This is a genomic window from Brucella sp. HL-2 (assembly GCF_025846885.2).
Lineage (GTDB): Bacteria > Pseudomonadota > Alphaproteobacteria > Rhizobiales > Rhizobiaceae > Brucella > Brucella quorumnocens.
Map to the genome: position 1 here is coordinate 1 of NZ_JAOYTK010000026.1, position 55,297 is coordinate 55,297.

Consider the following 55,297-nt stretch of genomic DNA (forward strand, 5'->3'; position numbering starts at 1 on the left):
CTGCCCATTGCCGATCATCAAGCCAGAATTCTCCTGCCATGCTCCAAAACTCCCGTTATCAGGAGAGTGAATCATGAAGAAGTAATTTGATCAAATGTTTAATTGGGTTTGGAGCCTAGTGTACGTCACCTCGAGATGACAAACTCAGCCAGCGTCGGCGTTGAACCCGGTGGCTTCGATGCCAGCAATCGCTGCGAGTTCATCATTGTCCGACGTGTCACCTGAAATGCCGACGGCGCCGATGATTTCATTTGATTCATCTTTAATCACGACGCCGCCCGGAACAGGGACGATTTTCCCACCAGATACGCCTGAGAGACCTTCCAGAAAATGCGGACGATCCTTGGCCTGATTGTGGAGCCAGCGTGAGCCGGTGCCAACAGCCAAAGCGCCAAATGCTTTACCAGAGGCGATCTCAAAGCGAAGAATTGAAGTTCCATCCTGTCGCTGAAAGGCCTTGAGATGGCCACCAGCGTCGAAGACTGAAACAACAATTGGCTTCAGTTGCAGTTCTGTGGCCTTGGCAAAAGCACCGGCAATGATCGCGTTCGCTTTTTCCAGCGTTAGTTGGGACATGGTTTTCTCCTTTGTTTGCATGGTGCTAATCTAACGGTTGTTGAGCAATGCGCATGGTCAAAAATGCATGCCTATCGAAGAAACTGATTATCATTTTGAGCGAAGGTGTCTTCTCGCAACCCTTGCGTCAGTTCTTGCAAAAGGGCTCATTTTGGGTTTTCTCTGTCAGTGATTTTTCAAGGAGGAAAGAATGACAGCCACAAATAATCCGAAGGCCATCGTTATTGCCAGCGCTGCCCGTACAGCGGTGGGGGCTTTCAACGGTGCCTTTGCCAACGTGCCAGCGCATGAGCTGGGTGCTGCTGTTATCGCGGCAGCTCTTGAACGCGCAGGCGTTGATGCGGTCGATGTGGACGAGGTCATTCTTGGTCAGGTGTTAACGGCAGGTGAGGGGCAGAACCCGGCCCGTCAGGCGGCAATGGCTGCTGGTTGTCCGCAAGAAACGACGGCTTTCTCGATCAACCAACTCTGCGGTTCTGGTTTGCGCTCTGTGGCGCTTGGTATGCAGCAAATTCTGTCAGGCGACGCAAAAATAATCGTGGCGGGTGGACAGGAGTCCATGTCAATGGCGCCACATTGCGCACATCTGCGCGGTGGCGTGAAAATGGGCGACTTCAAAATGGTCGACACCATGATGAAAGACGGCTTGGTCGACGCCTTTCACGGTTATCCCATGGGGATTACAGCGGAGAATATTGCCAAACAGTGGCAGTTGAGCCGCGAGGAACAGGATGCGTTTGCGCTTGCCTCCCAACATAACGCCGAGGCCGCACAGAAGGCCGGCCGCTTCGATGATGAAATCGTTCCTTTTACTGTGAAGAGCCGCAAGGGCGAGACGATCGTTTCCGCCGACGAATATATCCGTGCTGGCACGACCATTGAAGCACTTGCCAAGCTGAAGCCTGCTTTCGACAAGGAAGGCACGGTCACAGCGGGCAATGCCTCCGGCATAAATGACGGTGCTGCTGCCGTGGTTCTGATGGATGTGGACGAAGCTGTAAAACGCGGTGTCGAACCGCTTGCGCATATTGTTTCCTGGGCGACTGCGGGTGTCGATCCATCAATCATGGGGACGGGCCCAATTCCTGCGACAAGGAAAGCACTCGAAAAGGCAGGCTGGACTGTTTCTGATCTGGAGCTGGTTGAAGCCAATGAGGCTTTTGCAGCGCAATCCTGCGCTGTCGTGCGCGATCTCGGTCTTGATCCAGCAATTGTCAACGTCAATGGCGGCGCTATCGCTATTGGCCATCCGATTGGCGCCTCGGGTGCGCGTGTGCTGACAACGCTTCTCTATGAAATGAAACGGCGCAATGTGAAGCGCGGTCTGGCAACGCTATGCATCGGCGGCGGCATGGGTGTCGCCCTGTGTGTCGAGCGGTAATAAATGGGTAAAAGTTAACGCCGACATCGTTTGCATCAAAAATGGAGCGGCAAAGCTGGGCCGCTCTATGGGATTTGCGCCCGGTCGCTACCATATATGGTGAGAACAAAAGAGGAAAATCTGCAGATCAGCGATTCGTCGCCGATTCGTTCCGGCTTTGGCCTGAAGGTTAATGAAAATGGGTTCTCATGGGATGTGGGCGTTAACTAACTGTCAGGAAAGATTGATACTTTATAAACGATTGGGTTTCGCGCTTCTCTTGTACGAAAGCGTCAAAAGCAAAGGTTAACGTGCCTATCGTTTTGTTCTTGCTTAAGCGCGAATCTTAACGCGAGTGATTCATCATATGGTGGGTCCGGGTTTCTTCACCACCATTTGTGGCCGTGAACAAAAGGCGAAGAGCGCAGAAACAGCGATTCGTCGCCGATTCGTTCTGGAGTCGTTCTAGTTCTTAAGAGAGGCATTTGTTAAGATATGGAAACGCATATAATCAACGTCCCAATCTGTGTTCTCACTCCTATGGCCATTTGAAAGCCGTTTTGTTCTTTTCAGGGTGCGTTTGAGAACAGTTCCAGTTAAAACAGCGAAGGTTTTGCAGGGCGATAAAGGCCCTAAAACACTGAATGAAACTTAACAGGAGCGCTTTAAGCTCAAGTCATATAGTGCTATCGCATGGCATTTGTTCCGGGAATTCTATTATTGGCATGAACCATCTCCCTGCCCACGATCTGCCGCTAAGCTTGAGCGGCCGCGGTGTTACTGCGGTGCTGGGGCCAACAAATACCGGCAAGACACATCTCGCTATTGAGCGGATGTTGTCGCATGGCAGTGGCATGATAGGCCTTCCGCTGCGCTTGCTTGCGCGCGAGGTTTACAATCGTGTTGTCGAGAAGGTCGGAGCTGCTAATGTCTCGCTGATAACAGGCGAGGAAAAAATCACACCTCCCGGTTCGCGTTATTCAGTTTGCACCGTTGAAGCCATGCCACGTCGGACAGATATGCCTTTTGTGGCTATCGATGAAGTGCAGCTCGCGGGTGATCTGGAACGTGGTCACATCTTTACCGACCGTATTCTGCATCTGCGTGGGCGACAGGAAACCTTGTTGCTTGGTGCAGGCACCATGCGCGGCATTCTTGAAAAGCTTTTGCGCGGCATCACCGTGGTGACACGTCCGCGTCTGTCGCATCTTTCCTATGCGGGCGCCAAGAAAATCATTCGTCTGCCGAATCGCTCGGCTATCGTGGCGTTCTCAGCCGACGAAGTTTATGCGATTGCAGAACTGATCCGACGTCAGCGTGGTGGTGCTGCCGTGGTGATGGGTGCGCTCAGTCCACGCACCCGCAATGCGCAGGTTGAGCTTTATCAGTCGGGCGATGTCGATTTTCTGGTTGCGACCGATGCGATCGGCATGGGACTTAACCTTGATGTTGATCATGTGGCATTTGCACAGAACCGTAAGTTTGATGGCTACCAGTTCCGCGATCTGACGCCCGCCGAGGTTGGTCAGGTCGCAGGTCGCGCTGGGCGTCATTTGCGTGACGGTACTTTTGGCGTGACAGGGCAGGTGCAGCCGCTTGACGATGAGCTTGTGGAGCGGGTCGAAGCGCATGCGTTTGATCCGGTAAAAGTGCTGCAGTGGCGGACGGGGAGGTTCGACTTTTCGTCGCTCAGTGATTTGCGTTATTCTCTGGAAACACCGACGCCCATCGAAGGGCTCACCAAAGCATTGCCTGCGGTTGATCAACAAGCGCTTGAAAATTTGTCGAAAGACGAAGACATTGTGCGGCTTGCAACGACGCCTGCGCGGATCGAACTTTTGTGGGATACCTGTGCGCTCCCCGATTATCGTAAGATCGCGCCGGCTCAACATGCCGATATCATTGCAACCATTTATCAGGATCTGGTCCGCCGAGGGAGCGTTGATGAAGATTATATGAGCGAACAGGTGCGCCGCGCAGACAGTACAGAGGGGGAAATTGACACTCTGTCGCATCGCGTGGCGCAAATCCGTACCTGGACTTTTGTGTCGCACAGGCCGGGATGGCTTGCCGATCCGACACACTGGCAGGAAAAGACGCGCGAAATTGAGGACAGACTGTCCGATGCGCTGCATGAAAGGTTGACGAAACGCTTTGTAGACCGCAGGACAAGCGTGCTTATGAGGCGCCTGAGAGAGAATGCCATGCTAGAAGCAGAAATCAGCCCGGCCGGTGACGTAATTGTCGAGGGCCACAATGTTGGGCAACTAGAAGGATTCCGGTTCACTGCCGACGTTCAGGCTGAAGGGCCGGACGCGAAGGCTGTGAAGACGGCTGCACAAAAGGCGCTTGCCGCCGAGTTCGAACGTCGTGCGGAGCGGTTTGCTGCGGCACCCAATGGCGATTTTGCGCTTGGGTCGGATGGCGTGATGCGCTGGGTTGGTGCAACCGTAGCAACGCTCGTCGCTGGCGACGATGTGTTGAAGCCGCGCGCAATCATTCTGGCCGACGAACAACTCACCGGATCAGCACGCGACAAGGTTGCTGCCCGTATTGAACGTTTTGTCGTGCACCATATCGAAACCGTATTGAAGCCACTGACTGATCTCAGTGCTGCTGACGCTTTGACCGGTATGACACGCGGCCTGGCTTTCCAGATCGTCGAAGGTCTTGGTATTCTTCAGCGCCGCGAAGTGACTGAGGAAGTACGGGGTCTGGATCAGGATTCGCGAGCAGCACTTCGACGTCTCGGCGTACGGTTTGGTGCCTACCACGTTTTCATGCCAATGCTGCTGAAGCCCGCTCCGGCTGGCCTTATCACACTGCTCTGGGCTCTGAAGAATGATGGTCGTGAACGCGCTGGTTATGGCGATGTGGTCAATGTACTGGCCGCCGGTCGTACATCGGTCGTCGTTGATCCGGCTTTTGATCCGATGTTCTATCGTCTGGCCGGTTATCGCGTGCTTGGTCGTCGTGCCGTGCGTATCGATATTCTGGAGCGTCTTGCTGACCTCATTCGTCCGGCACTTGCCTGGCGTCCAGGTTCGGGTGCGCGTCCGGAAGGTGCCTATGACGGTGGCCGTTTCATCGTGACCCCTGCCATGATGTCCATTCTGGGCGCGACCGGCGAGGACATGGAAGAAATCCTCAAGAGCCTGGGCTATCGTCATGAAGCCATGGATGCAGCCGATGTAACGGCAAAGCTTGCCGAGCTCGATGCATTCGCTGCCGAAGCCACTGTCAAGGACACGGTCTTCAAGGCTGCCATACCTGTTGCAGTTTCAGTTGCAAGTGAAGGCGAAAAGCCTGCCGTCCCGGCAGCTGAGCCTGTGCCTGCACCAGTGGAAGCCGCTGTTGCTGAGACTGCTGCAGAAGCCCAGCCTGCTGCAGAAGCCAGGCCTGTTGCAGAAACAACTGAATCTCCGGCTGAAGAGCCGAAGCCTGTTCTTCTGTGGCGTCAGGGCCGCTTTGAAGGTCGCAACCGCAATCAGGATCAAAACCGTCAGCGCCACAATCGCCCACAGCATGGTGGTCAAGGTGCCGAGGCTCGCAAGTCCGAAAGTGGTTCAGAAGGCGGCGAAACGCAGAACACGCGTGACAATCGTGGCGGCAAGCGGTTTGACAAGAACCGTCGCAATCATGATGGTGCCGGTCAGAATCAAGGACAGAATCAGGGCCAAAACCAGAGTCAGGGCAAGCGCGAAGGCTTTAAGGGCAAGCCGCGTGATGGCGATCGTAACCGTCAGCCAAAGCGCGACAATGCAGGCCAGCAGGGCAATAAGCGTTTCGAGCAGGAACGTCCTGTAAGAGTCGATCCCGATTCGCCTTTTGCAAAGCTTCTTGCTCTTAAGGAGCAACTGAAGAAGTAAGATGGCGACCGAAGCGATTGCAAGGCAGCGTATCGACAAGTGGCTGTTCTTTGCGCGCGTGGTCAAATCAAGATCGCTGGCGGCGAAACTCGCCGTCGGCGGCAAAGTTCGTGTTAATCGCGACAAGATCGAGCAGGCCTCGCATCAGGTAAAAGTCGGTGATGTTTTAACCATCACCCTTGAGCGGCGCATTGTGGTCTACAAGATATTGTCTGGCGGAGAGCGGCGTGGTCCAGCTCCAGAAGCGCAGCTTCTTTACGAAGATCTGACGCCACAGCCCACTCAACAATCTGAAACCGATGAAGCTATGCAGCCCCGACGCGAAAGCGGTACAGGCCGTCCGACCAAGAAAGAACGGCGCGACACAGACCGGTTGCGCGGTGGTTGATGCGGACGCGTTGCCGCAGTATTACGCTGCAGCGTGACGAAAATTGCGCATTAAAGCGTTAAATTAAAAGCTCTTTCCGTGATTGATGCCATAAATGGAACGTCGTTTCAGATGTTCGTGACATATTGATATTGCGGCGTTTCGGCCCTTGTCATAGGACAATAAAGTCGCTACCTCACCGTTGGCGATTGCAAAGGCATGAGCTGGCAAGCAAGCCACACGCCGTACACCATATGCGTGACACATATGTCGTGACCGGAGCGAACCATTCAGATGTCCGATCTGAGGGTTCAAACAGCCAGTTCAGGATAGATAAGCCGTTCCTTCAAATAGAAGGTTGGCAACAGGAGTTGGACAATGACTTATGTCGTGACCGATAATTGCATTCGTTGCAAATATACGGACTGCGTCGAGGTTTGTCCTGTCGACTGTTTCTATGAGGGCGAGAACATGCTCGTCATTAATCCAGACGAATGCATTGATTGCGGCGTCTGTGAGCCTGAATGCCCAGCGGAAGCCATCAGCCCGGATACCGAGCCGGGTCTCGACAAATGGCTTGAGCTGAACGCGGAATATGCGGCCAAGTGGCCAAACCTGACCGCCAAGAAGGACGAGCTCCCGGAAGCCAAGGAAATGGATGGCGTAACGGGTAAGCTTGAGCAGTTCTTCTCGGCAGAACCAGGCTCGGGCGACTAAAAATCGCATTGCGGGCGCGTTTTGTCTGCACGGTTGCGCGAATACAGCCTATTTTAAGGGCGTCTAAAGTTGCCGAAAGTAAGATATTTGGCAATTTGTTGATTCTTGCGCAAAATTGTGTTAAGTTGCACAGATAATTTCGGTGACTGGACGTCAACTCGTGGCGCAAACGCATTAATCTCTGAAAGGGCTATATTTTTTTACTGGGCTGTATGGCACCGGAACGGATTTTTGCGATTTCGCGTCCGTCCCTAACCAACCTTCCCGGTAGATAAATCTGTGTCCGAGACGCGCTTCCAGTTCAAACCGCAACGACTTCCGTAGCTCTCCCAAGAGGTGCGGTCGAAATCATGTGTAAACCGGCGAGTTGCGCCGGGCACAACAGGGAGTATTGAAGCGTATGTCATCCCAGCAGAAGAAGACTCCGGCTCGTCAGGGTTTCAAGACCGGTGAATCGATTGTATATCCAGCTCACGGCGTTGGCCAGATCGTCGCGATCGAAGAGCAGGAAGTAGCCGGTCATAAGCTTGAGCTTTTTGTTATCGACTTTGAAAAAGACAAAATGCGCCTCAAGGTGCCAGTCGCTAAGGCTGTAACCATTGGTATGCGCAAGCTGTCGGAGACCGATTATGTCGAGCGCGCATTGAAGGTCGTTCAAGGCCGTGCGCGCGTGAAGCGTACCATGTGGTCGCGCCGTGCGCAGGAATATGATGCAAAGATCAATTCCGGCGACCTCATCATGATTTCTGAAGTCGTTCGCGATCTGCATCGCGCTGAAAACCAGCCTGAGCAGTCTTATTCCGAGCGTCAGCTTTATGAAGCAGCCCTCGACCGTATGGCGCGCGAAATCGCTGCCGTGAACAAGCTTTCCGACACGGAAGCTGTTCGTCTTATCGAAGCAAATCTCGCCAAGGGCCCGAAACGCACCAAGGCTGATGCTGATGCGGAAGGTGATGCTGACGGCGATGAAGTCGAAGCAGCGTAATAAACGCTCGCATTGTTCTCTAAAAAGCCCGGTTCTGCCGGGCTTTTTATTTATCTGATTTAGAACAGACCAAGTTGTTTGCTTCTAAGATACCTATTTTTCAATGGGGTCTTATCTAAAGCCGCTTCGGACTTTTGGCTCAAGTGCTCTATTTTCCTGCAATGTCAAAGATTTATAGTGCGTAAATGGAACCGGAAGGTTCTTGCCGCGTTGTTAAGCAGCACCAGTTCGTAAACGGGTTTGTTTTGCGGCGTATCAGTCTGGCCTCAGAGCAGGTCTGTAAAAGGCATTTTGAACGAATACGTGACGTTCATTCAATTGTTCTTCGCAGAGCTGGAATATCTTTTGTCTTGCGCTTCCAATTTTTTTGAAAGCCTCGCAGTCAGAACAGGAGAACCAGATGAAGACGTCATCCACGAGCAGTTCCTCCACCGTTCCAGCAGTGCGTTTGCCAATGGCGGCGCGCAACATGCCACCAGCTGCCGCCTCTTCTCCCCAGTCAATGATCCGCAACGCAATGTCCGCTCCTTATCTGGAGCGCGAAGAAGAACGCGCGCTGGCCATTCGCTGGAAAGAAAACAAAGATCAGGAAGCACTTCATCGTATCACCGCGTCGCATATGCGATTGGTGATTTCCATGGCCGGGCGCTTCCGTAAGTTCAAGTTGCCAATGAGCGATCTCATTCAGGAAGGGTATGTGGGTTTGCTCGAAGCGGCTGCGCGCTTTGACCCTGAACGAGATGTGCGCTTTTCGACTTATGCGTCGTGGTGGATACGCGCTTCGATGCAGGATTACATTCTGCGCAACTGGTCTATTGTCCGCGGCGGCACAAGTTCTGCGCAAAAGTCGCTATTTTTTAATCTTCGTCGTCTGCGCTCCAAGCTTGCTCAGGAAGATGAGACGATGAGCAAGGCGGAAATCTATAGCCAGATTTCCACTCAGCTTGGTGTTTCTGCAAGCGATGTCGAATTCATGGATAGCAGGCTCTCTGGGTCAGACAGTTCGCTCTCGGCTTCGGTGAACAGCGATGAATCCGGTGGATCCAGCCGCATGGATTTTCTTGTCGATGATCATCCATTGCAGGATGAGGTAGTGGAAAGCACCATCGACATGGAGCGCCGGGTAAGCTGGCTTCACACAGCCCTTCATGCGCTGAACGAGCGTGAGTTGCACATTATCCGGGAGCGTCGGCTTGATGATGACGGTGTGACATTGGAAGCCTTGGGCGAAAAGCTCGGCATTTCGAAAGAGCGTGTCAGGCAAATTGAGAGCCGGGCTATGGAAAAGCTCAAGCTTGCCCTATTGGATCAGCACGAAATGGCCGCCTATCAGGCTTAAAGTTTTTCCTGGAGCGCATCCTACGCAAAACTACTTCGGACTTTTTGGCGATGTTCTAATTGCCTTTAAGCCGGGGCGACCAGTCTTCTACCTTGCGATTTTCGAGACGGCGGACAGCATAACGCTTCCAGCCGTCTGCAAGGTGTGGGATCTGAGCCATCTCAGCAAGCTGATCATAGTTGAGCATATCGACGTAAAGCAGATGCCAGATCCGTTGCAGCGTCCATTCTGGTGATAGCCGCTCGACGAGCAGCATCGCATCGTTCTCAGCAATGACCCCTTCTTCAAGAACACGATAATACCAGCCGGTGCGTCCGGTTTTTTGAACCCGCACGGCCATATCCGGTACATCAAAACGTGCATTGAGTTTCCAGCAAGGCTGTCGGCCTTGCGACACTTCCACCAGCGCTGTACCAATGCGAAAGCGATCACCGACTGCAACATTGTGCTCGGTCAGTCCGGTCGTGGAAATATTCTCGCCAAAAGCGCCAGATGCATCAAGACGAGGATTGTCACCTACATCCTTACGCCAATCGGCATAATGATCGTGTGGATAGTGATGGACGGCCTTTTCTGGGCCGCCATGCACTTTTCTGTCGCCTTGCTCATCGCATTCAAGACCGTCACGAAGAAGCCTTACGCGGCCAGAAACGGGCTTCTTATCAATGCCGCTCGGTGCCTGTCGTTCTCCCAATGGAGCGATCTTTCCGGCAAGCAATGCACTGATACAGATTTCCACTTCTGGGGCATCCTTATTCGCTAATGAGCTTTACCCGATCACCAACCGACACAGTCGCGCCAGCAGACATCGCATTGAGCAAACGGAACAATTCAAGCTTGCGGGTTGTGCCTTGCATGCGTGCGGAAAGGCTCGCCATCGTATCGCCCGGCTTCACAGTAACGACGCGGATGCGCAAAGGCTTGATCGCCTCCTGTTCGGCTGGTGACAGCAAGCGGAAGGATTGCGTGACGGTTTGCGATGCGGGAAGCAAGGTATTGCTGCCCTTCGGCGCTGCGGTGAGGAAGCGATAAACCTTATTGTTTGCGCCAATTACCACAATGTCGAACTGCCAGCGGTCGGCGCTTGCGCGCGCGGTTGCGGCAGGCAGGCCATTGATGGTGATCGGACGGATCGAGCTTTCGTCAAGACCTGTTACCCAGCCCGATTTGATATAATCGGTGAGGCTTGAACCTGAAGGCAAAGATGCGCCGTCAAAACGGATCGCCACTTCACCCGGACCGCTTGCCATAACGGCATTGGCCGAATTGTCGATCGTGAAGCCTTCTGGCGCGGTGAAGGTCACGCCCAGTTTTGGATGAATGAAGGTCTGCTCCCGAACATAGCCTTCATTGGGCGAGTCGCCATAAAGCAGGCCATCAATCCCGTTGAGGAAGGAATCGCGGTCTGTCGTGCCAACTCCGGGCGCACCAATACGGCGTGCATGTCCGAGCGCAAGCTGAATGCGCTGCGGGGTGGCAGGGTGGCTTGCGAGGAAATCTAGGCTTGCATCCGTTGCGCCAGAAACCGATCGGAAGTCCGTATAGGCTTCCATCGACTGCAGGAAGCGCGCGGATGCAAAGGGATCGTAGCCCGCTTCACCGATCATCTTGATGCCAATGGCGTCGGCCTGCAGTTCCTGATTGCGTGAGAATTGCGCTAGGCGCAGTTTGCCGCGAATGGTAGCTTCCCGGCTTGCGCTCTCATTATGCAGGACTTCCGTCGCGACACGTCCGGCAATTGCCGTTTCGGCTTCCTTCTCCTGACGAAGGATACCGTGATTAGCAACAACATGGCCCATTTCGTGGGCGATAACAGCTGCGACTTCCGAGGAATCATTGGCAAGCGCCAGCAAGCCGCGCGTTACATAAAGAAAGCCGCCGGGCAGTGCGAAGGCATTGATATTAGGACTATCAAGAATAGTGATGCGATAGGTCTGATCCGGCTTGTCGGAAACTGTCGTCAGATTGCCAACGATCTTGGCAACCATGCGCTCAAGCCTCTGATCCTTGTATTCGCCGCCATAGGTGGCAAGGATGCGTGGGTGCTGCTGCGCGCCGATCTGTGCCAGACGGTCGTTGCGGGTGACGTTTTCAACTGTTACCGGATTTGAGGATGGCTGAAGGCCAAGATCCTTGCTTGAATTGATCGACTGACAGCCTGAAATCAAAGCAAGAGCAAGCAAGCCAAGACCGATGGCTGGTTTCCGCCAATTGCGCTGCATCCGTTCTGGCAGAGAGACTGGAAGACACAGGGAGGCCCGGGCACGGGTCTGTTGACGGATCAGTATTTTACCCTCGCAATTGAATCAGCGTCGATATCTTGGCGCAAATCTAGCTACAGACTGAATATCCTACAAGAAGCAGATCAGCGTTCTAAGCCGTTCTTCAAGCTGATTGCGAACAAAATATGTCCACAACCGTAACATTAGGAGTGTTTCCTGCTGCGTGTGAATCGCAGGGGCACTCTAAATTTTTGCCTGTTCACCGATATAGCGTTTCAATGCTTCCGGTCCAGATGGTGATAGCAACTCGCGTGCGGGCCCCTGAGCGGAAATCTGTCCGCCGTCGAGAAACAGCAACAATGCATCGAGATAGATGGCATCTTCAGGAGTATGGGTGACCATCAACACGGTCATGGCGTTTTCCTGTTGCAGTTCACGCACAAGATCAAGCATCTGATGACGCAACGCCGGTCCCAACGAAGCGAAAGCCTCATCAAGCAAAAGCACGGGTCGCTCGCGCACCAGTGCACGCGCTATCGCCACGCGCTGACGTTCGCCACCGGAAAGCGCTTCAGGTTTACGCGGTTCTTTCCCTCGAAGGCCGACGCGGGCAAGAGCGTTAGCAACGGTTTCGCGGTCCATTTGACTGAGTTTTAGATCGGGCGAACGCCCAAGTCCGACATTCTGTTCGACCGTCAGATGGGCGAAGAGATTGTTTTCCTGAAACACCATCGAGACAGGTCGAGATGCTGGCGGCAGGCGGGTGACGTCTGTCGTGCCGATCAGAATTTTCCCAGACTGTGGTGTTTCGAACCCGGCAATGAGATTGAGAAAAGTGGATTTACCCGAGCCACTTGGGCCGACAATCGCTGCGATGACACCGCCCGGCACTGTCGCATCGAAATTCATAGTGGTTTCGCCATAGCTGAAACGCACATCCTGAAAGCAGATATCAGCCAGATTGGCTTTAGGCGGCTGGGCATTCATGGACGGGACGTTTCCTTTCGGGCTGCGGCGCGGTCTGCAATAAACATCAGACCAAGACACAGCAGGCCGAGGATAAGCGCAAGGCCTGCTGCGTCGAATGTGCGATAGCTGCCCATACGCTGAAACAGAAGATAGGGCAGAGTTAGCAATGCGTCGCTGCCGAACAGGGCGATAGTGCCGAGATCGCCGAGAGACAGTGCCATGGCAAAGGCAAAAGCCATTCCGAATGGTCTGCGGATGGACGGCCAATCGATAAGTCTCAACCGGTTAAGGCCTGTGATTCCAAGCTGTGCGCAAAGTCGGTTATGGCGCGCCGCCGATGTGTCCCATGCGGGCCTGAGTAGCCGTACTGCGAATGGCATTGCCATGGCGGCGTTGACCGTTACGACCATGAAGGGGGCCATAACGAATGGGTCGGTGAAATGGCGTAGCAGAATGAACCAGCCTGCACCCAAAACGATGGGCGGCATCACCAATATGAGGCTGGCGCCAGTGTCGAAGAGATTGGCAAGACGTATGCTGCGTGTCGCCTCACGCGCGATTACCAGTGAGAGCGAGAGAATGACGGAAAGAAGGGCGGCAGAAAAACCAAGTGCGATGCTGGTAGAGATAGCGCGCCATACGGTCCATTCGCTTAACAAGCGTATGAGATCGGCCGCGAGGCCTGAAATGACAACGCCTGAAACGGGCAGCGCCACATAAAGAAAGCCGATAGCGATGGCGAAAATATTGAAAACCCGTTCTCGCTTGGATGGGGTGCCATAGCGTCTGGCTGTCGCCGCTAGGGTGAAACCCTCTTCTGACGGCCGTCCAGTCAGGCGCAATCCCAGCAAGATCGCCAGTGTGAGCGCGAGTTGTGCCAGGGTGAGGGCTACGGCTCGTGCCGGATCAAAGTCGAAATGCAGGCTTTGGTAGATGGCGACTTCAAGCGTTGTTGCGCGAGGGCCGCCGCCAAGCGTCAGCACAGTGGTAAAACTGGTGACACAGAGCATAAATATGAGGCCGATCATGCCTGGCAGGTTGCGGCGAATGACCGGCCATTCGATGAAACGGAAGCGCGGTGTGCTGCGCATACCAAGCTGCGAGGAAAGTTTCGAGTAATCAGCGGGGATCGTTTCATAAGCGGCAAGAATGAGCCTGACCGCCAGCGGCATATTGAAAAACACATGCGCAATCAGAATGCCGGTGATGCCGTAAACATCGGGAGAAACCGGGTAGCCTGCCGATTGCGAAAGCTGCGCGATAAATCCATTGCGCCCATAAATGCTGGTGATACCGAGCACAGTCACAAGGGCTGGCAGCGCCAACGGCAGCGCGAACAGACGCAGAATCAGACCACGTCCCGGAAAGCTTGTTTCCGAATACAGCGCGCGCGCCACAGGAATTGCAAACAGCACTGATAGAAGGCTCGATGCTGCCGCCTGCAGAACGGTGAAACGGGCAACCCTGAGTAGGTAGCTGTCGAAATAGACATCCGTGTTAAAACCACTGGCCTCCATCGCCAGAGCAAGGAGAGATCCGCCGACCAGAACCGCCAGAAAGCCAAGCGCTAATATGCCTGCAAGTGGTTTCATTGCAGGCGTTTGTCTTGCGCGGCTGATGGTCAGCGGGTTGTTCATTTGCTGGAGGCTTTAAGCCATTCGTCGACCCAAGCCTTGCGGTTCTTTGCAACCTCATCAGCAGGGATCAGAAGTGTCTTTTCAGGCTTTGGCAACTTGTCGAAAGCGTCAGGAAGAGGAGTGGAAGTTTTACCAGCCGGGAACATCCAGTTGGTTTCCGGGATTACATCCTGAAAGCCGGGGCCGGTCATGAAGGCAAGAAATTTCTGTGCCAGCGGGTTCTTGGCACCAGTGGTTGTCTGTGCCGCCAGCTCGATCTGCAGGTAGTTGCCTTCTGGATAGGCCAGCGCCTTATAGCGTTCGGTGTTTTCCGCGACCATGTGATAGGCAGGCGATGTCGTATAGGAGAGCACCATTGGTGCTTCGCCCTTGGTGAAAAGACCATAGGCTTCCGACCAGCCCGGCGTCACCGTCAGGATGCGCTTTTGCAGCTTTTCCCAAGCTTCATCGGCCTGATCGCCATAGACTGATTTGATCCACAGTAGAATGCCAAGGCCGGGTGTTGAAGTCCGCGGGTCCTGAATGACGATTTTCTGCGACGGATCACCGTCGACCAGTTCCTTCAGGCTTTGCGGTGGGTTGGGCAGTTTCTCGGAATCATAGACGATAGCGAAGTAGCCATAGTCATAAGGTACGAAAACATCGTCCTTGAAGTCACCCGGCACTTTGACATTGGACAGATCAATACCGCTTGGCGCGAAATAGCCCGTGGCACGTGCTTCTGATGTGAGGTTCGTGTCTAGACCAAGCACGATGTCGGCTTTTGTGTTGCCGCCTTCCAGCTTCAGGCGATTGAGAAGGGCGACGCCATCAGCCGATGCGATCCATTCCAGTTCGCAATCGCATTCCTTCTCGAAGTTTTCCTTAACCTTGGGGCCGGGACCCCATTCGGAAACGAAACTGTCATAGGTATAGATTGTGAGCTTGTCTTTTGCCTGAGCAGCCGGTGCAAAGGCAAAAGCTGCAGAGAGCGATAAGGTCAGCAGAGATAAAAGCCGCATAACGGCAGGTCCTTTCTTTTACTTAAAGGATTGAGCGCCGTTATCGATAAATCGGGCAGCATCTAATCCCTCCGCCGGTATAAGCCGGATCAGGTTCAGCGGGTTAGCCGGAGTACGGCTTCTCAGCTATTCAATGGTTGAATGGCACCCCGTTAGAGCAGGGCCGACAATAGAGCCTTGCAAAGAGAAGGGCAAGGGATGCTTCCGCATCAACATGCAGGCTTCCGGGTAGAATTAACGCGTGTTATGAGCGATTTATGAGCACATTTGTTATTCTTCTCGGCGGCGATCTCGTCGTCACGGAACGCTTGAAACGGCAGATAGCTGGCGCGCGAGTTCTTGCTGCGGACGGCGGGATGCGCCACGCGGAAGCCCTTGGGGTTGAGGCCGAACTTTGGTTGGGAGATTTCGATTCAACCTCCGACGCATTGAAAGAGAAATATGCGCATGTGCCGCAAAGAACCTTTCCCGCTGCCAAGGATATGACGGATGGTGAGCTTGCGCTTGAGGAAGCCTTTGAGCGTGGAGCGAGTAAGGTCATTCTCTGCGGTGCTTTTGGTGGCTCGCGTACCGATCACACCTTGCTGCATCTGACTATGGCAACCGCGCAAGTCGCAAAAGGCAGAAACATTCTTCTGTCCAGCGGAGCGGAGGAAGCATGGCCATTGGTCGCAGGAGACTATGTTTATGATTTACCGGACGGCACATCTTTTAGCGTTGTGAATTTCTGCACCGTTGAAGGGCTTACAATCACAAATGCCGAGTGGCCGTTAGACAATGTGACCTTGCCGTTTGGTTCATCGTGGACTGTCTCCAATATTGTGCGTGGAACTCTTTGCGTTTCAGCGCGTTCAGGTCTTGCGATACTTGTAGCGAACTTGAGTGAGGAGGCTCATTTTCAGGGCAGCTGCTAACCTTAAAAATTGAAACTGCTTGACGCTAACAGGTGAAACGTATTGTAAATGGGTCAAGCGGGTATGATCTGCTTTACGCCGAAGTTGGGGACGCAAAGTCGGTGTTGGTGTAACTCTAGTAGGAGATTGTTTCATGAAGTCACGTCTTTCCATGATTGCAATCGTCGGTGCGCTTGCGTTCTCAACAGCAGCATGCACGACGGGTGAACAACGTACTGCCGGTTATGGTGTCGGTGGTGCAGCTCTTGGTGCGCTCGCAGGCGGCGCAATCGGTGGCAATGGTCGTGGTGCTTTGACCGGGGCTGCCATTGGTGCTGTCGGCGGTACGCTTCTCGGTGCTGCAACAACCCGTAACAATGTTCAGTATTGTCGTTACCGCGATAATTACGGTCGCGTTTACGAAGCACCTTGTAACTAAGACGGGTTGGTCCGTTTAGCGGGATCAAAGTTTAAAAACAGGCCGGGGAAACCCGGCCTGTTTGTTTTTTGACGGTTCCATTTGACAGAACGGCTTTTGTCCCCGACAAGCAGGGCGGAATTTTCAACCGCTTTTTTCAAAGAGAACCATGGCACCTCCGCTTCTTCGCCTCGACCAGATCAAGCTCACCTTTGGCGGCACACCGCTTTTGGAGGAAGCTGCCCTTTCTGTGAGTGAGGGCGACCGCATCGCGCTGGTCGGCCGCAACGGTTCAGGCAAGTCCACTTTGCTCAAAATCGCGGCCAATATGGTCGAGCCGACCTCGGGCGAAGTGTTCAAGCATCCGGGCGCGACGGTTCGTTATCTGCCGCAGGTGCCGGACCTTGATGGTTTTCCCAATGTACGTGCATATGTCGAAGCCGGGCTTGGACCGGCAGATGATCCGCATCGCGTAACCTATCTTCTTGAGCATCTGGGCCTTACTGGCGAAGAAAAACCCGATCATCTGTCTGGTGGTGAGGCGCGCCGTGCAGCCCTTGCACGCGTGATCGCGCCGCAGCCTGATGTGCTGTTGCTTGATGAGCCGACAAACCATCTCGATCTCAATACGATTGAATGGCTGGAAGACGAACTGCGTCAGATCCGTTCGGCTATCGTGTTGATCTCGCATGACCGTCGCTTTCTTGAAAATGTCAGCCGTTCGACTGTGTGGCTTGATCGCGGCATTACCCGTCGCATCGATCAGGGCTTTGCGCATTTTGAGGAATGGCGTGACAAGGTTCTGGAAGAGGAAGAACGCGATCTGCACAAGCTTGGCCGCCAGATCGCACGCGAAGAGCATTGGTTGCGCTATGGCGTGACGGCTCGCCGCAAGCGCAACGTGCGTCGTCTTGGTGAGCTGCATTCGATGCGGTCGGAGTTTCGCAATCATCGCAAGGCGCAAGGCAATGCTGTTCTGGCAGCAAGCGATTCCAAGGAATCCGGCAAGCTTGTCATTGAAGCGAAAAAGCTCAACAAAGCTTATGATGAGCGCGTACTGGTCCGAGATTTTTCGACTCGTGTTCAACGCGGTGACCGGATCGGGCTTGTTGGTCCTAACGGGGCAGGCAAGACCACACTTTTGTCAATGCTTACTGGCAAGCTTCAACCGGACTCAGGCACTTTGCGCCTTGGTGTCAATCTCGAAATGGCCGAGCTTGATCAGAAGCGTGAAAGCCTCAATCTGGATGATACGCTGGCGCATTATCTGACCGATGGTCGCGGCGAAAGCCTCATCGTCAACGGTGAGCAGCGCCATGTCGTTTCTTACATGAAGGACTTTCTTTTCCAGCCTGAACAGATACGCACGCCGATCCGTGAGCTATCAGGCGGTGAAAGAGCGCGTCTTATGTTGGCGCGCGTTCTGGCAAGGCCTGCCAATCTGTTGATCCTTGACGAGCCGACCAATGATCTCGACATGGAGACGCTCGATCTTTTGCAGGAACTGGTTTCCGGATTCCCTGGCACGGTCATTCTCGTCAGCCATGATCGCGATTTCCTTGACCGCACCGTGACCTCTGTGATTGCGCCGGAAGGTGATGGCAACTGGCTCGAATATGCCGGTGGCTATGCCGATATGATGGCGCAGCGCAAAGAACAGGCTTTGGCGCGCCGCAATGTGAAGGCCGCTGCCGCACGCGCCGACGAAAAGGGCAATGAGGCTGTGCAGCCCAAGCGAGAGGAAAAGCGCAAGCTTTCCTACAAGCAGAAATTTGCACTTGAAAGCCTGCCGGGCAAAATGGATGCGCTGGCAAAGGAAATCACCGTTCTGGAAGGGAAGCTGGCTGATCCGCAGCTGTATGCCAAAGATCCAACGCTATTTGCCAAGACGGCCGATATTCTTGAAAAGAAGCGCACAGAGCATTCTTCCATGGAAGAAGAATGGCTGGAATTGGAGATGCTGAGGGAAGAGATCGAGGGATAATTTCTTATCCCTCGACGACCGATTCTAAGCACTTGCCTTGTTGAGCAGCGCGATAGCTTCCGCATCCAGTTTTATCTGCGTTGCGTCGATCAGTTCACCAAGCTGGGCAGAACGCGTTGCACTGGCAATGGGTGCAGTGATTGCCGGATGGGCAATCAGCCAGGCAATCGTAATCTGCGCAGGTGTGGCATCATTTGCGCGGGCAACCTGATCGAGCGCCGCAATAATGCGTGATCCACGATCGGTCAGGTATTTTTCGACGGATGAGCCGCGCGCACTCTGCCCAAGATCATCCTTCGAACGGTATTTACCCGTCAGGAAGCCGGCTGCGAGCGCGTAATAGGGAATGACGCCCAGCTCATTGTCACGGCAGATTGCTTCAAGTCCGCTTTCAAAACCCGAACGATCATAGAGATTGTAAAGTGGCTGCAAAGTTTCATAGCGCGGCAGATTGTGTTTGCTGGACGTATCAAGCGCTTCGGTGAGACGTTCTGGGGTGAGGTTTGATGCGCCGATAGCGCGCACTTTGCCAGCGGCCATGAGCTCTTTATATGTTCCCAGCACATCCTCGAACGGTGTTTCCGGGTCGTCCCAGTGAGACTGGTATAGATCGATATAGTCGGTTTGGAGCCGCTTGAGGGAGGCATCGACGGCTTTGCGGATATAAGTGGGAGAAAGGCCTTTTTCGTCCGGCCCCATTTCTGAGCCAACTTTGGTGGCGATGACGACTTTATGGCGCAGGCCGCGGGATTTCAGCCAGTTGCCGATAATAGTTTCGGATTCACCACCAGTATTTCCTGTCGCCCATGCGGAATAGACATCCGCCGTGTCGATGAAATTAAGTCCTGCATCGACAAAACGGTCGAGAAGCGAAAATGAAGTCGCTTCGTCGACCGTCCATCCAAATACGTTGCCGCCAAAACAAAGCGGCGAAACTTCGAGTTCAGTACGTCCGAGCTTTCTAAACTCCATGGACCCTATCCTCTTCCTGTGCATACGACCCCTTGCGGACCCGCAGGGTTACGATTTCAGGAAGAGAGTCGGGCCCTTAAAGTCAGCCCATGCCCAATGCATCCATATAGAGCTGGAGCATGGCTTCTTCTTCCTGACGTTCATGGTCTTCTTTTTTACGCAGACGAATAATGGTCCTTACGACCTTGCTGTCAAACCCCGAACCCTTCAATTCCGCGTAAACTTCCTTGATATCGTCGCCGATGGTCTTTTTTTCTTCTTCGAGACGTTCAATGCGCTCGATGAAAGCACGCAACTGGCCAACAGCAATTGTCTGGGCTTCGCTGGTAATGTCGTCGCTCACGGGTTTCTCCAATTCAAAGTCGATTATGAATGCAAGCAATAGCGGTTTGTTTCGACGCGCGTATCGTCACCGGAAAGCCGGTTCCATCTTTTCTGCGACATGCTGTAAAGGAACGGCGCGATTGTCGAAAGTCTGAAACGTTTTTCGTGCGAGTCGCGAGCAAAATTAAGAGGCTTTGGGGCCATTTATCGCCTTTTGGCTGTGGATAGCGGGTAAAGGCGATTAATCGATAGGCCCTGTTCGCGAACCAAAATGCCGGATTTCATGGATTTCCGGCAGCGTGTTGATAGCGGTAAGCATCGGTGCCAGTCGCTCGGCCCACTCGGTCGCGCCAGTTTTCTCTGCGATCAGATCCTGTCGTACTTCAATGAGCACATGCGCATAGCCGCGGCTGGTTGCGTGACGATACATGGCATCGTTTTTCAGCGCGCCATTATATGGCTCATTGTCGCCTACGATCAGGCCGGGTTGGTCGCGTAGCATCGAAAGGAGTGGAGTAATCGCGCGCGGGTCGGAATCCCATAGAAGACCAATGTGCCATGGCCGATCATTGCCACGCCAGTTTGGCGTGAAGGAGTGGATGGAAACAACAAAAGGCGCTTTGCCACTCGCAAGTGCGACCTGGGTGCTCACGGATGCGACTGCATCATGATAGGGACGATAGAACTTATCGAGGCGTTTCTCACGCTCATCCGGGGTCATCGGATAATTGCCGGAAATGACCGCGCCGTCCGATAATTGCATGATGAGGGTCGGATCATCCTCACCGCGATTGGGGTCGATCAGCAGGCGCGAGAAGCCACCCATGACTGCTGGTGCGTCAATCTTTGCAGCGAGCTGACGTGTAAGTTCCTCGACGCCGATATCATACGCGATATGCCGTTCAAACTCGCTTTTTGCCAGACCCAGACTGCCATATTCAGCCGGCAAATCACGTCGGGCATGGTCGGCGGTTAGAAGCAGGCCAAGACCGAGATTGCCATCGACCTGATGGACGGGGGAAAAGGACGGAGCAGATGACATGCAAGTGGCTTCTTCGGTGAGATTTTTGTCACAAATCGCAAGTAGTTTCAGCTCTGTCATGAGAAAGTCGAGATTGCAACGATCATTCTCAAAAGATTGAGGAAGGAGTTTCCGGGTTGAGACAAAGAAGCCAATCTAATCGTTTAAATTGGACGTTTTTCCGCTTAAATCGCTATGCAGTTTGAATGGAAATGCTGTAACTGATTTGTTCTCTCCGGGATTGCGTTGACATCAAAGGCGAAACTGCCGAAAAGAGAGCGATCGAAAGAGGATTTCCTTGCGTGAGACAAAAGCGATTGCGGGCTGAAGGAGTTCGGCGAATGCGACTTCCACTTTTCTTAGGTTTGTTCTCCAGCGTGCTTATCGGTACACTGGGCATAACAGCTTTGGAAGCGCGTGCTGATTTTCGGGTGTGTAACTCAACCCAGAACCTGGTTGGTGTCGCCATTGGCTATAGAGCCAAGACAGGCTGGGTGACTGAGGGCTGGTGGCATATTGACGGTTCAACCTGCAAGACGCTGCTCGAAGGCCCACTCTCGTCACGCTATTACTATCTCTATGCTGAAGATTCCCAGAGCGGCGGCCGCTGGGAAGGTAAGGTGAACATGTGTGTTGCGGAAAAGGAATTCCGTATCACGGGTGTTCAGGACTGCTTTGCGCGGGGTTTCCAGCGCAATGGCTTCCAGGAATACGATACCGGGGAACAATCGAGCTGGATGGTACAGCTTACTGACGAAACGCCGCTAGAAAACTCCACAGTTACAGGAACTAATAATCAATGAAGCGCAACCGCAAGGTCAAGATTCTCGCCACACTCGGCCCGGCGTCCGGCGAGGAATCCGTCATCCGTCAGCTTTTTGAAGCCGGTGCAGACGTCTTCCGTATCAACATGAGTCATGCCGATCATGACACGATGCGTACGCTTGTTCAGCGCATTCGTAATGTAGAAAAGGAACTTGGCCGTCCTATCGGAATTCTGGCTGACCTTCAGGGTCCCAAGCTGCGCGTTGGCAAGTTCAAGAATACCAAGGTCGCGCTCGTTGCAGGCCAGACTTTCACACTCGACAACAATGAAGAGCCGGGCGACGAAACCCGTGTGTATCTTCCGCACCCGGAAATTCTGGAAGCTGTGGAGCCCGGTCATCGTCTGTTGATCGACGACGGCAAGCTGGAACTGATTGCCGAAGCCTCTGACGGCAAGTCGATCCGCTGCAAGGTTGTCGCTGGCACAAGCATTTCTGATCGCAAGGGCGTGAGCCTTCCGGACACCACTTTGGGTGTCGGTGCTCTGACAGAGAAAGATTACAAGGATTTCCACGCGGTTCTGAAGGAAGAAATCGACTGGGTTGCCCTGTCGTTCATTCAGCGTCCGGAAGATCTGATCGAAGCACGCAAGATTTCGGGTGGCAAGGTCGGCCTGATGTCGAAGATTGAAAAGCCGCAGGCTGTGACGCGTCTCGATGAGATCATCGAGCTTTCCGATGCGATCATGGTTGCTCGTGGTGATCTTGGCGTTGAAATGCCACTGGAAAGCGTTCCGGGCATTCAAAAGCAGATGATCCGCAAGGCACGCCGCGCTGGTAAGCCGGTCGTGGTGGCGACGCAGATGCTCGAATCAATGATCACCGCACCGGTTCCGACCCGCGCTGAAGTGTCTGACGTTGCGACCGCTGTTTTCGAAGGCGCTGATGCTGTCATGCTTTCTGCTGAATCCGCGTCCGGCCAGTATCCGGTCGAAGCTGTTGCAACAATGAACCGTATCGCCGAGAAGGTTGAGCGCGAGCCGACCTATCCGGGTATTCTCGATGCACAGCGTGCGATCCCTGAGCCGACTGGTTCAGATGCGATAGCGCTGGCTGCTCGTCAGATTGCTGAAACGCTCAATCTTTCGGCTATTGTCACCTATACGGCTTCAGGAGCCACGGGCCTGCGTGCAGCGCGTGAACGTCCTCGTACGCCAATCATTGCACTGTCGCCGATTGTTGAAACCGCGCGCCGTCTCTCGGTCGTCTGGGGTCTGCATTGCGTGGTGACAGAAGACGCGCATGATCTGGAAGACATGGTTGATCACGCCTGTCAGGTTGCTTTCAAGGAAGAGTTTGGCAAGGCTGGTGATCGTTTGATTGTTACGGCAGGTGTACCATTCGGAACGCCGGGTGCTACCAATTTGCTGCGCATCGCCTATATCGGTGCCGACGGTCAGTCCACAGACTAAACTGGCGGCATTCGGTTAAGGTGCTAGTTATAGTTGATAAAAAACGCGCTCCTTTCGGGGCGCGTTTTTGTTTGTTGAAGAAGGACAAGGCCTCGGTCTCATCCTAAGCATGGCAAAGGATCAAGCCATGGAGAGCCGCAGGTGATCAACGCCTTGCGCTTTGAGATGGCGCTCTACACTTTCTCAGTTTGAGGCGTCCTGCAAAGGAATCAGGTGCGAGTGTCGCTCAGTTCTTCGGTGAGATCGAAGAAACTCTTCTGCGCGTCCCGCATCATTGGATTGATCTGTAGCGCTTGTTCATAGGCGCGCAGCGCCTGTTCTTTCAGCCCGCGTGCACGCAGAATCTCGGCCATGCCGGTAAGCGCACCATAATGACGCGGCTCAAGTTCCAGCGTACGATTGATGTCGTACATAGCGTGGGCATAGTCGTTTCGAAGGTAATAGACAGTCGCACGACGGTTCCATGCTTCAGCATAGTCCGGATCGATTGCGATGGCTTCATTTAGGAAATCGAGTGCTGAGGTATAGCGTTTTTCAAGCATGGCGCTACTCGCCCATTGCACGAGAAGGTCTACCGTAGCGCTGCCAGATTGCGACCAGATCTGATTGATCTGAACGGTGATGCGGCGCGCCTTTGTCTCGTTGGATGTGCGCTTGAGATCAGCAAAAAGCTTGTCGAGGCGCTCTTCAGGCGTTTGCGCTGCAGCCGGAGCAGGCTTTTCCTGTTGTGGCTTTTGTTCGCTGTCAGCGCCAACCTGAACAGGCAGAATAGGGGCTGTGAGCGATGGCTTTGTATCAGCAAGGGCAGGGCTCATGATAAGCAAAGCTGCGCTGATAGCTGACAAAAGCGAGGTGTGACCCAGATGTGCAAAAACGTTCCGCATGCGCATAATCTTCATCATGCGCAGCGAAACGTCAAATGCAAAATCAGAAATAAGATTAGCCCTGGCGAGCCTTAAAGCGCGGAGCAGTCTTATTGATGATGTAAACGCGGCCCTTGCGGCGAACGAGCTGGCAGTCACGATGACGAGCCTTGAGCGCCTTGAGCGAATTCTTGATCTTCATGTCAATCACCGGTCTTGGTTGGCCCATCGACAGAACATGCCGCCGGGCTGCATAAAAACAGGCGCCCAAGGCGCCAATTGGTTACAGGCAGTATTCCTGCCCGAAGGGTTGGCCGAAATACACAATATTCCAGCCAAATGTCAACTCCCGCACGACAGATTCACGAAGCTCTGTTCGGAAAATCTTGCCGCAGGGGCCTGTTAACAGGGGAATCTGATGGATTCCCCTGTAATGCTCAACTTGCGCGGGGCTTAATGCGGGTCACATGACCCATTTTGCGGCCCGGGCGAGCTTCCTTCTTGCCGTAGAGATGAAGCACTGCATTCGATTCTGCGAGAATCGCTGGCACCTGCTCAATGTCGTCACCGATCAGATTCTCCATCACGCAGTCTGAATGGCGAACCGTATCACCAAGCGAAAGTCCCGCAACTGCGCGAATATGCTGTTCGAACTGTGAAATGGCGCAAGCGGCTTCTGTCCAGTGACCTGAATTGTGCACACGTGGCGCAAACTCATTTGCCAGCAGAGTGCCGTCGGCGAGAACGAAAAACTCGAGGCCAAGCACACCGACATAGTCGAGTGCATGTAAAAGCTTCTCGGCTGCCTTGCTGGCCGCTTCCGCCGTTTTTGCAGGGATGGTTGCTGGAACGCTAGAGGTCGCGAGAATGCCGTCCTTGTGGACGTTTTCGGCGATATCGAAAATCGCAATATTGCCGCTGCGGTCGCGGGCGGCGATAACCGAAACCTCGCGCTCAAACGCAACAAAGCCTTCAAGGATCGCAGGCGCGTGCTTGATCGTCTCAAGTGCTGCGCGAGCCTCGCTCTCATTGAGGGATGTCAGGCGAACCTGTCCTTTGCCGTCATAGCCCAGACGGCGGGTTTTCAGGATGCCGCGTCCGCCAAGTGCACCCAAAGCTGCAATGAGCGATTCTTCATCATCAACCAGACGCCATGGTGCGGTCGCGATATCGCTTTCATTGAGGAACTGCTTTTCTGTAAAGCGATCCTGCGAGATTTCGAGTGCTGCGGGCGGTGGCAGGACGAGCGCCGTTTCCGCTAGCTTGTCTGCGGCAATCACCGGCACATTTTCGAATTCATAGGTAATGACATCAGAGGCGGTAGCAAGCTCTGCGAGCGCAGCTGGATCATCATAGGCAGCAACGATCTGGCGATTTGCGACTTGTGCTGCAGGGCAATCAGCCTGAGGTTCCAGAATAACGGTCTCATATCCGAGACGAGCAGCCGCCATTGCAAGCATACGGCCAAGTTGGCCGCCGCCGATAATGCCGATTGTCGATCCGGCTTTCAGGCTAGCTGTGAGTGCTGAATTTGCCATATCAGACCTCGTCGGATGGGCGTTCTGCAACGCTTTCGGTCTGCGCTGTGCGCCATTCATCCAGACGTGCCGCGAGTGCATCGTCATAAAGTGCAAGAACGGCTGCGGAAAGAAGGGCTGCATTCACAGCACCTGCACGGCCAATCGCCAGAGTGCCGACTGGAATGCCTGCTGGCATCTGGACGATCGAAAGAAGCGAGTCCTGTCCCGAAAGAGCTTTGGATTGCACGGGAACGCCAAATACCGGAAGAGGCGTCATGGCTGCGGCCATGCCTGGAAGGTGGGCAGCACCGCCTGCACCGGCAATCACCACCTTGAAACCTTCGGCTTTCGCGCCTTTGGCGAAAGCAACAAGGCGATCAGGCGTCCGATGCGCGGAAACAATACGGGCATCAAAAGATATTCCCAATGCATCCAGCGTATCGGCAGCATGACGCATGGTTTCCCAATCGGACTGGCTACCCATAATGATGGCGACGTCTGCACTCACGCTCATTGATCTTTCCTATTTCCGCTTCCGTAGTTCGGTCGTTCGTGTAGTTAAAACAAAGCCGGGCGGACCCCGGCTAAAAACTCATTGCTATCTGAAGATCAGGCGATGATGTCAGGAATGACATGATCTTCCATTTCCTGCAGCTTGTCTTTGATAGCGAGTTTTTTCTTTTTCATGCGCTGGATACGCAACTGATCACAGCCGACCGTCATCATGGCGTTGATGGCTGCATCGAAATCCGCGTGTTCCTGTTTCAGACGTGCGACGGCCAATCTGATTTCGGCCTGTTCCTGATCGGACATGCGGTTTGCCCCGTATTGTTCAGAATAATATTACGGGCCGCGCCAGCGTGGCACAGACCCGTTTCGAGAGCAGCCCTTATCACATTTTTCGTGATTGGAAAATGCTACCACGACAAATTCGACTTTCGACCTCACTCATGCCAAAGTGTCATGGTTCTGTCATGGGCGGCTGTCAACGAGCTGCGGTTCATGACAGTCGGGACTGCGTAACTGGCCCGAAAAAACAGGAGTATTTTGGGTATTTGCGCAGTGTGAGCGGGTGAAGCTTTGCGGTTGGCAGGTACTTCGCGCACGGTTTCATCCTTTGGGAAATCAATCAAAGGAGAAATGATGATGGCTATCGAGTCCCATCTTGCCACGCTCGAAAAAAAGCACGGCGCTCTGGAGCAGGAAATTTCCGATGCCATGGCGTCACCGGCAATGGACAATCTTCACGTTGCATCTCTCAAGCGCAAAAAGCTCGTGCTCAAGGAGCAGATCGAAAAACTGAGAACACAAGTCACTCGACATTAAACCATCCGTCAGTAGCGTGTGTTCGATCTGATCGAATAAGGTCGACACCCTAATGTTTTGGATCTTCGCGTATTCTATCCGAGAATAACTTCAGACTTCTCGGGCCGCGCTCCAAAGCTTATCGCTTTCGGACTTTTTCAAATCCGAAAGTTCCATGGACAGTACGCAATCGCCATTGGTGACGGCCAATAGGATGGTACTGTTGAAGATGTTGGCGGCTGTGCGTCAGCCGCCGAGCATCCCAAGCATCCAATATTAGATAAATTTAACAGCATGGTGAAAAGCAGCGATTATTCGCTGCTTTTTTGTTGCTTGCCTGAAGCGACTTCTCAGCCGTCAACTTCCGCTCTCGGGTCGAGATTCATGCCTTCTGGTGTCGCGCTCTTCACAGAAGGCATGCTCTTGAACTGTTCTTTCTCAGCCTTTGGCACGGATGCGCGCCTGCGCGAGCGGAACAGCGCATAGCCGGTGATCGAGATGTGGGCGAGGGCAGTTATTGCAAATAGACCGGATGGCCAGAAGATGTCCATAGCGGCGGCTGCCAGCAAGGGCCCGAGCATGGTGCCAAAACCGTAAAGCAGCAGCAGTCCACTTGATACTTTCACGAAGCTTTCAGACGACGCGTGGTCATTCGCATGGGCAACGGCGACGGGATAGAGTGCATAGGCGAGCGCGCCATAGCAGCCTGTCATGATGATTATGACTTTGCCGTTCGACGGGCCGATGATGAAGGCCATAAGTCCGACGAGAGCTGCAAGTGAAGCAACCCCGGCCAGAACATAACGTCTGTCAACAAGATCGGAAATGCGCCCGACCGGAATTTGCATCAGAGCACCGGCAGCAATGGTTACGCTGACCATCAATGCGATTTCTGTAGTCGAAATGCCAGATTTTGCGCCGAACACAGCGCCCAGTGTGCCCCATGCGCCATTGGCAATGCCGATCAGGATACAGCCGACGAAGGCGGCGGGTGAATTGCGGTAAAGCGCTTTGAGATCAAGTTGAACCTCGGTGAGAGGTTTTGGACTGACAGCCGTCGACATGGCAGTTGGAATAAGCGCCAGACAGAAAAGAATGCCGGTGATCATGAACAGATGATCGCCGCGGATATCTCCGTTCGCCACCATCATCTGACCACTCATTGTGGCCCCGTAGTTGACCATCATATAGAGGCCAAAAATCTTGCCGCGGGATTCGTTGGTGGCGCGCTCGTTGAGCCAGCTTTCGATCACCATGAATGCGCCCGCCATAGAGAAGCCAGTGAAGGTGCGCAAAATAATCCATGATATCGCATCAATATAGATGCCGGACAGAAGTGCAATGATAGCTGCGGAGGCTGCAAAGCAGCCAAATGCACGAACGTGCCCGACGCGTCGCACAAGGCGCGGGGCGAAGACACAGCCCGCGACAAAGCCACCCGCCCATGTGGTGCCCAGCATACCCAGAGATGCAACGGAGAAGCCTTCAAGGCCGCCGCGCAATGGCAGCAGCAGGCCGTGGAGGCCGGAGGCCATCAGAAGAAAGGCTGTGCCACACAGTAGCGCCAGAACCTGAATGTAAATTCGCAAGATCACGTTCCCGGGATTTTATGAAGTCGCGAGAGGTGCGACTTCGCTCTATCGTTGATGATCGGGCTGAGATGATAGCTCAGCGGAAAAGCGCTTCGGCAGCAGCGCGGCTGTCACCTTTTTTAAGCATTTCAGCCTTCAGACGCTCAATTTCGGATTGTAGCAAAGTGATGCGCTGGTCGATCTCTATGACTGAAAGCAGCGCCAGCTCATCCTCACTTAGAACCACGCTGTCGCGGGGCTTACTTGCATCTTCATCGATACCGATCATGGCCTTCCTCCGGAGTCTATGACGGACTTATAAGCGCAGAAAAGATTTAACACCTTGAATCTTCGCATATATATTTCAAGAAATCGATGAAGAATTATATTGAAATGAGCAGTGTACTCCTGTGGGTGGTATTTCTGCGACGAGACGTTTGAACAGGAGTTTGATCATGATGGCCGAATTGCCTTCCCAGATGACAGCAATCGAAATCGCAGGCCCGGGTGGCGCTCATATGCTGCGCCCGATCCAGCGTTCGGTGCCTGCGCCAAAAGCAGGGGAGGTTCTGGTTCGGATACGTGCGGCGGGCGTCAATCGCCCCGACGTTCTTCAGCGCGAGGGGCATTATGCGCCACCGGCGGGTGCTTCCGATATTCCGGGCCTTGAGATCGCGGGAGATATTGTTGCGCTTGGCGAAGGTGTCAGGCGCTACAAGATCGGCGATCAGGTCGTGGCCTTGCTTGCTGGTGGCGGCTATGCCGAATATGCGGTTGTGCACGAAACCAACGCGCTGCCGCTGCCGTCTGGCTATGGCTATATTGAAGCTGCGGCAATTCCCGAAACCTTTTTCACCGTCTGGCATAACGTGTTTGAACGTGGCGGTTTGAAAGAAGGCGAGACATTGCTGATCCACGGCGGCTCATCCGGTATTGGAACAACAGCTATTCAGCTTGGCAAAGCGTTTGGTGCCAATGTGATTGTCACGGCAGGTTCGACCGACAAGTGCGAAGCTTGTCTGAAGCTCGGCGTAGACAGGGCTGTTAACTATCGCGACGAGGATTTCGTCACGGTGGTCAAAGATGTGACCAAAGGCAAAGGAGCCGATGTCATTCTCGATATGGTGGGCGGCGATTACGTCGATCGTAATTACAAGGCCGCCGCAGAGGATGGGCGCATTGTGCAGATTGCGTTTCTGAATGGCGCGAAGGCAACCGCAAACTTTGCACTTCTGATGACAAAGCGCCTTACCCATACCGGCTCGACATTGCGTCCGCGGTCTGTTGGCTTCAAAGCGGACATTGCGCGTGAACTGGAAGCAAAAGTCTGGCCGCTGCTGGCGGAACGCCGCGTCTCCCCGGTTATGGATATGATTTTCCCGCTCAAAGACGCGTGGCGGGCGCATGACCGGATGGAAGGTGGTCAGCATATCGGCAAAATCGTGCTCGACGTGGCATGATTTTAGCTTGCGATAGAGAATAGGGGATGTGGTGGAAGCACTTTCTTGCTCTATGGTCAAAAAAAATATATATAGGCCGTGATTTCCCGGAATTTGTGGTTTTTCCCACGTCCCGCGCCACCGGAGCGGACGAACAGAAGGATTATATCTAATGGCCACCCAGCTTCTTATGCCGAAGGCAACGGCCGTCTGGCTCGTCGATAATACGGCTTTGTCTTTTGATCAGATTGCTGCTTTCTGTAAGCTGCATCCGCTTGAGGTAAAGGCAATTGCTGACGGTGAAGCTTCGCAGGGCATCAAGGGGCTTGATCCAGTTATCACCGGCCAGATTTCGCGCGAAGAAATTGCCAAGGGTGAAAAGGATCCTTATCACCGCCTGAAGCTTTCCGATCCAAAGGTGCGCGTGCCAGAAGCCAAGCGCAAGGGACCGCGTTATACGCCGCTTTCCAAGCGTCAGGACCGTCCAAATGCGATTCTCTGGCTGGTGCGTAACCATCCTGAACTGAAGGATGCGCAGGTTTCCCGTCTGATCGGCACGACCAAGTCGACCATCGAACAGATTCGCAACCGTAGCCACTGGAATTCAGCCAATCTGACGGCAATGGATCCTGTGACACTCGGCCTTTGCACGCAGATCGACCTCGACCTTGAAGTCGAACGTGCAGCACGCAATCGCCCAGCGCAGGAATCTGACAGCACGCTGCTGCCAGCATCTGCGACCGAAAACTTCGATTACCGTGATGAGCAGCCTGAAGAAGAAGAGCTGGATGCGGACAAGGTATTCGCAAAGCTCTCTTCGCTGAAGGGCTCAAACACCGAAGAAGACGAAGAATAAGCTTTCTTCGAATGGACATAAAAAACCCGCCGGTCTGGCGGGTTTTTTATGAGGTTTTGGGAGATCAATCCTTAAATGCGTTGTATTCGCTCATTTCCATGAGACGATAGAAATCGGCAAGCGTCTTGCCGCGCTCGGAGCGAAAGGTGCGACCTGCATTGCCTGCCGTAAGAATACGGTCTGTGCGGAAAGTGCGGAAAGCATTGCGCAACTCGCACCAGCCAATCACTGTCCACACTTTGCCCCAGAACCACAGACCCAGCGGACGGATATCGCGCTCGCTCTCCCGGGCTTCCAGATCGCGATAACGGATGTTGAGAACTGTGCCTTCATCGACAGCACGTTCGACCGCATCGATGACACGGCGTTCACTTACGCTGATGCTTGTCGACGGCGCGTGAATTTGCGTGCCGGTGATGCGGGCACGTTCTTCCTTGGGCAGAACGGCTTCGATTTTTACCAGCGCTTCTTCAGCGCCACGCGCCATGGAAACGCCGCCCCAGGCGCGGATTAGGCGCGCGCCTGCTACAAGCGCCACGATTTCATCACGCGTAAACATCAGCGGCGGCAGCTCAAAGCCTTGCCGCAGAATATAGCCAACGCCAGCCTCGCCATCGATAGGAACGCCTGTCGATTGCAGATCAGCAATATCGCGATAGATGGTTCGTTCTGACACTTCGAGCCGCTCGGCAAGCTGTCGCGCGGTGACAAGCCTGCCACCGCGCAGGTGCTGAACGATCTGGAAAAGGCGGTCTGCGCGGCGCATTCCGGGTTCATTCTCCGTTGCATTGTTTGGCTTTGCGCTGCTCCAGATAGCGATCTGGCCAACCCATATCCTTGCGCAGGTCACGCGGGAGATTGTCGAGCGCGCGTTGTGTGAGGATGAAGCGTCGACGTTCGTCCTGCCTGCGCATGTATTCTTTCAGAACTGCGAGCAGTGGTGCGATTGCGAGTGCCATGGTGAATCCCTCTTCTCTAGGAAGATACTATGACACAGGGCTCCTGACAGCTATCTGTCAGGAGGGATCGCATTATTATCATCCTAATATTAGCGCACCGCAATTACTTGATCAGGCTTTAAAGCGTGGTGAGGCGGTGTAGCTCAGTGGCAGACGACCACCATCTGCATAGATCGTCTGGCCGGTGACATAACTCGAATCACGGGAAGCCAGAAACGACGCAATTGCTGCGATTTCAGAAGCTTGACCGATTCGCCCGAGCGGCGTGCGCTCGACAATCTTTTTGCGTGCTTCGGCATTCGTGTTTACGGCTGACAGCATATCAGTTTCGATGGAACCCGGACCAATTGCATTGACCCGAATCCCCCATTTGGCAAGTGCCACTGCCATAGTGCGTGTCAGCTGGTTCATGCCGCCTTTGGAGACAGAATAAGCAAGTTGTTCCGGTAAGCCGAATATCGCATTGATCGACGACATGTTGATGATGCTGCCAGCCTCGCCCCCCGCTTCCACGCGGGCAACCATACGTTTGGCGACAGCCTGACCACAGAGAAACGCGCCTTTGAGATTGACGCGCATCACGCGATCGAAGTCTTCTTCCTTGAGATCGAGAAAATCGGCCTGATGCACGATGCCTGCATTGTTGACGAGGATATCAATCTCACCAAGATTGGTGGCGGCATAGGTCAGAAGATTGTGAATATCGAGCTTGTCGCCAACATCGCAAGCAATGCCGAGAACCTTGCCATACTGTTCCAGATCCCTGACAGCCTTTGACGCTCCTGTGCCGTCTATATCCGACACAACAACGCTCGCACCATCCATGAGGAAACGCTTGGCAATGGCATAGCCAATACCGCGGGCAGCACCCGTGACGATTGCCACCTTGCCTTCTAACTGCATCGATCAATCTCCGAATTTTGACGGAGAGTGGACCGGCGACTTGCGCCGGTCAAGAGTTGGAAGCGCATCCCGAAAAGTGTGAAGCGGTTTTCGGATTTGATGTGCGATAATGCAGAGCTACGCAAAAGCCAGACCGATGTGTCGCTCTCGTAAAACTGAGCTGATTTCATCGAGAATAGCCGGATCGTCGATGGTGGCTGGCATTTTCCATTCTTCGCCATCCGCAATTTTCTGGATCGTTGATCGCAATATTTTCCCCGAACGGGTCTTTGGCAGGCGCTTTACGGTCAAAGCCAGTCGGAAAGCAGCGATAGGGCCAATGACATCGCGAATCATACTGACACATTCCTTCTCGACCTCTTGCGTATCGCGGTCAATATTGGATTTCAGCACAAGGAAGCCGCAGGGCACCTGACCTTTGACGGCATCGGAAATGCCAAGCACCGCACATTCTGCAACATCGGGATGACTGGACAGCACTTCCTCCATGGCCCCCGTCGAAAGACGGTGGCCCGCGACATTGATGATGTCGTCGGTGCGGCTCATGATGTAGAGATAGCCGTCTTCATCCATGTAGCCCGCGTCAGCGGTTTTATAATAGCCGGGAAATTCGTTGAGATAGGCTTTGCGAAAACGGTCATCGGCGTTCCACAGGGTTGGCAGACAGCCGGGCGGTAATGGCAATTTGATCAGGATGTTGCCGAGCTGACCGCGTTCGACCTCATGGCCTGCATCATCGAGCACGCGAATATCATAGCCTGGCAGGCAGACAGCGGGGGAGCCGTATTTGGTTTCGAGTAGTCCAAGGCCAAGCGGGTTGGCAACCATCGGCCAGCCACTTTCAGTCTGCCACCAATGATCAATTACCGGACAGCCGAGCAGATTTTCCGCCCAGTGGATCGTGTCAGGATCAGCGCGTTCACCAGCAAGATAAAGGGCGCGGAATTTGGAAAGATCGTAGCGCCGCACGAAATTGCCGTCTGCGTCTTCCTTCTTGATAGCACGCAGCGCAGTAGGCGCGGTGAACATCACTTCAACACCATGCTCCGCGATAATGCGCCAGTAGGTGCCAGCATCAGGCGTTCCGATGGGTTTGCCTTCAAAAAGGATACTGGTCGCGCCCGCAATCAGCGGTGCATAGACGATGTAGGAGTGACCAACCACCCAGCCGACATCGGATGCTGCCCAGAAAACCTGTCCCGGCTCAATACCGAAGACATGTTTCAGCGACCATGCGAGCGCCACCATATGCCCGCCATTGTCGCGCACCACGCCTTTGGGCTCGCCGGTGGTGCCCGATGTGTAAAGCACATAAAGCGGATCGGTGGCTGCGACCGATGTGCAAGGGACATGACGACCGCGCGCCGCATCTACTGCTGATCGATAATCGATATCGCGACCTTCAATAAGATTGTGCGGATGTTGTTCGCGCTGGAGGATGATGCAGTGTTTGACTTTGTGGTGGGCAGTTGCAATCGCCTTGTCGAGCATCGCCTGATAGGGCACGACGCGCGTTGGTTCGATGCCGCATGAACCGGCAATGATCATCACGGGCTTTGCATCATCGATACGGGTTGCAAGCTCGTTGGCGGCAAAGCCACCAAACACCACCGAATGCACGGCGCCGATTCGAGCGCAAGCCAGCATGGCAATGGCTGCTTCCGGCACCATCGGCATATAAATGAGAATGCGGTCACCTTTCGTTACACCATTGTCGAGCATGACGGCAGACAGCGCCACAACCTCTTCGAGCAATTCGGAATAGGTGAATTTGCGTGCCGAATTTGTAACAGGACTATCGTAGATAAGCGCTACCTGATCACCACGCCCATTTGCGACATGGCGGTCGAGTGCATTGTAGCAGGTGTTGCATTCGGCTCCCGTGAACCAACGACCATAGACACCTTCATCGCTTGCGAGAACCTGATCCCACGGCTTGAACCAGTCGATGGCCTTGGCTGCTTCGGCCCAAAAACCTTCGGGGTCGTTCTGCCATGCGGCATAGGTTTCGGCATATCTTGACGTCATGCGTTCCTCCCAGAAGCGCGTGCTCTACCAGACCAGATGGCCCGAAAAAGCGTCGCGATAACATGCTGGATGAAAGCGCAAGACAGGCCAGTTCGGCCTCGTCTCCTCCACGCGCTTTTCATCTCCTCCGGTGGTTAGTGTATGCTGACGATTAAAGCCTCGTCCATGAAACTTAAGATGAATAAGTGTATCATAAGCACGGTATAATTTGATGAGGCTTGCGGGATACGAATGGCTGGGCCACAAGAAAGCATGAGAGGTGTTTTGTGACCAAAGTCCTGCCTGTGCTGCTTATGGCCCTCATGGGCTTGCACATCATCAAGCCGCTTGGCTTGCCGGGTTTGAAGAAACGTGGTGATTTCTGGAAGATCGCTGTTATTGCAATCTTTGTAATGGCATTGGCCGTTGGGTTTCATTTCGCGGAAAACTAAAAGGCCCGGTCGTAAACCAGGCCTTTCATGTGCAGTATCCGGTTAGGCAGCTTTTTCGAGGTCTTTTTTCCAGCCGCCAGTTGCAGCAAGACCATTCATCTTTGCACGATGCGAAAAAGCGCGCTGGCCAGCAGCGACGTTCTCGTCCTTACCGCCCCAGGCTTCCAGCGAAGCAGCCTGCAACGCACGGCCATAGGAGAAGGTCATTTTCCATGGCATTTCGAAGCCGGCATTCATTGCAGACAGATGTGCTGTTGCTTCTTCGCCAGTCTGGCCGCCCGACAGGAAAGCAATGCCCGGCACTGCGGCAGGGACCGTGTTACGGAAGCAGCGGACGGTCTTTTCGGCCACTTCTTCAACAGAGGCTTTGCGCGCCTTCTTGCCGTCGATAACCATGTTCGGTTTCAGGATCATACCTTCAAGTCTGACGCGTGCGTCGTAGAGTTCTGTGAAAACCGTCTTGAGCACCCATTCGGTGACTTCGTAGCAACGGTCGATGGAATGATCGCCCGGCTTGCCATCCATCAGCACTTCCGGCTCAACGATTGGCACGATACCCGCTTCCTGACAGAGTGCCGCATAACGGGCGAGGGCCTGCGCGTTTTGCTTGACCGCTCCCCATGTCGGAAGCCCATCAGAGATGGAAATCACAGCGCGCCATTTCGCAAAGCGTGCGCCAACGCCATAATATTCGTTGAGGCGCTCACGCAGGCCATCAAGACCTTCCGTGATGGTTTCACCGTCAAAACCTGCAAGAGGTTTTGCACCGGCGTCAACCTTGATGCCCGGAACAGCACCCGCCTTGCGGATAAGATCGACAAGTGGTGTGCCGTCTTTGGCCTTCTGACGAATGGTTTCATCATAGAGGATGACGCCAGAAATGTAATTCTTCATCGCGTCGTCAGAGCGGAGCAGCATCTCGCGATAATCGCGGCGCGAATCCTCAGTCGAGGCGAGGCCGATGCTTTCAAAACGCTTTGCGATGGTGCCGGAGCTTTCGTCCGCAGCCAGAATCCCTTTGCCGTTTGCGACGAGTGCAATTGCAATATCTTCAAGACGTTCGGTCATGTGTAGCTCCTTAAGGCCCCGCAAGGGGCAATATTGGGAAGCTGGGCAAAGAGCCTCAGCCGCTCTCAAGACACATATTCATTTTCGATAGCAGAAGAGTTAGGCCAACAAAATGGCAGCACAAGTGGTTGAAACGATTGAAATTTTTTCAAACGATTTAGCCGGGACAAGTTTTCTTACCGGCTGTCAGAACTCTGCTCTAATTGGCGTGCAGAATGAATATTCCAGATTCGACAGACGAATATGCGATTTCAACCCCATTTGGTTTTGACATGACGCCTGAGAATCCCATCTAAAGGATATCAATTATAAGGAGGAGAGATGCGAAGTGCCCTACTAAGCCTGCCGTTCATTCTGGCTGCATCGATGATCGCCCTTCCGGCTCAGACCGCCTTTGCGGACAGCATCAATGCAGGAAGCAGGGAAGCCACCACTGAATTGCCTTTCAATGTGGCAGCAGTGGCGGAATTTGACACACCATGGGCGATTGCATTTCTGCCGGGCGGCAAACTGATCCTCACCGAGAAGGGTGGCAAGATTTTTGTCGTAACCGAAAAGGGTGAGAAGACGGAAGTTGCAGGCGTGCCGGAGGTTTTGTTCAGCGGCCAGAATGGTCTGCTGGATGTTGTTCCTGCGCCTGATTTTGCCAAGAGCAAGGCGATCTATTTCACCTATGTCATGCCGGAAAATGGTGGCGGCGCGCTCATTTTGGCGCGTGCAACGCTGTCTGAAGGCAAGGGCAAGGCTGAGCTTAAGGATATCAAGGCAATTTGGCAGCAGGCTACGCCTGCAAAGGGTGGGCAGCCCGGCGGCGAGATTGCCTTTGCGCCGGACAAAAAACATCTGTTCTTGTCGGTTGGTGATCGAATGTCACCGGCGACTGCTCAGGATGAAAATGCACCGATGGGCAAAATCCTGCGCATGAACCTCGACGGTTCTGTGCCCAAGGATAATCCGATGGCTTCCGAAGGCGGCGTTAAGGCACTGACATGGACAACGGGTCATCGTAATCCCTATGGGCTAGCTTTCGCGCCCGACGGCAAATTGTGGGAACATGAGATGGGGCCGCGCGGTGGCGACGAGTTCAATCTTATCAAGCCGGGTCTCAATTACGGATGGCCCGTGGTTTCCAACGGTGACAATTATAGCGGCCGCCCGATCCCGCGCCACAGCACGCGGCCAGAGTTCGAAGCGCCGATGCTGTTCTGGACGCCGGTGATCTCGCCGGGCGGACTGGCATTCTACAAGGGCAAAATGTTTGCCGACTGGAATGGCTCTGCGCTGATCGCTGGCCTTTCGTCGATGGCGCTGATCCGCGTGACGATCAACAGCGACGGTCAGCCGAATGAAACTGAACGGTTTTCCATGGAAAACCGTATTCGCGACGTGGCAGTTGGTCCTGATGGCGCGATCTGGGTGATTGAGGATGATAATCCTGGGCGGTTGTTGAAATTGACACCTAAGACATAAAGAAAAAGCCCGGAGGAAACCCCGGGCTTTTCGTTTTCTTACTTCTTCAGCACATCAACGCCGGGAAGTGGCTTCCCTTCCATCCATTCAAGGAAAGCGCCGCCAGCGGTCGAGATATAGGTGAAGTCGTCGGCGACACCTGCATGATTAAGCGCTGCAACAGTGTCGCCGCCGCCGCCGACAGATACCAGTTTGCCTGCCTTGGTGCGAGCTGCAACATGCTTGGCTGTCTTGACGGTTGCTGCATCGAAAGGACGCAATTCGAATGCGCCGAGCGGGCCGTTCCAGACGAGTGTTGCCGCATCATCGATGGCCGAGGCGATCAGGTCGGTGGAAAGCGCGCCGGCATCCAGAATCATGCCGTCGCTTGGCACAGCGTCAACGCCATAGGTCTGGTTTGGTGTGTCGGCAGCGAAATGCCAGCCAACAACCGCATCGACAGGCAGGATGATGGCGCATTTGGTCTTTTCAGCCTTGGCCATGATTTCGCGCGCAGTGTGAGCGAGGTCATGTTCGCAAAGCGATTTGCCGACATCGCGGCCTTGTGCTGCGAGGAAAGTGTTGGCCATGCCGCCACCAATCACCAGTGCATCAACCTTCTCGATAAGGTTTGACAACAGGTCGAGCTTGGTCGAAACCTTGGCGCCGCCAACGATTGCAACGACCGGACGCGCTGGCTGACCGAGGCCCTTTTCAAGCGCTTCAAGTTCTGCCTGCATGGCGCGGCCTGCATAGGCTGGCAGCACATGGGCGAGACCTTCGGTCGAAGCGTGCGCGCGGTGCGCTGCCGAGAAGGCGTCATTGACATAGATGTCGCCGTTGGCTGCAAGTGCTGCAACGAATTCTGGATCGTTCTTTTCTTCGCCCTTGTGGAAGCGGGTGTTTTCAAGAAGCAGAACATCGCCGTCTTTGAGTGCCTCCACTGCCGACTTGGCTTTATCGCCAATGCAATCTTCGGCAAAATGCACTCCGTGACCAAGCACTTTTGCGAGCGGCTTGACGACGTGTTTCAGGGAGTTTTCGTCAGAAGAAACGCCTTTTGGACGGCCGAAATGAGCGAGCAGGATGACTTTGGCACCCTTCTTCGACAGTTCCGCAATGGTTGGAACAATACGTTCGATACGGGTGAGGTCGGTTACCTCGCCGTTAGCCATCGGCACGTTGAGGTCAACGCGAACCAGAACGCGTTTTGATTTGACGTCGGCATCATCGAGGGTGCGGAAACTCATGAGAATTCTCCCGGGGCTTTTTCCAGCAGTCTGTGAGCGATTATCGCTCAGACAGGCAGGCGCTGGAACAGGGTTGGGTAATCGGTGACAAGCCCGTCTTCATCGACGGGCAATTCAGCGGTAAACGTGCGGTCGGCGGCAGCGTAACGGTAGAGCTTGTCTTCCTTAAGACAGGTATAACGTTGGCTGTCTCGCAACGGACGGAAACTATTGAACGGTACATAGAGCATGTCGAGCTGTACCGTGCCGCTTTCGGGCGTCAAACCCAAACGGCGGATAGGCAGAGTATTCGTGAAAGGTGTTCCTGCCAGATCAATGTCTATGCAACCATCAAACTCGGATAGTACGTCGCCGGCCATAGTAGTCCAGCGCCCATTTCCATCGGATTTGAGTTCGAGCGTTAAGCCGGATGTCGTTTCGATGAGGAAATGGAATACGCGCCAGTCGCTTGCGCAATCAATGCTATAACGTACACCGTAGGGAACATCGCCACGCTCGCCGATGATAACGCCAGTGGCGTTGAAAGTGTTACCGGCGGGCGTGATATTGAGATGTTCGAGCCCTTCTCCTTCCAGCGAACGCCAGCGCGCAACGGTGGGGAGAAGGGAGCGAAACATTGAAGCTGCTTAGATCAGCTTGCCGAAAGCGACTGCAGTGTCGCTCATGCGGCTCGAGAAGCCCCATTCATTGTCGTACCAAGACAGGATGCGTACCATCGTGCCGTCCATGACCTTGGTCTGGTCGGTGTGGAAGATCGACGAATGCGAATCGTGGTTGAAGTCGTGCGATACGAGTGGTTCATCGGTGTAACCGAGGATGCCCTTGAGACGGCCATTGGCAGCTTCGCGGATCGCATTGTTGATTTCTTCAACAGTGGTCGTGCGCTTGGCGACGAAGGTCAGGTCGACAACCGAGACATTCGGGGTTGGAACGCGGATTGCAACGCCGTCGAGCTTGCCCTTGAGTTCTGGCAGAACCAGACCAACAGCCTTTGCAGCACCCGTCGAAGTCGGGATCATGGAAAGTGCTGCTGCGCGTGCGCGGTAGAGATCCTTGTGCATGGTGTCCAGCGTTGGCTGGTCGCCCGTGTAGGAGTGGATCGTGGTCATGAAGCCCTTTTCGATGCCGATTGCATCGTTGAGAACCTGAGCCACTGGCGCGAGGCAGTTGGTGGTGCAAGAAGCGTTGGAAATGACCAGGTGGTCCTTCGTCAGCTTGTCGTGGTTCACACCGTAGACGACAGTGAGGTCAGCACCGTCGGCAGGAGCTGAAACGATGACGCGCTTGGCACCTGCTTCAAGATGAAGAGCGGCCTTGTCGCGTGCAGTGAAAATGCCGGTGCATTCCAGAGCGATATCGACGCCTTCTTCTTTCCACGGCAGTTCAGCCGGGTTGCGAACAGCGTGTACTTTGATCGGACCGTAGCCAACGTCGATGGTGTCGCCAACGACTTTTACTTCTTTTGGAAAACGACCATGAACGCTGTCATAGCGCAGCAGATGCGCATTTGTTTCCACCGGGCCAAGGTCGTTGATTGCAACGACCTGAATGTCGGTGCGGCCTGATTCGACGATAGCGCGGAGGACATTACGGCCGATGCGGCCAAAACCGTTGATTGCGACGCGAACTGCCATTTTCTCTAAATCTCCCGAAAGGGTTCTGCATATGCAGTGGCTTGATAAAACAGTTGAATGCGTTTGGGAACGCCCCAACTGGAAACGTAAACGCCGGCGTGTTTAACGCCGGCGTTTGATAATTATGCGGCGGCGTTGAGTTTCTTTTCCGCGGCTTCGGCAGCAGCTTCTGCTGTGATGCCGAAATGCTTGTAAAGATCGTTGATCTCGCCCGAAGCGCCGAAGCCCTTCATGCCGATGAACACGCCGTTGTCGCCGATGAAGCGTTCCCAGCCGAGGCCGAGCGCTGCTTCGATAGCAATCTTGACCGGCGCATTTCCAAGCGTTGCCTGCTTGTATGCATCGCTCTGTTCTTCAAACAGCTCAAAGCAAGGAACGGAAACAACACGGGTTGCAATGCCCTTGCCTTCGAGAAGGTCGCGAGCCTTGAGCGCGATTTCCACTTCCGAACCGGTTGCGAAGATCGTGACTTTGGCATCGTTGCTTGCGGCTGCAAGTTCGTATGCGCCGAATGCGGAGAGGTTTTCTTCGCGATGTTCGGTGCGCACGACTGGCAGGTTCTGACGGGTCAGAGCGAGCGTCGAAGGGGTCTTTGTCGATTTCAGTGCAAGCTGCCAGCATTCTGCTGCTTCCACTGCGTCTGCCGGACGGAAGACGTTGTGGTTTGGAATTGCGCGCAGAACAGCCAGATGTTCGACCGGCTGGTGGGTCGGACCATCTTCGCCAAGACCAATCGAATCATGCGTCATGACGTAAACAACGCGGATGCCCATCAGCGACGACAGACGCATGGCCGGACGGCAATAATCTGAGAAGGTCAGGAAGGTGCCGGAGTAAGGAATGACGCCGCCATGCAGTGTCATGCCGTTCATCGCAGCCGCCATGCCGTGTTCGCGGATACCATAGTGGACGTAACGGCCACCGTAGTTTTCTGGCGTCACAGCTTTGGTCTGGCTGGTCTTGGTGTTGTTGGAACCGGTCAGGTCGGCAGAGCCGCCGATGGTTTCAGGAACAACGCCATTGATGACTTCCAGAGCCATTTCCGACGACTTGCGGGTCGCAACCTTGGGCTTTTCAGCGGAAAGCTTCTTTTTATATTCGATGATGGTTTCATCGAAGTTTGCAGGCAGATCGCCACGCATGCGACGTTCAAATTCTGCACGGGTTTCAGCATCGACATTTGCCAGACGCTTTTCCCATTCCTGACGCTTTTTGGCAGAGTTCAGGCCAGCAACGCGCCAAGCGTCGAGAACCTCAGCAGGAACCACAAATGGTTCTGCCGACCAGCCAAGTGCCTTACGGGTCGCAGCGATTTCTTCTGCGCCGAGTGGCGAGCCGTGGACCTTGTTCGTGCCGGCCTTGTTTGGCGAACCGAAACCAATGGTGGTCTTGCACGCGATGAGCGTTGGCTTTTCCGAAACCTTGGCCAGTTCGATAGCCTTGGCAATCGCATCCTGATCATGGCCGTCAACAGCAAGCGTATTCCAGCCGGAAGCGGCGAAACGTGCAGGCTGGTCGGTGTTATCGGAAAGGGAAACGGCACCGTCGATGGTGATGTTGTTGTCATCCCAGAAGACGATGAGCTTGTTAAGCTTCAGATGGCCGGCAAGCGCGATGGCTTCCTGGCTGATGCCTTCCATGAGGCAGCCGTCACCGGCAATCACATAGGTGTAATGGTCAACAAGGCTGTCGCCGAACTGTGCGTTCAGGATGCGCTCGGACAGCGCCATGCCGACAGCATTGGCAATGCCCTGACCAAGTGGACCGGTGGTGGTCTCGATGCCTGCGGCATGACCATATTCCGGGTGACCTGCGGTTCGCGAGCCCAGCTGGCGGAAATTCTTGATTTCGTCGATGGTGATATCTTCGTAGCCCGAGAGGAAGAGCAGCGAATAAAGAAGCATTGAGCCGTGACCTGCTGACAGCACGAAACGGTCGCGATCTGGCCAATGTGGGTTCTGCGGGTCGTGCGACAGGAAACGCGTATAGAGCGTTGTCGCGATGTCGGCTGCGCCCATCGGCAGGCCGGGATGGCCGGAATTGGCTTTCTCAACCGCATCAATCGAGAGAAAGCGGATAGCGTTGGCCAACTGGTTTTGTTTATCGGAATTCGTCATGGTCTCGGCCGTCTTTCCATAGAGGTTTTAACGGGGTTGCGGCGATGCCTCGGGACTGAAGCACGAACTCCTTATACTAAACGATTTAATCTCTTTAAACCGATTAAATTCTTCAGATGCTCGCGCTGCAGAAGGCTTTGGGACACATAGCACCTGCGCCCGAGGAGTCAACAAAACGATGACTTTTGAACGATAAACAGTCCGCGACTGTGCGTTGAATGCGGGCAATTTATGGGCTGTTCATCACCGAAAAGCCTTTTTTGCGCTGATAACGGTGCATGAACAGCCAGTCTGGCTCGTCATTTGTTGCTTATCGGGCGGTCGATTATTACAGTATTTTCAAAGATGCCCGTCCGGCAGGCGCGATTCGATGTCTGTGATCTGGCATTGGAAAGGATATGGATGGCACCCGAAACGACCCTCAGGCAGGTCCTTGAACGGCTGGAAAAGGCACTCAATACGCTTGAACAAGCGGTGGACCTGCGGCTGGACAAGGAAGGCGATTTCGCCGAAGCCGAGGAAGAGGTGCAGCGCATGAACGCTGACCGCAGCCGTCTTGCTCAGGAACTCGATCAGTCTGAGGCGCGCGCGGAACGGCTGGAAGCCGCAAATCGCGAAGTCTCGCGTCGTCTTGTGACGGCGATGGAGACCATACGCGCCGTTCTGGATCGATAGGGGAATAAGCATGGCGACTGTTACCGTTACCATCGACGGCAAAGCTTATCGCATGGCCTGTGACGAAGGGCAGGAGGAGCATCTCTCAGGTCTTGCTGATCGTTTCGACCAATACGTCACCCATCTCAAATCTTCTTTCGGCGAAATCGGCGATCTGCGTCTGACGGTGATGGCCGGCATCATGGTGATGGATGAGCTTGCCGAAACGCAGAAGCGTATTAAAGGGCTTGAGGCCGAAATTGAAACTTTGCGCCGATCCCGCGATGAGGCACTGACTAGTGCCGACAAGAACGATGCGGCGATTACCGGTATGCTTTCGGACGTAGCCGCTCGGCTTGAACAGGTCGCCTCGCGCATTGCGCCGCGCCCAAGCTCTTCGTAACGAAAATATAATAGCTCATATCAAGGTAGCTACTGGCGCTCACCTGTGACAGGGCCTATATAGGTTGTCGGCGTACTGCGCTTCCCGACAGGTGTTACAGCATCCCCGGGGCCTTATTGATCTCTAAGGGAGCTGTCCCTGTGAAGGCCTGTGGGCTTTCGCATATGGCACCCACCTACGTTGTAGGTTCCCGGGATCAATCACAACCATCGGTCGTCGTGGTCGCCACTTTTCTCTAAATTACGCATTTTTCCTAACTTGTGCATGGTCCGGGCCAAAGGTGCCTCGCGCTTTCGGTTCAAATGCTCTAAAACGCGTTATCCTTCAAAGATATGTGCGTTTTTAGATGAATTCTTCTTCCCCAAATGTACCCGGCTTTTTTGAACGTTTGCGCGTGGCTGTTCCAGTCGCAGTGGCTTACGGGCTTTTGCTCTATCTCCTGATCTGGGTGAGCACAGCGCGGGAATGGATGCCGTTCATCGGCGGGCTTATGCTTTTGCCGATGGCGATATCAAGTCTTGCCACCAGCCTCAGCGATCCGCGTGCAGAAAAAGACCTCTGGCGTCATGTAAGAATGGGCTGGATGATTATCGGCGGTTTGGTTGTCGTCAGCATGGTTGGCTTCAGAGAAGGTGGCATTTGCGTCGTGATGGCCTCGCCATTTTTCTGCATTTTCTCCGCACTGGGTTCATGGGTGACGCTTTCGCTTATTCGGCGTTTCCGCACACCGCGTTCCACGATGCTGGTGATCGCGCTGCCGTTGCTGTTTTATCCGCTTGAGCCATTGCTGAAATATGAGCCGCATGATGGGGCTGTGACAACAATCATTGACATCGCAGCGCCGCCGGAAGTGGTTTGGCAACAAACGGCGGAAATCCGCAATGTACGTCAGGACGAGCTATCATGGACATTCAGCCATGGCATCGTTGGCGTTCCACAGCCCGTGGACGCTCGTCTTGAGGGAACGGGCATCGGTGCCGTGCGTCAGCTTGAATGGACGCGGGGCGTCAAGTTTCAGGAAGTCGTGACGCGCTGGGAAGAAAACAAGCTTTTAGCGTGGGATTTCCGGTTTTTGTCTGATTCGATCCCCGCGGCGGTCGAGGCCCATATCAATGTGAACAGCAACTATCTCAAGCTCGCCAATGGCGATTATCGTCTTGAAGCATTGCCGAACGGTCATACGCGCCTCACACTCACAACCCGCTATCAGATTGCGACGCCGATCAATTTCTACTGTGACCTGTGGGGCAAGGTTTTCCTGAATGATTTTCATAGTGTTGTGCTGAAAGTCATTCGGGATCGCTCAGAACAGATTGCAGCTGCTTCTTGACGGATGCCGCCATTCCGGTTCCACTAATGTTTATCTCCCAAAAGTGGGAACCGGCTATTGGATAAAGACATACGAGAAAACAAGGGCTTAAATCGTGTTGCATGGATATGATTAAACACGACATGCTTTAGCAAAATCACTGGAGGGCGCTGCAATGAACGACCACGGACAGCCACGAGGCGATGACAAGCAGGCATTAAGGCGTGAGGTGCTTTCGCGCCGTGACGCACTTGATCCCCGGTTTCGCTATGAGGCTTCCTTGTCGGCAGCGAAGAAGGCTGAAACGGCTATCGTTGCCCTCAAAGGCATGATGATCGCTGGTTACTGGCCAATCCGTTCAGAGATCGATCCGCGCCCGTTGTTGTCTTACATGCGTGAAAAGGGTGTGCGGCTCTGCCTGCCTGTTGTGCTCGACAAGGTAACGATTGCTTTTCGTGAATTTCTACCCGATGCGGAACTGGTTCAAACAGGTTTCGGTACCATGGGACCAGACAAAAATGCACCGCTGGTCGATCCTGCGATCATGCTGATGCCGCTGGCGGGTTTTGACAAGCGTGGACATCGGTTGGGTTATGGTGCTGGGCATTATGACCGAGCGCTAGCTCGCTTTGCCGAACGCGGTCTGGAGCCGCTGTTAGTCGGGATGGCTTTTGACTGCCAGGAAGTGCCACATGTGCCCAATGAGCCGCACGACATTGCTCTTCACCATATACTGACCGAGACCGGCTTGCGCTCATTCAATCAGGGCTGATAAAGACGCATTTATGAGATTACTTTTTCTTGGTGACATGGTGGGCCGGTCGGGGCGCACGGCGGTCTATGAAAAGCTGCCGGGGCTGATCTCTGATCTCAAGCTGGATTTTGTGATCGTCAACGGTGAAAACGCCGCTGGCGGCTTCGGCATAACCGAAGAAATTTTTCACGACACGATCCGCGCAGGCGCGGATGTGGTGACGACGGGAAACCACGTATGGGATCAGCGCGAAGCGCTGGATTTTTCCAAGCGTGAAGATCGGTTTCTGCGTCCGGCCAATTTTCCGAAAGGAACAGCGGGTAAAGGCGAGGGGCTCTTCATTGCGAAGAACGGCGCGCGCGTGCTGGTGTCCAATGTGATGGGCCGCGTGTTCATGCATCCGGACCTCGATGACCCTTTCATCGCTGCCGAGAAGATCCTTGAAGCTTGCCCGCTTGGTGAACAGGCGGATGCGGTGTTCTTCGATTTCCATGCGGAAGCAACCAGTGAAAAGCAGTGCTTCGGCCATTTCGTCGATGGGCGGGCCAGCGCCGTTGTTGGAACGCATACCCATGTGCCGACCGCTGATTGCCAGATACTGCGCAATGGCACTGCTTATATGTCTGATGCAGGCATGTGCGGCGACTATGACTCGTCGCTTGGTATGGATAAGGAAGAGCCGCTCAATCGCTTTTTGTCGAAAGTACCCAAAGGCCGTTTTGAAGCGGCCAGCGGCCCAGCGACAATTTGCGGTGTCGGGATCGAGATTTCCGACCGTACGGGTCTTGCCGAAAAAGTGGCTCCTTTGCGTATCGGCGCAAGGCTTGAAGAGGCCATTCCGGAATTCTGGAAATAAAGCATCTGAGCCAAAAGTGGGAACCGGTTTTGCGTTCGGAAATGCGTAAAAACAAATAGTTACAGCGGTTCCAACGATTAAGTCTTAACTGGAACCGCTGTAACGCTTCATTTTGTGCTGATTTACGAAGTTATCGTCAATGGGGCTGCTGATTGCAGATAGGGGATCGCCGCCCGTTGAACGCTTTTGCGGAGTTCCTATTTCCTTGCGATGAGCTTTCGTAAGGGGACACGACTCAATGGAGTTTTTTGCCGAGCATCTGGCATTTCTTTCAAGTCCAGGCGGATGGGCCGCACTGATCACGCTGGTGACGATGGAAGTCGTCCTTGGCATCGACAATCTTATTTTCATATCGATTCTGACCAATAAGCTTCCCGCTGAATTGCAATCCAAAGCACGGCGCATTGGCATTGGTGCAGCGCTCATTTTGCGTCTGGCATTGCTGTTTACGATCTCAATCATTGTGCAGCTCAAAGAACCGGTCTTCCACGCCTTCGATCATGGTTTCTCCTGGCGTGATATAATTCTCATCGCTGGTGGTCTTTTCCTCGTTTGGAAGGCGACCAAGGAAATTCACCACACTGTCGATCCGGAAGACGGTAAGGAGAACATTGGCGGCAAGGTCGTTCAGCTGACGATGAGTGCTGCCATTGTGCAGATATTGATCCTCGATCTCGTGTTCTCCGTCGATTCGATCATTACCGCTGTCGGTATGACCGACGAGATTGCGATTATGGTTATTGCTGTGCTCGCCGCCGTTACAGTCATGCTGCTCGCTGCCGATCCGCTGTCGCGGTTCATTGCCAACAATCCAACCATTGTGATGCTGGCACTGGGTTTCCTGTTGATGATCGGTATGACGCTGATTGCCGATGGTTTTGGCTTCCATGTGCCAAAGGGCTATATTTACGCGGCTATGGGCTTTTCGGCGCTGGTCGAGGCTCTCAATATGCTGGCTCGACGCAGGCGAAAGCAGTAAAGTTTTCAGGTACGAAAAAGCCGCCCTCTTTTGAAGAGGGCGGCTTTGTTATGTTTGAGTTAGCGTGCGGCAGCTTTGAGAATAGCAGCACCGAGGGCTGACTTTATGAGCGCGCCGATGAGGAATGGCGTTACGCCGAAGGCGACGGCCTTCTCAATGCCGATAGCACCTGCAAGCCACATTGCACCCAGTGCAAGGCAGAGAAGATTGGCGGCAAGAAACGATACAAAAGCTAGGCCTACACGCTTACCATTCCAGCCGCGTTCTGCCAGATAGCCTGTCATTGCTGTGATGATCGGAAACGAGACGAGATAGCCCGCCGTTGGGCCCGCAAAATGCTGGATGCCACCAGCGCCACCAGCCAGAACTGGCAAGCCGATCATGGCTTCGCCGAGCCATGCCAGAACGGTAACAAGGCCAAGACGCCAGCCATATAGTGCACCAATCAGTGGAACGATCAGTGTTTGCAGCGTGATTGGGACGGGAATCATCGGCACCGCGACCTGTGATGAAATCGCCAGAACCAATGTGCCGAATGCAACGGCTGCGAGACGCGTTGCCGGTGAACGGGATTCAAGATTGAGTGGGCTGAACGTTGAGCGTGGTTGCGTGATGCTTACCATAGCGTCCTCAAATTATAGATAAAAATAAGATTCGATCTATTTAAATTCCAGCGAAACGCTGGATTTGGCAAGTGTGAAATTAATAAAATATATAATTCACTGATCATGAGGCGCAAAGTGCCCGGAAATCAAAGATTTATAGCTGTGACTTTAAATTGGTCAGCCGACGATAGCGAAGGAATCGCGTGTTTTGCCGGAAGCGGTCTTGACCGGACGATGGCCAATCCACTGCACATGGCGGGAAAGAATCGTCGCAGCGACATCGACATCATTTTGCCGGAGTGCTGTCAGAATCGCGCGGTGATCGTGATCTGTTCGGGTTTCCCATTCGGAGCGCCAGGTAGCAAACAGAAAGCGGGCGCTGGCCGCGTGGAGATCATCTATCGCGGCAAGCAGGCGCGGCATGTTGCAGGGGTCGAGAATCAATCGGTGAAACCGGCGATTGGCATCTTCCCAGCTTTTTACGTCGCGCGATTTATCGCCTTCAAGGGTTGCCTGTTCTGCGGCATCAAGTGTGGCGCGGGTGATATGCGGGGCCGCGTGACGTAGCGCCAGCACTTCAAGCGCTGCTCGCATTTCGGCAACTTCGTGGAGTTCGCTGATATCAAATGATGCAACCCGCACGCCCCGGCGCGGTTCCGACACAGCAAGCCCCTGAGCTTCAAGCCGCCGAAACGCCTCGCGCACAGGCACATGGCTGGTTTCGAACTCTTCGGCAATATGATCCTGCCGCAGTTTGCTGCCCGGCTCAATCTCACCCGCAATGATGCGATCCGCGAGGATGCGGCTGATGCGGACGGCAATGGTTTCGCCGGGAGTTTCACTGGAGCGCTGATTCATGATTTTATAGATAATTTGTTTGCAACATCACGTCGAGACTTAAGTGCATTATCGACATAGGAATCAGCAAATTAGCGCTTTTGCTGGACGAATGAGGCTCAATTCCTTATAACGCGCGCATTCTGCACGGAAAGCACGGTGGCCCGAGCTGTGGCCTGCCCTATTCTCATGTGACGCTTTCTCCGTGCGCTTCATTAGAACAGAACAGGGGTGCCATGGCTGGCCATTCACAGTTTAAGAATATCATGCACCGCAAAGGGCGCCAGGATGCCGTGCGGTCGAAAATGTTTTCCAAGCTCGGACGCGAAATTACTGTCGCGGCCAAGCAGGGTCTGCCTGACCCATTGATGAACCCGCGCCTGCGTCTGGCAATTCAGAACGCCAAGGCGCAGTCTATGCCGAAAGACAATATCGAACGCGCCATCAAGAAGGCCGCCGGCAATGACGGTGAAAACTATGATGAAGTGCGTTACGAAGGCCGCGGCCCGGGTGGTGTTTCGGTGATCGTCGAAGCCCTGACCGACAACCGCAATCGTACCGCATCGAATGTGCGTGCTGCTTTCACGAAGTCGGGCGGCGCGCTTGGCGAAACCGGTTCTGCATCCTTCATGTTCGATCGCGTTGGCGAAATCGTCTACAAGGCCGAAGTCGGTGATGCCGATAAGGTCATGGAAGCAGCCATTGAAGCTGGCGCTGAGGATGTTCAGTCGGGCGAGGAAGATCACGTGATCCTTTGCGCCTTTGAAGACATCGGTGACGTCTCCAAGGCCCTCGAAGCCTCATTGGGTGAAGCCGAATCGATCAAGACGATCTGGAAGCCGCAGACCAATACCGAGCTTGATGAGGAAAAGGCACGCTCTGTCCTCAAGCTGCTCAATGCACTCGAAGACGATGACGATGTGCAGAACGTTTACACGAACTTCGAAGTCAGCGAAGAAATCATGGAAAAGCTGAGCGCCTGATTTCGGCTTTCAGTTCTGGATTGGAAAACTCCCGGTTTGTCCGGGAGTTTTTTATTATGCTGAAGAGTTGGGGGCCGCTTACCGCAATACAGCGGTTCCGGTTAATATTGAATCGTTGGAACCGCTGTAACTATTTGTTTTTACGCATTTCCGAACACAAAACCGGTTCCCACTTTTGCTGGAAATGCATTAATTCCTCATAAAGCTCATCCATTGCGCCGCTATCAGCCACATTCACCAATTTCATATGGTGAGTTTGTGCGGCAGCTTGCATTTCAATGTTTTCACGGAGAGAGCGTTCAATGAATTTATCGATGATAGCCTGATGAAGGGCGTCGGCTCTGCGGTAACCAGCTTCGCTGCGCATTCGCTCTTGCAGAAAATCGGCTTCTGCATAAAGACAAACGCAGCTCGTGAAAGCCGGGTTGAGCGTTGCAAGATATTCGGGGCGTAGCGCTGCGCCTTCAAAGATGAAAGGCCTTCCGGCGTGGATTTCATCTTCAATTTTTCGCCTGATAACAGGCCAGATATTTTGATGGTGCACTTTCAGAAACCAATGAATCGTCTCTGATGACAAGTGTTGATAATATTCAGCGATTGTGGGGAGAACTGTGGGCCACGGACGTCCGGGATGACGGGCGAGTTCATCTGTCGAAATGATGGTCCATCCAAGCTTATCAGCAAGCCGGTGAGCAAAAGAAGTTTTGCCGACATGAGACGTGCCGGTAATCATTATGCCTGAAAGCGCTCTAATCATCATTGGAGTAAAGATTAGAGCGTTTGTTCGTACTTTAAAAGCCGCAACAAAAAACCTCGCCGAAGCGAGGTTTTTCGTAAGTTCATCAATGACGGTATTAGATACCGAGATTGCCGAAACGGTTCTTGAACTTGGTTACGCGGCCACCGCGATCAAGCAGGGTCTGCGAACCACCGGTCCATGCTGGATGCGTGGATGGATCGATATCGAGATTCATCGTATCGCCTTCCTTGCCCCAGGTAGAGCGGGTTGAATATTCAGTGCCATCGGTCATCACGACCTTGATGGTGTGGTAGTCGGGATGGATATCAGCTTTCATCTTCTCAATCCTGAAAGTCTGGGAAGAAAAGCCCAGCTCTAATGTTAAAAACTGCGGCACTTTCGCCCAATGGCAGATATGAAGACCCGTTACTTGCAGGCAACGGCTTCCAAAAGGGTTGGCGAGCCTATACATCAGGCGCACAGCAATAACAAGGGCGCAATCTCAAGAATGGCCAGCAGAGACAGTCAAATTCGCATGAATCCCGATTTCGATGCACAGGAAGGCCGTAAACGCCGCTCGCTGAAGCCTCTGAAGCGCATGGTTCCCTTCCTTTCACGCTATAAGATTCTGGTTGTGGGCGCTCTTTTCTCGCTGGTTCTTGCTGCCGTGACGACGCTTGCCGTTCCAGTCGCTGTGCGCCGGATGATCGACCACGGCTTCACGGGTGCCAATGCTATCTTCGTCAATAATTACTTTGGCATGCTTGTGGCACTCGCGCTCGTTTTGGCTGTTGCCTCGGGGCTTCGCTATTTCTTCGTGATCTCGCTTGGCGAACGTGTGGTTGCCGACTTACGCAATGCGGTGTTTTCGCATGTGACGAGTCTTTCGCCGGAATTCTTTGACCGCTCGCAATCGGGCGAAATCGTTTCGCGCCTGTCTGTCGATACCACGCAGATCAAGTCAGTTGTTGGCGCGACTGCCTCTGTTGCGCTCCGGAACCTTATTTTGGGCATTGGCGCGCTCATCATGATGGTGATCACAAGCCCGAAGCTCTCGGCACTGGTGATTGGAGCCATTCCGCTGATCGTTATCCCGCTGATTGCATTTGGGCGTTCTGTACGCCGTCGCTCGCGCATGACGCAGGATATGCTTGCCCACGCCAATGCCTATGCCAGCGAACAAATCGGTGCCATGCGCACTTTGCAGGCCTTTACCAATGAAAATATGGTGGTGGGTCGTTTTGCGGGTGCGGTCGAAAAGGCCTATCAGGCTGCAAGGTCTTCGATCAAGGCCCGCGCAATCCTGACCGGCTTTGCAATTTTCCTGATCTTTTCGAGTGTTGTTGCAGTGCTCTGGTTCGGTTCGCGTGATGTGCTTTCCGGCACTATGACTGCGGGGACATTGGGCCAGTTCGTTCTCTATGCCGTCTTTGCGGCCAGTGCGTTTGGTGCGCTTTCAGAAGTGGGCGGCGAACTTGCGCAGGCAGCGGGCGCTACAGAGCGGCTTGCAGAAATACTGGATGAGAATCCCGATATTGCAGCGCCTTTGAAGCCGGTCGCATTGCCGGAGCCGCCGCGTGGCGAAATCAGCTTCGATGCAGTGCATTTTTCTTACCCTTCACGCCCGGACGCTCCGTCACTCAATGGCGTGAGCTTCACTGTAAAGCCCGGTGAGACGGTTGCGATCGTTGGGCCATCAGGTGCTGGTAAAAGCACAATATTCTCGCTGGTGATGCGCTATTACGACCCTCAGACGGGTTCTATACGGATGGACGGCGTGGCACTGCCTGAAGCGGATCCGGTCGCTGTGCGCGCGCGCATTGCTGTTGTTCCACAGGACGTAGCAATCTTTGCAACCAGCATTCGCGAGAACATTGGCTTCGGCAGACCTGGTGCGAGCGATGCAGACATTGAAGCTGCCGCGAAGGCCGCCTTGGCGCATGATTTCATTCTGGCACTCGACAAGGGTTATGACACAGAGGTGGGCGAACGCGGCGTTACGCTTTCCGGTGGTCAGCGACAGCGCATTGCTATAGCGCGCGCTGTCTTACGTGCTGCACCAATCTTGCTGCTCGATGAAGCGACATCTGCGCTGGATGCCGAAAGCGAAATGCTGGTGCAAAAGGCGCTCGATGTTCTGATGGACAATCGCACAACGCTAGTCGTTGCTCACCGTCTGGCAACCGTGCTTAAAGCCGACCGTATTCTGGTGCTCGACAAGGGTCGAATTGTGGAAGAAGGCACGCATCAAACACTTGTTGCTCAGGGCGGTATTTATGCGCGCCTTGCCAAGTTGCAGTTTGAGGCAGGCGCTGGAGCCTTTGGTATTTAATGTGAAGGGGGGCGAAAGCCCCCTTTACAGCGGTTCCAGTTAATATTGAATCGTTGGAGCCGCTTTAACTATTTGTTTTTACGCATTTCCGAACGCAAAACCGGTTCCCGCTTTTGCTGGAAATGCTTTAATTCACGTGCATCTTATCCGAAAACCGCCTCACCCTTTTTGGGATGCGCTCTTTTATCTCTCAGTCAGTTTCAACTCGATACGACGGTTTCTGGCGCGGGAATCTGGTGCGTCTGAACTATCGAGTGGCTGGTATTCGCCAAAGCCGGCTGCGACGAGCCTATTGGCTGGAACGCCATTGGCGATCAGATATTTGACCACAGCCGTCGCACGCGCCGATGAAAGCTCCCAGTTGTCGCGGAAGCGCCCGGTGCCTGCAAGCGGCACATTATCGGTATGTCCATCCACGCGCAGAACCCAGTTTATATCGTCCGGGATTTCCTGATTGAGCGTGATAACCGCATCAGCGAGCTTTTTCATTTCGTCCTGACCCGCAGGGTTGAGGTCAGATGAGCCTGTCGGGAAAAGCACTTCCGACTGGAACACGAAGCGGTCGCCGACAATGCGGATGTTTTCCTTGTCAGAAAGAATCGCACGCAGGCGGCCGAAGAAATCCGACCGATAGCGGTTGAGTTCCTGCACGCGCTGCGCCAGCGCCACATTGAGCCGGCGGCCAAGGTCGGCAATCTTGGCATTCGATTCGCGGTCACGCGATTCGGAAGCATTGAGCGCATCTTCAAGCGCTGCTATCTGGCGCCGAAGCGCAGAAATCTGCTGATTGAGCAGCTCAACCTGTGAAAGCGCCTGCGCACTAACCTGCTTTTCCGAATCAAGGCTCTGGCTGAGTTCGCCCGCCCGCTTTTCTGCAGCAGCACCCGCGCCGGTTCCTTCATTGAGCAGAGTTTGCAGGCGTGAACGCTCGCTTTCAGCGCCTGAAAGTGAGGCTTGCAAGTTGGCGATCGTGTCCTGCATATCCTGCGAATTGCTTTTTTCAAGCGACAGAAGCTGTGTCAGTTCCTGTATCTGGCTGTTGAGACGCGCCAGCGCGCTGTCCTTACTGTCGACATCGCGGCTTAGCAAAAACTGTCCCAGCACGAAGACCGTCAGCAGGAACATAATGGCCAGGAGCAGGGTCGTCAGCGCATCGACAAAGCCTGGCCAATAATCGACATGACGCTGTGGGCGGCGGTTACGAGCAAGACCCATGATGCTTACTCCGTCCGCTTGTTGTCGGTCGGACGCTCGTTTGCAGTTTTCGAGCCGATGGCTTTGTTAAGACGGTCCAGCGTCTCGCGGATGGCTTTTTGTTCCTCGGCCTGTTTTTCGACCCAGTCACGCATCATCTGTTGTTCGCTGCGCATGCTTTTGACGAGGCCCTGAATTCCTTCAGCCAGATTGGCGAGTGCTGCTGATGTGCGCTGGCTGGAAGCCTCGTCCCCTTTCAGGTTTTGCACGTGTTCAGCGAGGTTGCGAATACCGCCAAGATTATCGTCGGGTGTCAGATCGGAACTAAGGTCCGTGACTGACGAAAGCCAGTTTTCCAGTTCGGTGTAGAAACGGTTTTGCGCGCGTCCTGCTTGCAGATCGAGAAAACCTAAGATTAGCGAGCCGGAAAGGCCGAAGAGTGAGGAGGAGAATGCAGTGCCCATGCCGGAAAGCGGTGCCTGTAAGCCCGCTTTAAGCGAATCAAGCACATCCGTAGTGCTACCCGAACTTGGGTCCAGTGACTGAATGGTTTGTCCAATGGAACCTACAGTTTCAAGCAGACCCCAGAAAGTGCCGAGCAGGCCGAGGAACACTAGAAGGCCGATCAGATAGCGCGATATATCGCGGCTTTCATCAAGGCGTGTGGCGATCGAATCGAGGATGGAGCGCATCGACGCTGTCGTGAGTGCCATGGATTGCCTGCGCCCGATCAAAGCACGCATGGGAGCAAGCAGCACAGGCGGGCGCGTGGCTCCGTCGCGTTCGCCGTCTCGGAATGAATTAACCCATCGGATTTCCGGGAGCAGTCGCAGCACCTGACCAAAGGCCAGCAGAATTCCCACGAGCAGCACAAGGAAGATCAGGCCATTGAGGCCCGGATTGGTGACGAAGAATGTATGGATCTGCCGCATCAGCACCGCAGCCAGGAAAGCGACAATGATGAGAAAGATGACCATGGAGAGAATGACAATTCTCGGGCTGCTCAGGCGGTAGGGGTCATAGTCCCGTGCATCGTCCAGTCGTTCCCGTGAAAGTCTCAAATCGCTCATGCGTCCTGCTCCATGGTCGGGTGCTCAAACAGAATCCTACTTCATTAGTTCATGAAGCGGAATCATCTGAAACAAGAAAATTGCACAGCTTTATGACGTTGGCTCTCAGCTTTACGATGCGGACAAAAACAAATCTTCCAATGCAGCTTTTATATTAATATTGGTAGCTAAAATAACTTTAGAGCCTGTTCCAAAAAGGGTTGAGCGATTTCAGTGGGTTATGATTCAATCGGATTTCTGACATACGATGGAGATCACGATGACCTGGACTGAAACCGCTCGCCGACAGTATGAACGTC

The 55,297-nt window shown here is 54.0% G+C and carries 55 protein-coding genes, 1 other RNA gene and 1 riboswitch; of the genes, 25 read left to right on the forward strand and 31 right to left on the reverse strand.

The window, feature by feature from the left end; genetic code table 11:
- Positions 1-144: 144 nt before the first annotated feature.
- A complete protein-coding gene (locus tag OIV19_RS19345; protein WP_095447377.1) occupies positions 145-576 on the reverse strand; it encodes a GlcG/HbpS family heme-binding protein in 432 nt (143 codons plus the stop codon).
- Between the two features lie 190 nt (positions 577-766).
- Here OIV19_RS19345 and OIV19_RS19350 point away from each other — a divergent pair, with 190 nt between their 5' ends.
- The 6 genes from OIV19_RS19350 to OIV19_RS19375 all read left to right on the forward strand — a co-directional run bounded on the left by OIV19_RS19350 (position 767) and on the right by OIV19_RS19375 (position 9,213).
- Entirely contained in the window at positions 767-1,957 is a 1,191-nt protein-coding gene (locus tag OIV19_RS19350) for an acetyl-CoA C-acetyltransferase (protein ID WP_264233011.1), read from the forward strand.
- 704 nt (positions 1,958-2,661) lie between these two features.
- Positions 2,662-5,805, forward strand: a complete 3,144-nt coding sequence (locus OIV19_RS19355; protein ID WP_264233014.1) for a helicase-related protein — start codon at positions 2,662-2,664, stop codon at positions 5,803-5,805.
- Between the two features lies 1 nt (position 5,806).
- Positions 5,807-6,193, forward strand: a complete 387-nt coding sequence (locus tag OIV19_RS19360; protein WP_095447374.1) for an RNA-binding S4 domain-containing protein — start codon at positions 5,807-5,809, stop codon at positions 6,191-6,193.
- Positions 6,194-6,550: 357 nt separating this feature from the next.
- A complete protein-coding gene (gene fdxA / locus OIV19_RS19365) occupies positions 6,551-6,889 on the forward strand; it encodes a ferredoxin FdxA (RefSeq protein WP_007876747.1) in 339 nt (112 codons plus the stop codon).
- Positions 6,890-7,289: 400 nt separating this feature from the next.
- Entirely contained in the window at positions 7,290-7,874 is a 585-nt protein-coding gene (locus tag OIV19_RS19370; RefSeq protein WP_264233017.1) for a CarD family transcriptional regulator, read from the forward strand.
- A 400-nt stretch (positions 7,875-8,274) separates the two neighbouring features.
- On the forward strand, positions 8,275-9,213 hold the full coding sequence (locus OIV19_RS19375) for an RNA polymerase factor sigma-32 (RefSeq protein ID WP_264233019.1): 939 nt from the start codon (positions 8,275-8,277) through the stop codon (positions 9,211-9,213).
- A 55-nt stretch (positions 9,214-9,268) separates the two neighbouring features.
- Here OIV19_RS19375 and OIV19_RS19380 read toward each other — a convergent pair whose 3' ends face one another.
- The 5 genes from OIV19_RS19380 to thiB form a co-directional block, all read right to left on the reverse strand.
- Positions 9,269-9,952: an MOSC domain-containing protein gene (locus tag OIV19_RS19380; RefSeq protein ID WP_264233021.1), complete on the reverse strand. Its 684-nt coding sequence runs from the start codon at positions 9,950-9,952 to the stop codon at positions 9,269-9,271.
- Positions 9,953-9,965: 13 nt separating this feature from the next.
- Positions 9,966-11,435, reverse strand: a complete 1,470-nt coding sequence (cdlP, locus tag OIV19_RS19385; RefSeq protein WP_095447370.1) for a cell division protease CdlP — start codon at positions 11,433-11,435, stop codon at positions 9,966-9,968.
- Between the two features lie 243 nt (positions 11,436-11,678).
- Positions 11,679-12,422 (reverse strand): thiamine ABC transporter ATP-binding protein, encoded by a 744-nt coding sequence (gene thiQ, locus OIV19_RS19390; RefSeq protein ID WP_264233024.1) that lies wholly within the window; start codon positions 12,420-12,422, stop codon positions 11,679-11,681.
- The gene (gene thiP / locus OIV19_RS19395) at positions 12,419-14,029 is read right to left on the reverse strand and encodes a thiamine/thiamine pyrophosphate ABC transporter permease ThiP (RefSeq protein ID WP_264233204.1); all 1,611 of its coding nucleotides are present in this window, start codon (positions 14,027-14,029) and stop codon (positions 12,419-12,421) included. The genes thiQ and thiP overlap by 4 nt, the downstream gene beginning before the upstream one ends.
- A gap of 8 nt (positions 14,030-14,037) precedes the next feature.
- On the reverse strand, positions 14,038-15,042 hold the full coding sequence (thiB, locus tag OIV19_RS19400; protein WP_264233026.1) for a thiamine ABC transporter substrate binding subunit: 1,005 nt from the start codon (positions 15,040-15,042) through the stop codon (positions 14,038-14,040).
- Positions 15,043-15,091: 49 nt separating this feature from the next.
- A riboswitch (TPP riboswitch) is annotated at positions 15,092-15,204 on the reverse strand.
- Positions 15,205-15,299: 95 nt separating this feature from the next.
- Between thiB and OIV19_RS19405 the strand changes: the two genes are divergently transcribed.
- From OIV19_RS19405 to OIV19_RS19415, 3 genes are all read left to right on the forward strand, one after another.
- Positions 15,300-15,956, forward strand: coding sequence for a thiamine diphosphokinase (locus OIV19_RS19405; protein WP_264233028.1), 657 nt, complete (start codon positions 15,300-15,302; stop codon positions 15,954-15,956).
- A 133-nt stretch (positions 15,957-16,089) separates the two neighbouring features.
- The gene (locus OIV19_RS19410) at positions 16,090-16,374 is read left to right on the forward strand and encodes a YMGG-like glycine zipper-containing protein (RefSeq protein WP_094578220.1); all 285 of its coding nucleotides are present in this window, start codon (positions 16,090-16,092) and stop codon (positions 16,372-16,374) included.
- 148 nt (positions 16,375-16,522) lie between these two features.
- A complete protein-coding gene (locus tag OIV19_RS19415; protein ID WP_095447365.1) occupies positions 16,523-18,337 on the forward strand; it encodes an ABC-F family ATP-binding cassette domain-containing protein in 1,815 nt (604 codons plus the stop codon).
- Between the two features lie 24 nt (positions 18,338-18,361).
- On the opposite strand, the gene OIV19_RS19420 is transcribed toward OIV19_RS19415, so the two are convergent.
- The 3 genes from OIV19_RS19420 to OIV19_RS19430 all read right to left on the reverse strand — a co-directional run bounded on the left by OIV19_RS19420 (position 18,362) and on the right by OIV19_RS19430 (position 20,675).
- Positions 18,362-19,309, reverse strand: coding sequence for an aldo/keto reductase (locus OIV19_RS19420; RefSeq protein WP_264233031.1), 948 nt, complete (start codon positions 19,307-19,309; stop codon positions 18,362-18,364).
- Between the two features lie 82 nt (positions 19,310-19,391).
- Positions 19,392-19,652, reverse strand: a complete 261-nt coding sequence (locus tag OIV19_RS19425; RefSeq protein WP_007876730.1) for a DUF2312 domain-containing protein — start codon at positions 19,650-19,652, stop codon at positions 19,392-19,394.
- Positions 19,653-19,874: 222 nt separating this feature from the next.
- Complete coding sequence (locus tag OIV19_RS19430) at positions 19,875-20,675, reverse strand: N-formylglutamate amidohydrolase (protein ID WP_095447976.1); 801 nt, start codon at positions 20,673-20,675, stop codon at positions 19,875-19,877.
- Between the two features lie 320 nt (positions 20,676-20,995).
- Here OIV19_RS19430 and OIV19_RS19435 point away from each other — a divergent pair, with 320 nt between their 5' ends.
- The gene (locus tag OIV19_RS19435) at positions 20,996-21,457 is read left to right on the forward strand and encodes a DUF1036 domain-containing protein (RefSeq protein ID WP_095447363.1); all 462 of its coding nucleotides are present in this window, start codon (positions 20,996-20,998) and stop codon (positions 21,455-21,457) included.
- Positions 21,454-22,890, forward strand: coding sequence for a pyruvate kinase (pyk, locus tag OIV19_RS19440; protein ID WP_095447362.1), 1,437 nt, complete (start codon positions 21,454-21,456; stop codon positions 22,888-22,890). The genes OIV19_RS19435 and pyk overlap by 4 nt, the downstream gene beginning before the upstream one ends.
- Before the next feature lie 209 nt (positions 22,891-23,099).
- Here pyk and OIV19_RS19445 read toward each other — a convergent pair whose 3' ends face one another.
- The 5 genes from OIV19_RS19445 to OIV19_RS19465 all read right to left on the reverse strand — a co-directional run bounded on the left by OIV19_RS19445 (position 23,100) and on the right by OIV19_RS19465 (position 26,086).
- Entirely contained in the window at positions 23,100-23,705 is a 606-nt protein-coding gene (locus OIV19_RS19445) for a tetratricopeptide repeat protein (RefSeq protein ID WP_434063363.1), read from the reverse strand.
- Between the two features lie 124 nt (positions 23,706-23,829).
- Positions 23,830-23,955 (reverse strand): type B 50S ribosomal protein L36, encoded by a 126-nt coding sequence (gene ykgO, locus OIV19_RS19450; RefSeq protein WP_002967908.1) that lies wholly within the window; start codon positions 23,953-23,955, stop codon positions 23,830-23,832.
- Positions 23,956-24,190: 235 nt separating this feature from the next.
- Positions 24,191-25,291: a 5-(carboxyamino)imidazole ribonucleotide synthase gene (locus tag OIV19_RS19455; protein WP_264233163.1), complete on the reverse strand. Its 1,101-nt coding sequence runs from the start codon at positions 25,289-25,291 to the stop codon at positions 24,191-24,193.
- 1 nt (position 25,292) lies between these two features.
- Positions 25,293-25,781 carry a 5-(carboxyamino)imidazole ribonucleotide mutase gene (gene purE / locus OIV19_RS19460; protein WP_191793453.1) on the reverse strand — a complete coding sequence of 163 codons (489 nt, stop codon included), beginning with the start codon at positions 25,779-25,781 and terminating at the stop codon, positions 25,293-25,295.
- Positions 25,782-25,882: 101 nt separating this feature from the next.
- Positions 25,883-26,086 carry a YdcH family protein gene (locus tag OIV19_RS19465; RefSeq protein ID WP_095447358.1) on the reverse strand — a complete coding sequence of 68 codons (204 nt, stop codon included), beginning with the start codon at positions 26,084-26,086 and terminating at the stop codon, positions 25,883-25,885.
- Between the two features lie 330 nt (positions 26,087-26,416).
- On the opposite strand from OIV19_RS19465, the gene OIV19_RS19470 reads away from it, so the two are divergent.
- A complete protein-coding gene (locus OIV19_RS19470) occupies positions 26,417-26,599 on the forward strand; it encodes a YdcH family protein (RefSeq protein ID WP_024895753.1) in 183 nt (60 codons plus the stop codon).
- Between the two features lie 329 nt (positions 26,600-26,928).
- Here OIV19_RS19470 and OIV19_RS19475 read toward each other — a convergent pair whose 3' ends face one another.
- Positions 26,929-28,167, reverse strand: a complete 1,239-nt coding sequence (locus OIV19_RS19475; protein WP_095447357.1) for an MFS transporter — start codon at positions 28,165-28,167, stop codon at positions 26,929-26,931.
- 79 nt (positions 28,168-28,246) lie between these two features.
- A complete protein-coding gene (locus tag OIV19_RS19480; RefSeq protein WP_264233165.1) occupies positions 28,247-28,438 on the reverse strand; it encodes a DUF1192 family protein in 192 nt (63 codons plus the stop codon).
- A gap of 166 nt (positions 28,439-28,604) precedes the next feature.
- Here OIV19_RS19480 and OIV19_RS19485 point away from each other — a divergent pair, with 166 nt between their 5' ends.
- Together OIV19_RS19485 and OIV19_RS19490 are read left to right on the forward strand one after the other, a co-directional pair.
- Complete coding sequence (locus tag OIV19_RS19485; protein WP_264233167.1) at positions 28,605-29,609, forward strand: NAD(P)H-quinone oxidoreductase; 1,005 nt, start codon at positions 28,605-28,607, stop codon at positions 29,607-29,609.
- Between the two features lie 151 nt (positions 29,610-29,760).
- Complete coding sequence (locus OIV19_RS19490; RefSeq protein ID WP_095447354.1) at positions 29,761-30,444, forward strand: DUF1013 domain-containing protein; 684 nt, start codon at positions 29,761-29,763, stop codon at positions 30,442-30,444.
- A gap of 64 nt (positions 30,445-30,508) precedes the next feature.
- Here the strand turns inward: OIV19_RS19490 and OIV19_RS19495 are convergent, their stop codons facing one another.
- From OIV19_RS19495 to OIV19_RS19510, 4 genes are all read right to left on the reverse strand, one after another.
- On the reverse strand, positions 30,509-31,210 hold the full coding sequence (locus OIV19_RS19495; RefSeq protein ID WP_095447353.1) for a helix-turn-helix transcriptional regulator: 702 nt from the start codon (positions 31,208-31,210) through the stop codon (positions 30,509-30,511).
- Between the two features lie 7 nt (positions 31,211-31,217).
- Complete coding sequence (locus tag OIV19_RS19500) at positions 31,218-31,403, reverse strand: hypothetical protein (RefSeq protein ID WP_095447352.1); 186 nt, start codon at positions 31,401-31,403, stop codon at positions 31,218-31,220.
- Between the two features lie 111 nt (positions 31,404-31,514).
- Positions 31,515-32,306 (reverse strand): SDR family oxidoreductase, encoded by a 792-nt coding sequence (locus tag OIV19_RS19505; RefSeq protein ID WP_264233170.1) that lies wholly within the window; start codon positions 32,304-32,306, stop codon positions 31,515-31,517.
- 117 nt (positions 32,307-32,423) lie between these two features.
- Positions 32,424-34,334 (reverse strand): propionyl-CoA synthetase, encoded by a 1,911-nt coding sequence (locus OIV19_RS19510; protein WP_264233172.1) that lies wholly within the window; start codon positions 34,332-34,334, stop codon positions 32,424-32,426.
- Between the two features lie 266 nt (positions 34,335-34,600).
- On the opposite strand from OIV19_RS19510, the gene OIV19_RS19515 reads away from it, so the two are divergent.
- Positions 34,601-34,765, forward strand: a complete 165-nt coding sequence (locus OIV19_RS19515; RefSeq protein ID WP_167388303.1) for a hypothetical protein — start codon at positions 34,601-34,603, stop codon at positions 34,763-34,765.
- A 42-nt stretch (positions 34,766-34,807) separates the two neighbouring features.
- On the opposite strand, the gene OIV19_RS19520 is transcribed toward OIV19_RS19515, so the two are convergent.
- The gene (locus OIV19_RS19520) at positions 34,808-35,833 is read right to left on the reverse strand and encodes a class I fructose-bisphosphate aldolase (protein WP_264233174.1); all 1,026 of its coding nucleotides are present in this window, start codon (positions 35,831-35,833) and stop codon (positions 34,808-34,810) included.
- Positions 35,834-36,154: 321 nt separating this feature from the next.
- Here OIV19_RS19520 and OIV19_RS19525 point away from each other — a divergent pair, with 321 nt between their 5' ends.
- Positions 36,155-37,303: a PQQ-dependent sugar dehydrogenase gene (locus OIV19_RS19525; protein ID WP_264233181.1), complete on the forward strand. Its 1,149-nt coding sequence runs from the start codon at positions 36,155-36,157 to the stop codon at positions 37,301-37,303.
- Between the two features lie 38 nt (positions 37,304-37,341).
- On the opposite strand, the gene OIV19_RS19530 is transcribed toward OIV19_RS19525, so the two are convergent.
- The 4 genes from OIV19_RS19530 to tkt all read right to left on the reverse strand — a co-directional run bounded on the left by OIV19_RS19530 (position 37,342) and on the right by tkt (position 42,283).
- A complete protein-coding gene (locus OIV19_RS19530; RefSeq protein ID WP_095447347.1) occupies positions 37,342-38,532 on the reverse strand; it encodes a phosphoglycerate kinase in 1,191 nt (396 codons plus the stop codon).
- A gap of 47 nt (positions 38,533-38,579) precedes the next feature.
- Complete coding sequence (locus tag OIV19_RS19535) at positions 38,580-39,149, reverse strand: putative glycolipid-binding domain-containing protein (RefSeq protein WP_264233183.1); 570 nt, start codon at positions 39,147-39,149, stop codon at positions 38,580-38,582.
- 9 nt (positions 39,150-39,158) lie between these two features.
- Positions 39,159-40,166 carry a type I glyceraldehyde-3-phosphate dehydrogenase gene (gene gap / locus OIV19_RS19540; RefSeq protein WP_095447345.1) on the reverse strand — a complete coding sequence of 336 codons (1,008 nt, stop codon included), beginning with the start codon at positions 40,164-40,166 and terminating at the stop codon, positions 39,159-39,161.
- Positions 40,167-40,288: 122 nt separating this feature from the next.
- Entirely contained in the window at positions 40,289-42,283 is a 1,995-nt protein-coding gene (tkt, locus tag OIV19_RS19545; protein ID WP_095447344.1) for a transketolase, read from the reverse strand.
- Positions 42,284-42,685: 402 nt separating this feature from the next.
- On the opposite strand from tkt, the gene OIV19_RS19550 reads away from it, so the two are divergent.
- From OIV19_RS19550 to OIV19_RS19580, 7 genes are all read left to right on the forward strand, one after another.
- Positions 42,686-42,958 carry a DUF4164 domain-containing protein gene (locus OIV19_RS19550; protein WP_010661399.1) on the forward strand — a complete coding sequence of 91 codons (273 nt, stop codon included), beginning with the start codon at positions 42,686-42,688 and terminating at the stop codon, positions 42,956-42,958.
- Between the two features lie 10 nt (positions 42,959-42,968).
- A complete protein-coding gene (locus OIV19_RS19555) occupies positions 42,969-43,340 on the forward strand; it encodes a cell division protein ZapA (protein WP_095447343.1) in 372 nt (123 codons plus the stop codon).
- 69 nt (positions 43,341-43,409) lie between these two features.
- A non-coding RNA gene (ssrS, locus tag OIV19_RS19560) (6S RNA) lies at positions 43,410-43,568 on the forward strand.
- A 118-nt stretch (positions 43,569-43,686) separates the two neighbouring features.
- Entirely contained in the window at positions 43,687-44,670 is a 984-nt protein-coding gene (locus tag OIV19_RS19565; RefSeq protein WP_264233192.1) for an SRPBCC family protein, read from the forward strand.
- A 154-nt stretch (positions 44,671-44,824) separates the two neighbouring features.
- A complete protein-coding gene (locus OIV19_RS19570; protein ID WP_095447341.1) occupies positions 44,825-45,421 on the forward strand; it encodes a 5-formyltetrahydrofolate cyclo-ligase in 597 nt (198 codons plus the stop codon).
- Positions 45,422-45,434: 13 nt separating this feature from the next.
- Positions 45,435-46,259 (forward strand): TIGR00282 family metallophosphoesterase, encoded by an 825-nt coding sequence (locus OIV19_RS19575; RefSeq protein ID WP_095447340.1) that lies wholly within the window; start codon positions 45,435-45,437, stop codon positions 46,257-46,259.
- Between the two features lie 238 nt (positions 46,260-46,497).
- Positions 46,498-47,238 (forward strand): TerC family protein, encoded by a 741-nt coding sequence (locus OIV19_RS19580; protein ID WP_095447339.1) that lies wholly within the window; start codon positions 46,498-46,500, stop codon positions 47,236-47,238.
- 59 nt (positions 47,239-47,297) lie between these two features.
- On the opposite strand, the gene OIV19_RS19585 is transcribed toward OIV19_RS19580, so the two are convergent.
- Positions 47,298-47,861, reverse strand: a complete 564-nt coding sequence (locus OIV19_RS19585) for a biotin transporter BioY (protein ID WP_264233195.1) — start codon at positions 47,859-47,861, stop codon at positions 47,298-47,300.
- A gap of 159 nt (positions 47,862-48,020) precedes the next feature.
- Entirely contained in the window at positions 48,021-48,701 is a 681-nt protein-coding gene (locus OIV19_RS19590; protein ID WP_095447337.1) for a GntR family transcriptional regulator, read from the reverse strand.
- A 215-nt stretch (positions 48,702-48,916) separates the two neighbouring features.
- Between OIV19_RS19590 and OIV19_RS19595 the strand changes: the two genes are divergently transcribed.
- Complete coding sequence (locus OIV19_RS19595) at positions 48,917-49,663, forward strand: YebC/PmpR family DNA-binding transcriptional regulator (protein ID WP_095447336.1); 747 nt, start codon at positions 48,917-48,919, stop codon at positions 49,661-49,663.
- Between the two features lie 130 nt (positions 49,664-49,793).
- On the opposite strand, the gene OIV19_RS19600 is transcribed toward OIV19_RS19595, so the two are convergent.
- Together OIV19_RS19600 and rpmE are read right to left on the reverse strand one after the other, a co-directional pair.
- Entirely contained in the window at positions 49,794-50,420 is a 627-nt protein-coding gene (locus OIV19_RS19600) for an AAA family ATPase (RefSeq protein WP_498831066.1), read from the reverse strand.
- Positions 50,421-50,517: 97 nt separating this feature from the next.
- Entirely contained in the window at positions 50,518-50,739 is a 222-nt protein-coding gene (rpmE, locus tag OIV19_RS19605) for a 50S ribosomal protein L31 (protein ID WP_094505480.1), read from the reverse strand.
- 69 nt (positions 50,740-50,808) lie between these two features.
- Between rpmE and OIV19_RS19610 the strand changes: the two genes are divergently transcribed.
- Positions 50,809-52,734 carry an ABC transporter transmembrane domain-containing protein gene (locus OIV19_RS19610; RefSeq protein WP_095447335.1) on the forward strand — a complete coding sequence of 642 codons (1,926 nt, stop codon included), beginning with the start codon at positions 50,809-50,811 and terminating at the stop codon, positions 52,732-52,734.
- A gap of 183 nt (positions 52,735-52,917) precedes the next feature.
- On the opposite strand, the gene OIV19_RS19615 is transcribed toward OIV19_RS19610, so the two are convergent.
- Together OIV19_RS19615 and OIV19_RS19620 are read right to left on the reverse strand one after the other, a co-directional pair.
- Positions 52,918-53,949 (reverse strand): peptidoglycan -binding protein, encoded by a 1,032-nt coding sequence (locus OIV19_RS19615; RefSeq protein WP_264233200.1) that lies wholly within the window; start codon positions 53,947-53,949, stop codon positions 52,918-52,920.
- Positions 53,950-53,954: 5 nt separating this feature from the next.
- Positions 53,955-54,998 (reverse strand): MotA/TolQ/ExbB proton channel family protein, encoded by a 1,044-nt coding sequence (locus OIV19_RS19620; RefSeq protein ID WP_264233202.1) that lies wholly within the window; start codon positions 54,996-54,998, stop codon positions 53,955-53,957.
- Positions 54,999-55,297: the final 299 nt, after the last annotated feature.

Coding starts and splice junctions, on each gene's coding strand:
- OIV19_RS19345 (WP_095447377.1), bottom strand. CDS start 576: ATGTCCCAACTAACGCTGGAAAAAGCGAACGCGATCATTGCCGGTGCT.
- OIV19_RS19350 (WP_264233011.1), top strand. CDS start 767: ATGACAGCCACAAATAATCCGAAGGCCATCGTTATTGCCAGCGCTGCC.
- OIV19_RS19355 (WP_264233014.1), top strand. CDS start 2,662: ATGAACCATCTCCCTGCCCACGATCTGCCGCTAAGCTTGAGCGGCCGC.
- OIV19_RS19360 (WP_095447374.1), top strand. CDS start 5,807: ATGGCGACCGAAGCGATTGCAAGGCAGCGTATCGACAAGTGGCTGTTC.
- fdxA (WP_007876747.1), top strand. CDS start 6,551: ATGACTTATGTCGTGACCGATAATTGCATTCGTTGCAAATATACGGAC.
- OIV19_RS19370 (WP_264233017.1), top strand. CDS start 7,290: ATGTCATCCCAGCAGAAGAAGACTCCGGCTCGTCAGGGTTTCAAGACC.
- OIV19_RS19375 (WP_264233019.1), top strand. CDS start 8,275: ATGAAGACGTCATCCACGAGCAGTTCCTCCACCGTTCCAGCAGTGCGT.
- cdlP (WP_095447370.1), bottom strand. CDS start 11,435: ATGCAGCGCAATTGGCGGAAACCAGCCATCGGTCTTGGCTTGCTTGCT.
- thiQ (WP_264233024.1), bottom strand. CDS start 12,422: ATGAATGCCCAGCCGCCTAAAGCCAATCTGGCTGATATCTGCTTTCAG.
- thiB (WP_264233026.1), bottom strand. CDS start 15,042: ATGCGGCTTTTATCTCTGCTGACCTTATCGCTCTCTGCAGCTTTTGCC.
- OIV19_RS19405 (WP_264233028.1), top strand. CDS start 15,300: ATGAGCACATTTGTTATTCTTCTCGGCGGCGATCTCGTCGTCACGGAA.
- OIV19_RS19410 (WP_094578220.1), top strand. CDS start 16,090: ATGAAGTCACGTCTTTCCATGATTGCAATCGTCGGTGCGCTTGCGTTC.
- OIV19_RS19415 (WP_095447365.1), top strand. CDS start 16,523: ATGGCACCTCCGCTTCTTCGCCTCGACCAGATCAAGCTCACCTTTGGC.
- OIV19_RS19420 (WP_264233031.1), bottom strand. CDS start 19,309: ATGGAGTTTAGAAAGCTCGGACGTACTGAACTCGAAGTTTCGCCGCTT.
- OIV19_RS19430 (WP_095447976.1), bottom strand. CDS start 20,675: ATGTCATCTGCTCCGTCCTTTTCCCCCGTCCATCAGGTCGATGGCAAT.
- OIV19_RS19435 (WP_095447363.1), top strand. CDS start 20,996: ATGCGACTTCCACTTTTCTTAGGTTTGTTCTCCAGCGTGCTTATCGGT.
- pyk (WP_095447362.1), top strand. CDS start 21,454: ATGAAGCGCAACCGCAAGGTCAAGATTCTCGCCACACTCGGCCCGGCG.
- OIV19_RS19445 (WP_434063363.1), bottom strand. CDS start 23,705: ATGAGCCCTGCCCTTGCTGATACAAAGCCATCGCTCACAGCCCCTATT.
- ykgO (WP_002967908.1), bottom strand. CDS start 23,955: ATGAAGATCAAGAATTCGCTCAAGGCGCTCAAGGCTCGTCATCGTGAC.
- OIV19_RS19455 (WP_264233163.1), bottom strand. CDS start 25,291: ATGGCAAATTCAGCACTCACAGCTAGCCTGAAAGCCGGATCGACAATC.
- OIV19_RS19465 (WP_095447358.1), bottom strand. CDS start 26,086: ATGTCCGATCAGGAACAGGCCGAAATCAGATTGGCCGTCGCACGTCTG.
- OIV19_RS19470 (WP_024895753.1), top strand. CDS start 26,417: ATGATGGCTATCGAGTCCCATCTTGCCACGCTCGAAAAAAAGCACGGC.
- OIV19_RS19480 (WP_264233165.1), bottom strand. CDS start 28,438: ATGATCGGTATCGATGAAGATGCAAGTAAGCCCCGCGACAGCGTGGTT.
- OIV19_RS19485 (WP_264233167.1), top strand. CDS start 28,605: ATGATGGCCGAATTGCCTTCCCAGATGACAGCAATCGAAATCGCAGGC.
- OIV19_RS19490 (WP_095447354.1), top strand. CDS start 29,761: ATGGCCACCCAGCTTCTTATGCCGAAGGCAACGGCCGTCTGGCTCGTC.
- OIV19_RS19495 (WP_095447353.1), bottom strand. CDS start 31,210: ATGCGCCGCGCAGACCGCCTTTTCCAGATCGTTCAGCACCTGCGCGGT.
- OIV19_RS19500 (WP_095447352.1), bottom strand. CDS start 31,403: ATGGCACTCGCAATCGCACCACTGCTCGCAGTTCTGAAAGAATACATG.
- OIV19_RS19505 (WP_264233170.1), bottom strand. CDS start 32,306: ATGCAGTTAGAAGGCAAGGTGGCAATCGTCACGGGTGCTGCCCGCGGT.
- OIV19_RS19510 (WP_264233172.1), bottom strand. CDS start 34,334: ATGACGTCAAGATATGCCGAAACCTATGCCGCATGGCAGAACGACCCC.
- OIV19_RS19520 (WP_264233174.1), bottom strand. CDS start 35,833: ATGACCGAACGTCTTGAAGATATTGCAATTGCACTCGTCGCAAACGGC.
- OIV19_RS19525 (WP_264233181.1), top strand. CDS start 36,155: ATGCGAAGTGCCCTACTAAGCCTGCCGTTCATTCTGGCTGCATCGATG.
- OIV19_RS19530 (WP_095447347.1), bottom strand. CDS start 38,532: ATGAGTTTCCGCACCCTCGATGATGCCGACGTCAAATCAAAACGCGTT.
- OIV19_RS19535 (WP_264233183.1), bottom strand. CDS start 39,149: ATGTTTCGCTCCCTTCTCCCCACCGTTGCGCGCTGGCGTTCGCTGGAA.
- gap (WP_095447345.1), bottom strand. CDS start 40,166: ATGGCAGTTCGCGTCGCAATCAACGGTTTTGGCCGCATCGGCCGTAAT.
- tkt (WP_095447344.1), bottom strand. CDS start 42,283: ATGACGAATTCCGATAAACAAAACCAGTTGGCCAACGCTATCCGCTTT.
- OIV19_RS19550 (WP_010661399.1), top strand. CDS start 42,686: ATGGCACCCGAAACGACCCTCAGGCAGGTCCTTGAACGGCTGGAAAAG.
- OIV19_RS19555 (WP_095447343.1), top strand. CDS start 42,969: ATGGCGACTGTTACCGTTACCATCGACGGCAAAGCTTATCGCATGGCC.
- OIV19_RS19565 (WP_264233192.1), top strand. CDS start 43,687: ATGAATTCTTCTTCCCCAAATGTACCCGGCTTTTTTGAACGTTTGCGC.
- OIV19_RS19570 (WP_095447341.1), top strand. CDS start 44,825: ATGAACGACCACGGACAGCCACGAGGCGATGACAAGCAGGCATTAAGG.
- OIV19_RS19575 (WP_095447340.1), top strand. CDS start 45,435: ATGAGATTACTTTTTCTTGGTGACATGGTGGGCCGGTCGGGGCGCACG.
- OIV19_RS19580 (WP_095447339.1), top strand. CDS start 46,498: ATGGAGTTTTTTGCCGAGCATCTGGCATTTCTTTCAAGTCCAGGCGGA.
- OIV19_RS19585 (WP_264233195.1), bottom strand. CDS start 47,861: ATGGTAAGCATCACGCAACCACGCTCAACGTTCAGCCCACTCAATCTT.
- OIV19_RS19590 (WP_095447337.1), bottom strand. CDS start 48,701: ATGAATCAGCGCTCCAGTGAAACTCCCGGCGAAACCATTGCCGTCCGC.
- OIV19_RS19595 (WP_095447336.1), top strand. CDS start 48,917: ATGGCTGGCCATTCACAGTTTAAGAATATCATGCACCGCAAAGGGCGC.
- OIV19_RS19600 (WP_498831066.1), bottom strand. CDS start 50,420: ATGATTAGAGCGCTTTCAGGCATAATGATTACCGGCACGTCTCATGTC.
- rpmE (WP_094505480.1), bottom strand. CDS start 50,739: ATGAAAGCTGATATCCATCCCGACTACCACACCATCAAGGTCGTGATG.
- OIV19_RS19610 (WP_095447335.1), top strand. CDS start 50,809: ATGGCAGATATGAAGACCCGTTACTTGCAGGCAACGGCTTCCAAAAGG.
- OIV19_RS19615 (WP_264233200.1), bottom strand. CDS start 53,949: ATGGGTCTTGCTCGTAACCGCCGCCCACAGCGTCATGTCGATTATTGG.
- OIV19_RS19620 (WP_264233202.1), bottom strand. CDS start 54,998: ATGAGCGATTTGAGACTTTCACGGGAACGACTGGACGATGCACGGGAC.